We start from the raw sequence: 57,671 nt of genomic DNA, 5'->3' as shown, positions 1-57,671 counted from the left end.
CAGATTCTGCATAATATAATGCTTTTTCGAAGTCTTTATAACGATGTTCATAAACTTTAGAAAGTTCGATATCAACTTCTTCTAAACCCATTTCAGTCTGTTCTGATAACTCCGTCCAAAGCGCAACTGCTTCTTCAAATTGGTTTTGTTTTTTGTAAAGCATTGAAAGTGATTTTTTCGCTTTGAGTGTGAAAGATGATTCGCTTTCGCTTAATTTCTGAAAATAACTCATTGCGCGCTCTACATCGCCTAATGCTTCATACCATCTGCCAATTTCATATTTTTCACTGCTGAGATGACTTTCAAACGGCTCGTTTAACAGCATGAGAGAAAGGTGAGTATACAATGAAATTAACGTGATTACATCGCTCTCATTATGTTTTAATACGCCTGCAATAATTTCCGGATTCTGTTCTTTTAAATACTCAAAATAGAGCATTGGCGCTAAATAGCCTGGTACATCACTTTCACGTTTTATTTGAAGAATTTCCTTTTCTACAACAGCAAGGCGATGCGACTCGAGACGATGCTTCCATACTCTTCTTGATCCGTGCAGTAAGTCAAAATGACCAAACACAGGAAGCTCAGGGACAATATCACGCACGAACGTATGACGTGACTTCACATTTGGCCAATCAAAGGACTTCCCATTATAAGTTACAATATTTTCCAACTCGCTTATATCGTTTAAAAAGCCATAATAAAAGGCGGGTTCGGCGGCTGGATTCGGCAGAAAAACTTGAGTAACCTCTACACTGTTTTCTAAAAAGCGGCTGTATCCAATTAAAAAGATCGTGTTTCCCGCCCCGCTTCCTAAACCGGTTGTTTCTGTGTCGAAAAAAAGAAAATCTTCAGCTTTTTTGTCGACCCCTGATAATGGATGAGCGATCTTGTAATTATTCCAACGCTCCACAGCCTCTTTCAGTTTTCCTAATTCATAAATGCCGTGCTTGTATTCGAACGGATACTGTTTTTTTCTAATAAAAACAACTTGATTTTCAAATTCAAAAGGTTTCGCACCAAGTGACACCCATGTGTCATAATGCTGAATCGTTTCACTTAACGTTTTCACTTTCTCGATTTGCGCATTTTTATCGTTATTAACTGTTAAATGTGATTTATAGCGATTTAACTTGGATTGTAATGACATCTTTTACTCCCCTTGGATAGCTTCTAAAATAAGAAGAGCTACCTTTTTACTAGATCCTCCACCGTCTACACCAACACAAGAAGGACATCCGGCTTCACACGGACAGCTTCTTAAAATCCAGTTTACTTCCTGAAGAATTTCATTCATATATTTATATACTTGTTCACTAAGGCCCACTCCGCCAGGGTAGCGGTCATAAAGAAAAATCGTTGGCTTTTCTGAATGGAGTGCCTTTACTTGTGGGACAACGTGTAAATCCATGACATCGCACATTACATAGAGCGGCGCCACATGGCGGAGTACATTCGCAATGCCGACAAGTCCTTCCTCTAGTTTGTTTTCACCAAGTTTTTCAAGAAGATTTTCTGTTATACTGATCCAAGCAGCATTTGTATGAAGCTCTTCTTCAGGTAAATAAATCGGACCAGAGCCGATATTTTCATGTGTTTCAAACTTTATTTTCTTAAAAATTGTGGTCATTGCGTTTACCATCACTTCGCCGTATGAAAGATAACTATTTCCTGAAAGACTTTTTTCCTGATCAACTTCCAGCACTTTTAATTCAACGGCAAGATTTGCGTCTGTATAGTAATCAACATCAACTTGACGAATAAACGCTTTTTTCTCCTCATAATCAAGTTTTTCTACTTGATACTGAACGCCTTGATGAATATAGATCGCTTCTTCATGTAAAAGTGTCATCGCACTAAAACGGTCCATTTCGCCAATCACCTTTACATTTGCAGTTTCCGTTATATCAATAATTACAACATTTTCTTGAGAAGCAGAGCGAAGGCTGATGTTATGAGCAGGAAACGACCGATTCATCCAAAACCATTTCTTTCCTTGATAATGAAGCACATCTTCTTCTGCTAAAAATGATAAAATTTCTTCAATTTCAACGCCGTCAAACGTTTCTCCTTCTTTAAAAGGAAGCTCATAGGCGGCACATTTAATATGATCAACAAGAATAATAAGGTTATCAGGATTAATTCTTGCTGATTCAGGGTTTCTTTCAAACAAAAATTCTGGATGATCAATAATATATTGATCGAGCGGATTCGAACTTGCAATCATCACAACAAGTGATTCATCCTGCCTTCTTCCTGCTCGGCCTGCCTGCTGCCACGTACTTGCAATTGAACCAGGATATCCTGTTAATACACATACTTGGAGCTGGCCGATATCAACGCCAAGCTCTAAGGCGTTTGTACTGACAACCCCTAAAATATCACCGCTTCGAAGGCCCTGCTCTATTTTTCTTCGCTGTGTTGGCAAATAACCGCCTCGGTAGCCTTGAATCGATTGATTGCCGATTTTCTTTTTAATTAACTCTTGTAAGTAACTTAATAATATTTCAACACGAACACGGCTTCTCGCAAACACAATCGTTTGAATGCCGCTCGTTAAAAATTCACTGGCAATTTTACGCGCTTCAAGAACAGCGCTTTTTCGAATATTTAACGGTTTATTTATAACAGGAGGATTATACAGCACAAAATGCTTTTTCCCAGTTGGTGCTCCATTATTATGAATTAACGTAACAGGCTCTCCAATAAGATGCTCTGCTAACTGCTTTGGATTTGCAATTGTAGCAGACGTACAAATAAAAACAGGATTACTGCCATAGTAGCGGCAAATCCGTTTTAAACGGCGTATCACATTTGCAACATGACTGCCAAACACCCCGCGGTATGTATGAAGCTCATCAATCACAATCACTTTTAAATTTTCAAATAATGAAATCCATTTTGTATGATGCGGTAAGATTGCCGAATGAAGCATATCTGGATTCGTCATCACAACATGACCGGCTTTTCGAATAACCTGCCTTATATTTGCCGGTGTATCTCCGTCATACGTATAGCTTTTTACCTCCACACCAATTTCATCAATGAACTCATTCATTTCGCTCTTTTGATCCTGTGCAAGTGCTTTTGTAGGAAATAAATAAAGGGCACGGCTTTGATCGTCATCAATTACTTGCTGCAGGACAGGTAAATTATAACAAAGTGTTTTCCCTGAAGCGGTCGGAGTAACCGCAGTAATATTTTCTTTGTTTCTAACGTATTCATAAGCAGAAGCTTGATGCGTATAAAGTTCTTTTACGCCTCGATTCTTTAAAGCCGTCTTAATTCTTTCATCAATTGAATTTGGAAACAAGATGGTTTTTGCTTTTTTTGGGGGAATCGTTTTCCACAACTTAATATTTTCACGATAATGATGATTATTCTTTAAAAAATCAATCATTTCTTGAAGGGTTTTCTTTTTATTCATCACGTTCACCTCTGCGTTCTTCTTTTTTCATTGTACATAAATCTATAAGAGAACGTAAATGAAAAGCAGTGAAGAGTTTTGCTTCACTGCCTTTCTAGTAATGCCTCTATAACGTTTTGAGTATTTGGATTCCCTGTGTAGAGCTAAAGTACTCACAAACACGAACTTCTTGATGCCTTGAAAGTCAAAATTAAATATCTTTATGTCCTTACGCAATCGGTGTACCATTAGGCAGCTTTTCATCAGGGCTTAATAAAACAACGTCCCCTTTTTCTTGCACACCGCCGATGACTAGTACTTCTGATTTAAATCCAGCAATTCTTCTTGGAGGAAAGTTTACAACTGCCACAACTTGTTTATTAATCATATCTTCGTGTGTATATCTGTTTGTAATTTGAGCACTCGATTGCTTCATTCCAATATCTTCTCCAAAATCAATTTCTAATTTAATCGCCGGGACGCGCGCACCTTTCAGCAGCTCAGCATGTTTCACTGTCCCAATACGAATATCAAGTTTTAAAAAATCTTCTATTTCTGCCATTCTTCTTCACTCCTTTAACAACTTTTTATAGTTCTTAATCATTAGTTTTATAAAAAAACCACCTACTGCATAGGCGGTCTTCCTTCATTCACTTTTTTCGTTGTGCTACTCTCCTACTACATCACTTACAATTTCAGTGACAGATGCCCTCGTTAGCTTTTCTTCTCCTTTAACTAAAACATCAAGCGTCCCATGCGCAAGAGCGAGCGGGATTTTACAGAAGTTAAGAATTTCAGTGTGATGGATTGATTTCACATATTCATCAGCTTGTGCTAGATTTCTCCTCGCATAGTTAAACATATCTTCTGTTTCCCAACCTTCTGGAAAAAAATTAACGCCGCGTGTTTTATCCTCACTGCGGTTGCGAAGAATGTTAACAGACTGTAAACCTCGTCCAAAGCCTATCGCGAGGTTTTGATCGGTTTCGATGTTATCATGCCACTGCCAAATATCTGATAACATCACACCTACTAATCCCGCTACATAATACGTATATTCATCTAACTCTTCTTCTGTTTTAATCTGCCAATCTTTTAACGCCCATTTTGCCATTCCTTTTGCCATAATCGATGTTGCATTCATCATTTTATCAGCAGCTCCGGCTGGGCAGAGCTTAATCCAATCGCCAAGGCGCAGAGTTACTTCCGGAAGGTGTACCTTATAAGGCTTTAGTATCGCTTTTAACGCATCATTATTAAAAGATGCTTGCGGGCTTTCAAGCAGGATTGAAATGAACCGAAGTAACTGATCTTTTACTTCTGCTTTAAGTTCTGGATGATCTTCTATTTCATCAATAGCTCTCATGCAAAGATAAGCGCTTGCTACAGCATCTTTTAAGTCTAAGGAAAGATGACTGATCGGAATAAAAAATGTTCGGCTCGTTTCTTTCAGCACTTTAATGGCATCGTTATGTAAATGGTTTGATTCACTCATCTCGTATTTCACCCTTTTTGTTATCTACTTTATTTCGTTATCATTCTATTTTCTAACATGCATCCTATTGATGTGATACTGCTCATCATTGTTTTCATTATACACCTTTTAATTTACCGTTTAAATACATTCTACACATTGAAACATAAATTAGCGAAAGTTCAATGCTCTTTTTAGTTAATGTTGAAACAGCTCACAAGCAAAAAAGGCTTACTGAATGAATCAGCAAGCCTTTTTAGTGGAGAAATACAGAATAAAATCGGGGAAAGAGATGCCGAAGATCTTTCTGATCTCTCACATCATTATCTTATCTCGTTAAATTAAAATTATGAGCTTATTTTAAAAATTTTTGGAATTTCATTAAATTTTTTATTTAAATCCTACTAATGATTTCGCATATTGAAATGGCGTTGTGACAACCTTTAAATACATTTCCTTATTATTTAAAAGAGAAAGCGGTAATGTATGGTCATACAATGGAAAGATCTCTGTTATCCAAGGCTTCCTCTCTTTATCTAAACTAATCTCAAAAAGCAAATCTGCATAATGTCCACCGTACTGTTCGAGTGTTTTACAGGCTAACGTGCATAAATCAAAGAGTTCACGTTCTTTCACAAAAATTTCGCACTCGTTCATTTTAAACACTTCTTTTAACCCATCATATCCGGAAAGAGCCTTTTCTAATTGATCAATATGTGAACCTTCTCTCTTTTCAGTAAAACAGGCTATTGACCCAGAAAGATTCCAATACTTAGAATGATCTTTTTGCATGATTACTTTTAAATGAAGCATGTCATTATGCTTAATAGTACTAAATTGTTCAGCAGGCGGGATATAATGCTGAAGAGAAGAATGTGAGTTTAACCAAGAGCACCATTCTTCTCGATTAAAGGGATGCGTATTAAAAAACGTTTCATCATATACTGCAAGAAGTTTATTGTAAATTGACATTTCAAGATCTGTCGTGTTATAAAAGGCATCTGGTAATGGAAACGTCCCAGCTTTCCATATTGGTTTGTTTCCATTTGTAGAATAGTCCAGATAGTAACCTTCCATCGTTTTTTCGTCTACATTTATTCCATCTGCCGCACAAATAGTAAGAAGACCAGCTAAAAGGGGAGATAGAGTGAAATATGCTTTATAATTGTTTAATATTTGCTCAGTGATCTCACTTTTTTTCTTAAATGCAAGAAAAGCAAGAATTGGTCCTAAATGGAATTCCCTGCTCTTAATGTTTGCTTCATATGGAAAATGAAGAGGAAGCTCAAATGGAAACTGTAAAGCATGTGGTAATCCAACTGTTTTATCAGGAAGTTCACTATTTAGTTCTACCTTCACTTCCCTTTTCCAGCCTCCTAACCTTAAAGTAAGACGCTTTGGCAGCCCATGAAAATTTGATACCATTGACTGAGGGAGAAAAATCACATTTACTTCTTTCTCATTTATACGTTTAAGAGTGACGACCATTTCAATCCTCTCCAAATCCGGCAAGCTTTTTCGCATATAACATATTCATAAGCTTAATTTGATAAAAGATTTGCCGATTATTTACATCAAGAGCAATAAGCGGATCAGGATTAAGGTTGTTGATTTCAATAATCCAAATATTTGTCTCAGCATCTATCGCAAGATCAATTCCTAAATTCCCACAATGAATACCAACTCGCTCAAGATGTTCTACCGCTTTAAGGGCAAGCTGAGAAATGTCTTTTCTCCATCGAAATACTTCTTCGTCTGATAAACCAAACATTTTTTTTAATGTAACCTCTGCTAGTTCCGCAGAACCTCCCGCTTTAATATTTGTAACAACACTGCCGCTTTTTCCATATTTAGCAACCATAATCATTTCTTTCCAAACACCAGCTTCATTTTTCACCATTGCAATTCGAAAATCAATGTTTTGACCCTTATCTGAAATCATCTTAATAGCTTCTTGAAGAATATATTTTTTATCTTTAAATTGACTTTTAAAAAAATCAGCAAGATCAAAGATATTGGAAAGAAGAAGCACTTGTGAAGTTCCTTCTTCATCAAATTCAACTTTAAATTTTGCTGTTGTTTTTGATACTTTAAAAACCCCTATACCCATACTTCCATTCACCGGCTTTACATACATTGTAGAATGTTTTTCTAAAAAGCTTTCAAGATCTTCAGGGGATTTATAAAGCATTGTCTCAGGAAGATGACTGCTTAATTGAGGGACTTCTTTAAACCACTTATACATTTCCCATTTATTAAATACATAACTATTAAAAATACGTTTTCCTAACACAGTTTGAAAATGATTTCTCCATTGTTTATTAAGATAAATAATTTTAAAAAGGGCCGTTGGATAGGAGTAAATACCTTGTTCCCATTCGCCTGTTTCAGGATTATAAACATAGCCTTCCATCGTCTGTTCACTCGTATTGATACCTTCTAGCGAAAAAGCACCTACAGCGCCTCCAATACAATCATAATTGTATAAATGATTTGATAAATAATGGACAATTCGATTCAACGTTTCTTTCTTTGCTGCTGCTAAAATGCCAAAATACGGACCGAGGCGTATTTCATTATCTTCCAGCCTTATTTCATAACGGCCGCTCAGAGGAATTCTTAATAAATCAATGAGCCGAATCGATAGTTTTATTTCATTTTCATTAAGTTGAGAAGATATTTTCAGCTTAATTTCGACTGCTTGAATGCCAAAGCGAATAAACCATTTTTTTTCAGTTAATAATTTATTTTGTTTGGCTGTATTTGCGGGGATTGTTAAACAGTTTTGATAATGTAGATCTGGAATAATTTTATAGTTAGGGTTCATCAGTAAACCTCCCAACCAAAACCAGCAATAGAAGCTGAATAGAGAATTGGTTCATAACATATTTTGTGATAGATTTGTTTATCCAATTTTTTAAATCCTTTAAAAGTAGGACGAACATTCGCTTCTATAAACCAGTATCGCAGCTTTTGATCAAGTGCAATATCCAATCCAAATTCCGCAAAGTGCATCCCTGTTTTATCCATAATTCCACAAAACTCCATCGCAATTTCTTTAATTTCTTCACCAATTTTAGCAGCATCAACCTCAGCAGAAAATGCTTGTTTTAAAGCTTCATCTAAATGAAGCGCTGTGCCCCCTCTGCATATATTTGTTAAGAGTTTACCAGTCCCGGCAAGTCGACATTCAATACCATTGCAAACCCATTTTTTCAGCGGACTTTTTTGCATCACAACCCGTATATCCCATGGACTGCCGTTAATTCGAGCCAACTCTAAAAAAGGTTGAATAATATAGTCGCGCTCAAAAAAATTACCTTCTTTTAAATATTCAACCAATCTTAAGCGAGATAAGTTAAACGCAGTAAACTTTCGGTGATCATGTACTTCAATCTCATCACCCTCCACTACTTTAAGTACGGTAATTCCCCTACCTCTTGACAATTTGTTTGGCTTCAAAATAACCTTTGAATATTTTTCCAAAAACATCAAAATATTATCAACTGTTAATAAAGCGGTTTCAGGTAAATACGGCTTGAGAGCATGATGCTTCTTTAAATGATGATAAAGCTGCCATTTATCAACTTTCACCTCATTAAAAACTTTCCAGTTAACATCATTACAAGCTTCATTGATGAAATTATTTCTTTCATTAAATCCTCTCCGATACACAACGGAAGGAAGCGGTAGTTTATCATATTGCCACTTTTGGGCCTGATAATTATAGTAAAGTCCATAAAGACAATTTTCTTTCCAGCTTATTGAGCAGTGACTAAAGGCAATAAAAAGACCTCCTACTCTTTCATATGCTCCCATTGCATCCGTAATTTCCTGTAATCTGCGATGATGATAATAATAATGCTGTTCACCCAGCAAGAAGCCGATGACGGGTCCAATATGGATCGCACTCTCTGTATCATACATTTGATATACTGATGATTCTTTTATTAATAGCTCATCAAATAGTTGTGATGATAATTGAATGGAAAGTGGACTTTGAAAATCATTTCCTGAGTTTTCACTGAGTGAAGAAGTTCCTCTCACTGTAATGGGTATTTCTCTTTGCCCAAATACTAATTTCTTTTTTGTTTTTAATTGCTTTTCTAAATCTTTTGAAATATAAAGACTACTATTGGAATCTCCCTCTTTATTTTCATTATTTCTCTGAACTTTGATCCATTTCATGGACGCCCCCCCTTTTAAGAAACAACAAATAATAAAACGCTTGCTCGATCAGCTTATATTGTGATCTTGTATCAAGTTGAAGGTATAGAGAATGACTTTGTTCAAAACCACCAACATAAACAAGATAAGGACGGCATTCTTCATCAAATATATAATCAAGTGTACAGCTCCCTAAAAAGGGGATATAAAAATCTAAAAAACGGATAATTTGTAGAGAGGTGTTCACAAGTATGGATTCACTATCTTTCTTTTTATGCAGGAAAAATTTGTTAACACTTGAAGGGAGGTTTGATTCAAAAAATAAATCTCTTGAAAATATTCCACATTTAGCACTAATGGCAGAAACTGACCATTCACCTTCTCTATTTTTTTGCAAATTAACCCGTGCTTCTAAAGGACCTTCATGCGTATTAAACAATTCAATTCCCTTCATAAGAATATGTTTTTTTGCATTTATCATCTTTTTAACATAAGAGAGCAGATCGTCTTGATGACATATTTGGGTGTTTTGACCCACTGAAATTTTGTAAGTATAATGGTTAGTTTTTTTTATTTCTACAGCTTTTGGCTGCTGAAACATTTTATCTGGAAGTAGAAATAATGTTTCAGAATGATTAAGATAGTCAATTAAAATATCATCTGTTAATTGCGCAGAAGGCAAAAGAAATTGATGAGAGCCAGGTAAGGAGGATAACATCTCAAAAACAATACTTTGAATAAATCGATTAATCGGATTAATAACTATTACATTTTCCATTTTTCTTAAATTTCTCATTTTCTCAATTTTACTTAACGTTGAATGGAGAGCAAAGTTATAAACGTGTGATGGTAATTCAGTATATTCTTGTCGTACCCCATCTTTATCTATCATCGTGCCATGAATCATTTGCTCTTCTAAAGCTAAATTTTCAATTGTAAATAAAACAATCTTCACCTCATAGTGAATAGATAAATAGTGAAAATGTTTCATCATTTCATCATTTATAATATGTCGCTGTTTTTTTGCATCATATATAAAACCAAGTTCAGCGGTTTCAGTTTGCATCACCTTCACCTCTTTTTCCAATCAGGTCAATTAGCAGAGCACGATTTGCATTAATCCATCTTATGAAATTGACATTATGTGGGTGCAGGTCAATACAAGTAAGGCGTAAATTTTTCAATTTAAGATGATATATTCATAACACGGATAAACTTTTTATGATTGTTTGTCTTTTTTTGGCATAATTAGTGGTTTTTGAGGAGGTAGTATATACCGCTTAGGAATAACAGGTCCTTTGTCTTCGTAATTGACATGAATCAATCCTGGTGTCCATGAACAGTCTGGCAACACTCTTTGTGCTGTATAAAAATGCTTTCCCCACCAGTTTTTAAAACTTGTTATTATGCCAATTGCAGTTGGTGTGTCTTGACCAGCTGTACAAATGACAGTAGGTTTACCATTTACTTTCCCCATATATATACCAACATGGCCGATTATTCTGTAACCATCAGAGCGATCATACCACCAAGTTAGCAGATCTCCTGGTAATAAATGTTCTGTTCCTTCTATCTGCCAATATCTATTGACTTTATGTGGATATACACCTTTTACTCTTGTACCGAACGTATCATACTTTTTTGCTACCCCACTTAATTTAATTCCGAAATCTCCATAAACAAGCTTCGTAAAATTGGAACAATCAAGAACACCGTCAGAATGATAAGAGTTATGCCCCATCCCATAGACGGTATAACCATGTTCCATATACCAAATCGCCCGTTCTACAATTTGATCAGCAAGACTTCCTTTTATGTGTTTATACGCTTCTCTATATTGATTCACTTTTACTACTTCATGTTTCAGGTAGCCATTATAGTTTGCGTTATATCTAGCAATTGCTTCGTCTGTGGTCATCACAATAAACGACGCAGACATAAAATCACCTCTTAACATCACAATAGAAAATCAAGTTGTATTTAAGAGCTTTTTCTTTAGTTCCTTGAAGGAATCTTGAATCATTACACGATGAGGAATTTTAAAAAGAATTGCTGTATCACGAGTTAACAGCGGTCGAAGAATTTGATAGATTTCTGTTCCTGTGCTGACAAAATGAACATTTTTTGGATTCATACCAAGTGCAATTGCTTTGTTTCCGATCTCTTTTGCCTGCTCCCCTACGACAAATAATAAATCTAATTTTGATGCAGCTGCTTTTTCTCCCATTTTTACATACTGTTCTTTTGCATAGCTGCTATCTCCAAGCTGCGGCATATACCCTAGTATGGCAACTTTCTTTTTTGTTTCAGCGGTTTCTTTTAATACATCAAGGGACGCTGCCATTGAAAGGGGGGCCGCGTTCCACGTATCATCAATAACCGTGCATCCTCCTCGACCATTATGAAATTGTAAATGCTCTTTCATTTGACGAAACGAAGCAAGGCGTTCACAGCATTCTCTTATCTCCATTCCAGTACTTGAAGCTGCCGCAATTGCAGCAAGCGAATTGTAGACGTTTCCCTTTCCATATCCCGGTACATATACAGGATAACTTTGGTTTTTATAAAAAAGCGTAAAGGTCATGCCATCTTTTTCATATTGAATCTTTTTTGCTTGAAAATCGCACTTCTTATCAATTCCAAAACGAATCACCTGTTTAAACTCAGTTACATCAAGAACTTTTCGGATGTTTTCATCGTCATTGTTAATAATAATAATGCCTGTTTCACGGTTTAAACCGTTAATAATCTCTGCTTTTGCTTTCATATAGGCTTCAGGAGTTTTAGAATCTCTTAGATGATATACATCAATATTTAATAAAATGCGAATATTCGGTTGAAAATAATGAATGGTATTTGTTAAATAGCCTGGAGAGGCGACAGGCATTTCAAATACTGCTGCTTCTGTTTCATCGTCCATACCAAGTAAATACTTTAAATTAAGGGAACGCTGATTATTGCTTAAAAATGTTGAATGGACTTTATGATATTTCCTTAATATATGCTTTACCATTTCTTTTGTTGTTGTTTTTCCACATGTACCCGTTATACCAATTACCGGAATCGAAAAAATTCCCCGATAATAATTTACAAACTTCCAATACACTTCTTCGACTTCATTCACTTTTACAATCATCACACTGCTGCTAAGATTTTGAAACATTTCCGGCACATCAGTCATAACAACAACCGACTTATATTTTTGAAACAACTTTTTTTTCAAGCTCATATCTTTGTAGCGATGAAATAATAAAGTATGATCGCTAATTTTTTTAGGACGATACGTAACAGATTGAATGAGTGGATTACCGGAACCTTGAATAATTGTTCCACCTGTTTGTTTTAAAATTTCTTGGAGAAATAATGTTTTCATGGGAAATCCTCCATTGATTACACAATAATTTTTTGTTTAAATTCTTTAAAGGAGTCCTCAATCATCACACGGTGGGGTATTTTAAGAAGCATAATTGCATCTTGTGTTAAGAAAGGTTTAACATGCTGATAAGTCTCTAATCCCGTTCTGCAAAAAAATACTTTACTTCGATTCATCCCTAATTGAAGCGCTTTTTCGCCAATCGCTTTCGCTTCATCGCCTACTACAAAAAGCAAGTCAACGTTTGTAGCGATTACTTTTTCACCGATTTTTTCATATTCCTGTTTTGCATACTCTCCATTTCCTAATTGAGGCATGTAACCTAACAGGGCAATCTTTGTTTTTGTTTGTGCTACTTCTTTCATAACCTCGAGAGCGGTAGACATGGAAAGCGGCGTAACATTCCACGTATCATCAATTACGGTACTGCCATTTAAACCTGTTCGAAATTCTAAATGTTCAATTACTTGACTAAACGAAGTAATCCGTTCACATGCTTCTTTTAGATCGATTCCTGCATAATAACAAGCCGCAATTGCAGCGAGCGCATTATAAACATTATGTTCGCCATAGCCGGGCACAAAAACTTGATACTGTTTGTTCTGATAGTGAAGCGTAAAGGTCATACCCCCTTTTCCATAACTCACCTTATCTGCTCGAAAGTGACATTGATCGCTAAATCCTATATACGTAATAAGATGTTGAAATTGACTAGTATCAATTTTTTTAATATTTTTATCATCTGCATTTATGATCAACTTGCCATTAACGGGATCAACGTCGTGAAGAATTTCTGCCTTCGCGTTCACATAGCGTTCTGGAGTTTTACAGCCAAGCAAATGATACACATCAATATTTAATAAAATTCGAATTTGAGGCTTAAAGTAGTTAATATAAAAAGTAATATCGCCCGGTGCATCTACTCCCATTTCAATCACTGCTGCACCTGTTTTTTCATTAATTCCAAGAAGATAGCGGTGGTTGCGATGACCTCCGTTGAAACTTTTATAAGTGGATTGAACAGCATAACGCTTTTCGAGAATATGTGTAATCATTTCTTTTGTCGTCGTTTTTCCACACGTACCGGTCACTCCTATAATCGGAATATTAAAGAGACCGCGATAATAATCAATAAAATCCCAATAAGCTTGATCAAGATCATCCACTTTTATTAGAACAACATTTTCACCTAGCCGCTTGAAATCTTCTGGTTTATCCGTTACAACCACAGCACATTGTGTTTTTTCAAATAACTCCCAATCAATTTTTACTTTTTTATATAAATCAAAAAGCATTGTATGAGAAGCTATTTTATAAGGCTTTGTGATCACATTTTTAATGAGAGGATTTCCTTCACCTTTCACTACTTTGCCCTTAACGGCTCTAAGAAGTTCATTTAAATAAAGTGGTTTCAACTAAGTCCCCTCTCTTCCTCCAATAATTATCAACTATACTTCCTAACTAATTTTAATTTCCAAGCAAGTTAATTTATATTATGTAACCTTGTTATAGCGGTGACAATAAATTAACCATGAATCTCTGTACAACCAAATAAGAGCCTGTCGAAAGAATTCTCTTTTCGACAGGTTCTTATTTGACTTAAGATGAGGAAAATTCATTTACAAGGTCCTTAAAAATCGATAAAGCATGGCGGATCGGTTCAGGGTTTACTAAATCTACTCCCGTTTTCTTTAACAGTTCAAGAGGGAAATCGGAACTTCCGCTTTTAAGAAAAGTTAAATAAGACGTTAACATTCCTTTGTCACCGTCAAGTAAGCGATCAGCAATGTGAATCGCAGAAGTAAATCCTGTCGCATATTTGTACACATAAAATGGACGGTAAAAATGAGGAATTCGAGTCCATCCATATTTCACTTCCTCATCACAGACAACATCTTTTCCATTATATTGTTTAAATAACGATTCATAAATTTTATTAAATATTTCTGCGTTTAGCGGCTCGCCTTTTTCCGCTCGCTCATGAGTGATTTTTTCAAACTCTGAAAACATCACCTGCGTAAAAAACGTTCCTTTAAACTTATCAAGAAAATGATTAAGTAAATAACGCTTTAACTTTTTATCCTCTGTATGATTTATTAAATAGCGAATTAATAATACTTCATTTACTGTTGAAGCCACTTCAGCAACAAATATTGAATAACCTGCTGAAATGCGGGGCTGGTTTTTACTAGAATAATAGCTGTGCATAGCATGACCCATTTCATGTGCAAGCGTAAATAAACTATCTAAATCATCTTGGTAATTTAATAATACAAACGGATGGACACCGTATAAACCTAAATTATAAGCTCCTGAACGTTTTCCCGGTGTTTCTCTGACATCGATATAACGCTTTTCTTTAAAAGTTAATAATGTATCAACATACTCTTCACCAAGCGGCTGTAAGCTTTTTAACATCGTCTCATAAGCTTCTTCAAACGAAATCTCCTCTTTTATTCCTTTTACTAAAGAAACATTTAAATCATAGGCTCGCAGTTCGTTTAGATTAAGTTGTTCCTTTCTAATTTTCATATAGGTATGAAGGCTTGCGATATTATTTTTAGTAGATTGAATTAAATTGTTATGCACCGCCTCTGGAATGCAATCAGAAAAAAGTGATTTTTCTAAAGCGGAAGGATAACCACGCATATTTGTAAGCAGAACATTATTTTTGATAGCTGAACTCAATGTCGATGCAATAGTATTTTTTAATTGAATGTATGGCTTATAATATGCTTGATAGGCTTCTTTTCGCTTTTCTCTATTTTCGCTTTCTGTTAATTTTACATACATCCCTCTTGTAAGCTCCACTTTTTCTCCATTGTCTGCCGTCACTCTTCCAAACTTAATATCAGCGTTATTAATCATATCAAATGTATTTTTAGGAGATGAGAGAGCTTCTCCTATCTGGGAAAGAATTTCTTCTTTTTCTTCGCTTAACACATACTGTTTATATCGATACGCTTCAAATAAATAATCTTCAAAATATTGAAGACCTTTTACTTCTTTTATATAATCTTTTAAAGTATGTTCATTAAGACTTAATAAAAAAGGCATAAAAAAAGAAGTAGCCGCACTTATTTTTTGTCCTAAATGTGCCGCTTGATCTACTAATGCTTGAGAGGAAGAAATCCGAGTATCCACATCAAGCTGCAATTTAGCAAATACATATAATTTGCTGTATAAGTACTTTACCTCTTCAACAAATGATAAATAATGAAATAAACGATCTGCACAGTCAATTTTACCGTTAAACGATTTTAGTTCTTTCGTTATATCTAAAATTTTTTGATAATCTTTCTCCCAATCATTTTTATCTTTATAAATATCTGTTAAATCCCATTTTTCATTTATGGCTACTTCTTCTCTTGAAGTGTATGGTTTCAAACAACATCCCTCCTCACAATCCAGTTAAATTTCTTTCCCTATATTTTCGAACTTTTCTTTTCTACTCCTTTTTCTATTACTATGTATCTATACAAAAAGAGAATGACTAATTACGCCATTCTCTTTTTGTATGTTATTTTATTGTACAAAAAACTTAAACATTCACTTTATTATAACGATTTCTAAGCTTTTTCAAGCGATCATGATATTTTAAAATATTTAACCTTGCTTGTTCCGCTTCTGGAGCAATTGGTCGTAAATCGTTAATTCCCCAGTACTCAACAATTACATCAAGTACTTGATCAAAGTATTGGAGCGGTCCATAGTTTGCTTCATTTGAAATAATTTTCATACGCTTTTTAAAATCAGGCATAACAGCTCCCGGCATTTGGAAGTTCATAATCACTTTCTCCAAATAGTAGATATAGTTCGGTTCAAGTTCTAAATGAAAACGAATAATATCTCGGTAAAATGCGTAGTGAAGAATTTCATCTTTGGCAAGTCGGCGCAGCAGCGTTGCTAAATCTTTATCATGCTGTCCTGCTACTTTTGCTACGTTATTATAAAACACCATTGTCGCAAGCTCTTGAAGCGTTGTATAAGCCATTGTTTCAATTGGTGTAGAAAAATCAGGTGCCCAGCCGCTTTCGACTGTTTGTTTGTGAAGTTCATGAAGTCTTTTAGGGTTTACATTTCTTGTAATTAACAAATAATTTTCTAAAAGATTTGAATGCTGATCTTCCTCAGCAGTCCACGTATGAACAAAATCTTTAATAATAGAAATAGAGCCTTTAAATGTCTGCTCTAAGTGAGACGTAAACCATGGTAAATTTACCTCAGTTAATAGAGCGGTTTCAACTGCTGTAATTAGACCTTCAGGAAGCGTTACTTGGCTTTCATCCCATGGTACTCGACGAAAGTCCATCGCCTTGTCCCACGGAAGAAAATCATGATAGCCCCAGTCAATTTTTTCTGAGCGCTCCTTATGGAGGTCATAGAGTTCTTTAATTCTTGGTTCTAATCGAAAATCTAAATGGTTTGTTAACAAAAAAAACATCCTTTCTTGTTGTAAGGAATGTATGGTATGATTTCATAATCTTATTAGATATTTTTATAACACAAAATAATAAGAAAAAAACCTATTTTTTCAAAAAAGTTCCCCGCACTGCTCAATCCCTATTAAAAGGCTTCACAGTTTGTCATGTCATCCAAAGCAGCTGTAATAAAATTCTTCCTTACTTCATTTCTATCCTTTAAATAGTAAAAGTAAAAATGCAGGTTAGAACAACTTTGGCTTTGGGGAATTAAAATGAGGGAAACGTTAAAGTTCGTATAAAATTTACTTTTATGAAACATGTACTACGTAATTATAATGGATTATCGGAAAATAAGCAAACAGTTTTTGAAAAAAGTTCTCATTTAGAATAGGTTATGAATTTGATTTTATAATGGTTTAAGTTCAAAAAAATGATACAGCATTTTGCTGTATCATTTTTATCGTTTACTTACGCTTTTTGTACGTTAGCAGCTTGTGGTCCACGGTTACCTTCAGTGATTTCAAAAGTAACTGTTTGACCTTCTTCTAAAGTTTTGAAACCTTCAGTTTGAATAGCTGAGAAGTGTACGAATACATCGTCTCCACCTTCAACTTCGATAAATCCAAAACCTTTTTCAGCGTTAAACCATTTTACTTTACCTGTTTGCATGTGTTTTCCTCCTATGTACTCAATTGAGAGTACAAATAATTACCATTCGTTCTTTTATATAATGACAAAAGCAAAAGTCGTATCTTCAAGAAGTATAGGACTATAAGATCGCTCCACTTCTTTTAAAGTTACGACTTAAAAATATCCTTTTTATTTATATAACAAACGCAATAGTTAATTTAACTATAACTGATAAAAACAGTAAAGTCAAACAATCCAAGAACAATTTATAATCAATCTCCTTATCTAGACAAAAATTTCTCTTTTACCCTTTATGTTTAATTTTCAAAAAACACGTTTAAACTGAATAAAAAAGGAGAGTGTATACGATTGAGTAAAAAATTGATAGTAATTCTATGTGTGACGGCTTTATTTTTCCTTTGTGCCTTTACCAATCCAGATCAAGAGGACTACACCAATTGGGCTGTCCACCATTTAAAAGAAGATAAAGGCATTTTAATTAATCTTGGGACTGATTATATAGCAAAACCAATTATTAACTCCTCTACAGAAACAAAAGACTTTTTGTTTTTTTCAATCTTCCAAACGTCCTATTCTAAAGACAACGTCACAAAAACAATTGGTTTTTTTAATACCTTTATTACGTTTGATAAACAAAATAACGAATAAAGGAGTGACTCGTAGAGTCACTCCTTTATTCGTTTTACTTTTATCTCATTTCATTGATTTGCATGCTTCACAATCAATCACTATATGTAACTGAAAATATGTTCTCTTTCAGTTATGATTTTATTCATTACCGAGCAAGCATGTTGCTAAAGTTTATTATACCCCAAACTCAATGTCTGTAATTGGCCACCAATGAAAACCGTCTTTTGCTAAAAGCTCATCAGATGCTTTAGGGCCCATCGAGCCTGATTCATAGTTTGGATAATCTGCTGCTTTATTATTTTCCCAAGCAGTTGAAATCGTATCAACAAGCTTCCAAGATAATGCTACTTCATCCCAATGGGTAAAGTTTGTTGCATCACCAAGCATGCAGTCATAAATTAAACGCTCGTATGCTTCCGGTGTATTTAACGCATCAATTCCGCAGTTATTGCAGTACTCTAACTGAACAGGTGTTGTTTCACCTGATAAACCGAGCTTCTTACCGTTTAAGAACAATGTAATTCCTTCATCAGGCTGAATATGAATGACTAATAAATTTGGATGCATTTTGCTGTCTTTTTGCTTGTCTTCATATAAATTCATCGGCAGTTCTTTAAACTGAACGACAATTTTAGTCGATTTTTGTTTCATTCTCTTTCCAGTTCGAATGTAAAATGGTACACCTGCCCAACGGAAATTATCAATCATTAATTTTCCTGAAACAAACGTCTCTGTGTTTGAATCTGGATCCACATTTTTCTCTTCGCGATAGCCAATTACTTCGCTGTTGTTTGCAATACCCGGTCCATATTGACCTCGTACAAAATACTCATCAACTTGTTCTAATGAAACAGGTCTTAATGCACGAAGAACTTTAATTTTTTCATTTCGAATATCATCCGGCTTTAATCGAATTGGCGGTTCCATCGCAAGCAGCGCAACCATTTGAAGCATATGATTTTGAACCATATCACGAAGTGCACCAGAACTATCATAATAGCCGCCACGATCTTCTACACCTAATGTTTCACTTGAGGTTACTTGAATATTTGAAATAAAGCGATTGTTCCAAAGGCGTTCAAAAATCGCATTTGCAAAACGAATCACTTCAATATTTTGGACCATTTCTTTTCCAAGATAGTGATCAATACGATAAATTTCATCTTCGGCAAATGCTTCACGAAGTTCCTGGTTAAGCTTTTCCGCTGAGGAGAAATTGTGACCAAATGGTTTTTCAATAACTAAACGATTCCAACCATTTGTATTTGTAACACCTTCAGCTTTAAGATTTGATGCAATTGTCCCGAAAAAGTTGGGTGCCATTGCCATGTAAAAAATTCGATTTCCTGGAATATGAAACTCTTCTTCTAAATTTGTTAGCAGTGTGTTTAATTCTTGATAAGATTCTGCATTTGTTACATCAAATGGCAGATAGTAAAAGTGCTTGCAAAATTCATCTAGATCAATTGAAATCTCTTCTTTTGCAGCTTCTTTGATCGAATCAGCAACATTTTCACGAAATACGTCATTTGACCACGGCCTTCTTGCAGCGCCTACTACAGCAAACTCTTCAGAAAGCTTTCCACTTTTATAAAGGTTATAAATGGATGGAAATAATTTACGCTTTGCTAAGTCACCAGTCGCGCCAAAGATTACAATTGTAGTTTTAGGTTTCTCTGTTGTGTTCATTTTTCAATGCCTCACTTTATTAACATTTCTATTTACTAAAAAAACTCCTATCCAAGTACTAAATTCTATATGAATTTAGGGATTAAATCAAATAATTGAGAGAAATTATCGCTAATTTTCAAATTATTTTAATTTTTTATTCATTTATATATTATAAAGTATGGTAATTGAAATTCACAGCCTTAATTCATCGATATAATTCGACAAATTCTGTTAACTTTCGGTAAATTGCTGTTATTTCATCTAATTTCATTCGAACAAGACCGCTTGAAGAAGGTGCCACAAATTCGCGCACACCCGCAACAACAGACTGTTCTTGAAAGCCCCAGTCTGCTTTACGCTTGCCGCTAAACTCTTGATAAACCCCTTTTCCAACAAAGCAAACACATTTTGGTTGGAAATGTAAAAGAAGTTTTCTTAAATTTTCACGTCCTTGCTGGTACTCTTCTTTTGTAATATCAACAGCTGCCTTTGTAGGCCTAGAAACGATATTTGTAAGACCATAGTTATGTTTAAGCAATCGAAAATCTTCTTCATATGTCATTTTTTCCGGCGTCAATCCTGCATGATAGAGAATTTTCCAAAAACGATTTGTGGGGTTTGCAAAATGATGACCTACTTCACTTGAACGGATACTTGGATTAAAGCCGACAAATAAAACAAGCAAATCCTTTTTCAAATAATCTGGAATCGTCTCCATTTTAACACTCCTAAAATTTATAACCATAAATGAATTGATTGTATTTTACACTATATTAGAAATTATCACAATCTTTATAATTTAAATTACTTTATATAAATACTCCTCATTGTAAAAGGTATCTTTCATTCACTTAAAGAGATGGCATTATTCATAAGAGAACACCATTTTTTATTATACTCAAGTGGTTCTTAGCTTACAAATAGTATAAATCTTTTATTATGTGAAAAGCTATATTTTAAAGCTCTGTTGATTGATCAGCGCCATTTAAAAACTGTCCGCTAATGCTGAATAATAAAAAGGTGTGATAACATGCAGCGCTATTATTCGACTATTTATTGGCATTTTACAGGATCTCCAATTATTGATTGGCGCTCTATAAAACAGCCTGAAGATATACTAAAGCTTGGAAAACCAAAGTCTGAAGGGAAATCTGTGTCGATTTTAAAAGAAATATTAAAAAGTAAGCTTTTAAGAGCAACCTGTACAGAACAAATTACAGAAACATATCACACAAAAGAATTTTGCTGTACGACTGATATACCATTTAAAGATCTTTTAAACCATGCCCCATATTACGGACGTGCCGCTATAGGATTTAAAGCAAATTTTATTCAACACCAGTTTTCACCAGTATTTTATGTATCATCAGAAAATCGAAGCTTTCAACATAATGTGTTAGAAAATATTCAATTGCAAAGTAATAATTTCAGCTTAGAATTTTTATTAAATTTCATTAAAATTACAAATTTTACGCCAAAAAGCGAAGAGCATACTTTTTATCGTGAAAAAGAATGGCGTCATGTTGGTGACTACCACTTCACAGAAGATAGCATCGCAGCCATTGTGGTGCCCAATCATTATGTTCCTGATGTGAGAAAATACTTACTTCTTCACCACTACCCCGAAGATATTTCAGTTTTATCATGGAAGTTAATTGAACAAGCTTAATAGTTAAATATCATACAAATAAAAAAATTACCCTACAAATAGGAGTGTTTATTTTGATGAATAAAAAACATATCAGCAATCGACTAATGAATAACGCGAATCCAGAGAATAATTTTGCCGTTAAAAAGCATGTCAAAGCAGCAAAGCAAGAAAAAGAAAACACACAACCCGATGCTAATTATATAAATATTTATTGGGATGAATGGCACTAAGGTTTTACTTAAAAAAGTTCACTCTTGAATGAAAAAATTACACATTTCTTATTAATTTGTTCAAAAAACCTCCTTTGATACATATAGATGTACCAAAGGAGGTTGGTCCATGCTTGCAAGTCCAATATTATTTTATTTTTCTCTTCTTGGCTTTTTCCTTATCTTAGGTGGATTTTGCTATATTATCGGAAGTATGATTTATCAAAGAGAAGAGTCAATACCACTAAAAGAAGATCCGAACGATCCCCCCACCAATACCCATACACCGACATAAAAGCGCTTGTCCTTTGAAGCGCTTTTTATTTTTTCTTTATTTGAAACTCAAACTTCTTTTCAAATGAAGTTTCCTTTTTAAATGTTCGTTCAGTAAAAATAACATTTCCATCGTTACTAACTGTTAAAACAGTCGAAGCTCTCGTTCCGTAGTTTTCGGTTTTTATAAAAAGGGGAGCAAGCTTCCGTTCCCATTCTTCCCCAACTCCTGTATTTGGCAAAAGATTATCTGTTGGCTGTTCAACATTTGCTAGTGCCTCAAACAGCTGCTCTTGGTCAACCATTCGTTCTGAAATCGCGTTTTGAAAAAGCTGTTTTCCTATTACAACTTTTGGCCACGGTGTATTGATTAAAGAATTGCCCAACCCATAAATACCTGGTTCAAGCTTTATAGGCTCATTTGTGCGATTAGAATAATACCATAACTCATTTCTATCTCCCACTATGATATTAAAACCTTCATATTGCTCTTTTTTCTTGGCTAATGTTTGTAAATAGTGGGAAGAACAATCACTACCAGCTAAAAAATTCGAGACGATCTCTCCCCTCGACTGTTTATTTATGTCCAGTTCTACGAGTTCTCGATAATTTGTTAGTGCAGCAAATCGACCTGTTGTCGTTACCCCCATCCATGTTCCCATTTGCTTTAAATCGCGTCCCGCAAGGATATCAGGATGATCGTCCCAAAAATGAGCTTCCTTTGTAGGACGATTATAAAATTCATCTCGATTTGCTGCGACAATTAACGGATAAATTGGATGAACACGATGTGCAAAAAGAATTAAGCACATAGTCTATCACTTCCTTTGACTGATACGATTTTTTTGATTTTACCATGTTCTATTTTGAAAAGATAATTGCCTGTTCGAACACACTCAACTTAGTTTTTTAACATAGCGTATTTTAAAATAATTTTATTTCCTTAAACAAATACTATTAGGTGACTAGGATTGAAAGGAGTTGATTGCAGTGGGAAGAGGGAAAGGTTTTAACCATAAACGAAAAGGACATGAAAACCAAAAACCAAAACATGCACCTGATGTTGAGTCAGCGAGTGAGCCGCTCTCATATGAAAATGAACGACAGCGAAATGAAAATCGTTAAAAAGAGTATAAGCGTGGATCATCCACGCTTATACTCTTTTTCTTACAATAAAGTTTTCTTCAATTAACAACCAATTTTGAGGAAAATCAACTCCTAATTTCCAATAACTAACACCGCGAATTCCTAACTCTTTTACGAAATTAAATTTTGCCTGAATACTTCGTGCATCTTCAAACCATACTTCATGCTGTTTGCCCTGCTCATCCCAATAAGTAAAGTATGGCGATTGTGCTTTCCAATCGTATTGAATGGCAGCATTGTATTGCCTGGCCAGTGAAACAGCTCTTACTGGGCTTACCACTTTTGCGAACTGTCCCCCGGCCACATATGGCAGCGTCCAATCATAACCATAAAGCGGTATTCCCATCATAATTTTATTATTCGGCATTACTGAGGCTGCATATTCAACGACTCGACGGACTTGATCAAGCGGTGCAACTGCCATCGGCGGTCCACCACTCCACCCCCATTCATATGTCATTAGAATAACAAAATCAACAATACTACCGTGGGCGGGATAATCATGGGCTTCATACCATGCGCCCGCTTGTTCTCCGCTTACTTTCGGTGCCAATGCCGTTGATAACGAATACCCTTTTTCTCTTACTTTTCCTAGAGCCTTACGAAGAAATTGATTATAAAGAACACGATCTTCACGCCGTAAATGTTCAAAATCGATATTAAGCCCTAAATATCCTTTCTGCTCCATTAACCGAAGCGCTTCATTCAGCACTTTATCTTGTAAACTTTCGTTTGACAAAATTGTTTGACCAAGCTCTGTACTGAACTGATCTTCTTCAAGATTTGTTAACACGAAAAGGGGAACGACTTTGTCATTATATGCGGCGCTGATGAGCCCTGCCTCTCCTGGAGGTGCTTCAATACTTCCGTCACGCTTCACTTTATGACTAAATACGGCTAAATAACTTAAATGTTCACCAACTTTATCGATCTCCACCGCTTCCTACGCTGGATTATTTTTCGGTTCAATATAACCATTCACATCAATAGGCTGACGCTTTTTCGGAGGAATATATAACCTTGTTCCGACACTTAATTGACTGTAATTCCACACCCGATTTATTCGAGCTAATTCTTGAATGGAAATGTTATAGAGTTGACTTATTTTATATAAACTGTCTCCAGGCTGAACCCAATGATAAGCACCTCTAATTGGTATCACAAGTGTTTGACCGACAACTAACCGTGTCTCATTTCCTAACTCATTTGCTTTCATAAGCTCTTCAAGTGAGACATTATATGCTTGTGAAATGCCATATAACGAATTCCCTGGTTGTACGACATGTATTTGCATGCGATCCCCTCCCAAAATGAACTAAGCTAATATTACATTATTCGCTTTAAAGATAATTTATTAGTTTTAATAAAATAGTATAGTAATTGAAATTTTAAGAGGGGAGATAATAAAAAGCGCAATAATTGGATTGCGCTTGCAGATTTATCAAAAAACGTTATCATGCATATTTTAATTGTTCAATCATAGCATGTAAAACATAATCAATCGATTTAATCATTTCATTAAATCTTTTTTCTTTTGTATCCTTTTGAAATGCTGTAACAGAAATAATTGTAAGGTTTTCATACGTATCATGAATTTGAATGGGATACACATATTTAGGCTTTGCATCCGCTATCCATTCTTCTGCAAGCGGTTTCCAATTATTTGAGATCGCTAATACTTCGTCAGCAAACGGCTTTACTTCTTCATAAAAGTTTACTTCATATCCTTCGTGTTTTGTTCGATTGTGATATTGATCGTAGGCTTGTTTATTTAACTGCTGCAGCTGTTTTGTATAAAGCAGCAGTTGTTGTGTTTTTGTTAATTCTGTATTCACAGCGTCTCCCTCCATTTGTTACTATCCTAACAAATTTTAAGGGTTTCCGCACGAATCAGTTCATTCTTGTATCCAATGAATTAAGATTTAATCATTGAAAAGAGCTGCAGAAGACTCGCAAACCAACTACGCTTCACAGGTTTTGGTTTTTCAAGCATAAAATCTGAATGATAATCTTGCATTTGAAAAGTTTGTTTCTCCTGCATTTCGAGTAAAGTATTTTCAAGAGAATTAATTTTCTTTACTAAATCATCAATTTCTAACCGATGCTGTAAGAGCTGAGCTGACACAACCTCATCTGCCTTTGTTTCTAAGCGGCGTTCCATATTATCAATACGCATAATCAATTTATCTAAACGCTTTTCAATTTCATTATTTAAAGTGAATTCTTTTGTTTTGACAGCTTCTTTTTTGGGGATATCAATTTGCACGTCGGTCATAGCGAGACCTTCACTTAATTGATCTTTTATTTTTCTCAATTCTTCTATATGTTTTTCATTAAACAAATAATGGCCGTGTTCATTACGTTGACATGGTAAATTAAAAAATTTCACCCAGCGCTGAATCGTGGAAGGATTTACACCCAGTTCTTCAGAAACTTGTTTCGTTTTTAAAATCATTTCCATCACATAATACCCTCCCGCATTATTGTTTAATTACTTTATTCCTGATCCTTTGCTAATCCCCTCCTCCCCTGACAAAACTAGTGAACGTTCGCCAAAGAAAGTAAGTTTCGACAATCCTTACAACAGATTTCAGTCTTTCCGCAATATGTCTCTTCCTTTTTTAAAAGCTGAATAAAAAAAAGCTAACTTCTTTATCTGATTTTCTTTTTTCTCATACCAATCTGTCACATGATAGTAATCAAGGGGCGAAAGGGGCTTAAAATAGTGAACAGCATCTATGTGTGCGCGATACCAATCCTTTCTGTAAGAACGTTCGTGCGGTATAACTGGATAAGTGCTTCTTAAAATTGGTGTTTTTTCTCCTTTTACACCATATTGTTGATAATCTCTTCTTGATCCTGTATGAGAAGTAGCTAATGCAAATTGAAAAAAGGATTGTTTATGCCCGGAATCTATTAAGAGCCACTTTAGTTTTTTTCCTAATTCAATACGTTCTGACACCTCTTGAAAATTTTTAACACAAAAGCCATATAATTCACCTTTTAATGTTGGAAACAACACCGTGCTAAAATGAAACAATTCCTCAAAGAAAAAAGAAAAAGAATGAAAAACACGCTTTTTTAAAATCGGATGTTCAATAACTGGCTGTTGAATGACATGCTGTTCATTTATAATAAGAGCTGTGCAAAGCCGTTCTTTATTATGATTATTCCAAAAATGGAGCCATTCGTTCTTCATAAATGAGGAAACGAAAAAATCATCCAGCAAATAAAAATACGGCTTTTTATACCGCTTTGAAAGCGCATAAATGAGCAGCTGAGGATAAGCATCCGCAAATATTAACCAATTTGCGCGTTCATAAACAAGAAATAATAAATTACGATAAGGTTGATCAATTAGCTTAGAAAAGCTTTTGCTTTCTAAATCTGTCATATTCCAGCCTGCATTTCTTGAAACCATACTGGCTAGAAAAGACCAACTAATTTCTTGATGTTTCATATAATAGTTTTGATAACATACAGTACGTGAAATATTATCCTTATTTCGTTTTTCTGTTTCCCGTTTTACTTTTTCAACTAATCGCTTTTCAAGCCATGTTCGTTTTCCTCTATCCATTGGTTTATCTCCCCCTCTGCATAGTATTTGAGAATTCAGAAAAAATTAGTTACACTATACTTGGTGGACAAAAGGAGGAACGTTTATGGATAAAAAAGTGATTATTTATACCCAGGAAACATGCGGACCTTGTCATGCAGAAAAAGAATGGTTAAAAGAACACAATATCGATTTTGAAGAACGTGATATTCGAAAAAATGCTGCTTATATGAATGAAGCGATTGAACTTGGAGCAAGCCAAACTCCTGTCACAGTCATTGAAGGAAATGCTTCAAAAGAAGTTGTGATGGGATTTAATCAGGAAAAGCTTTCTTCTTTGTTGGGACTTTAATATAATAAATAGTACTTTATAATGTGCTTAGGCTATTTGAGCAAAATGCTTAAATAGCTTTTTCATTTTAAAAATAGTATTAAATTGCAACATTTGTATCATCTTTCTTTACTCTATTTCATGTACAATGAATATTGTTATTCCAAAACAAGGCAGGTGACTTCAATGACAATTCGTTATCCAAATGGAAAATCTTATATACCCAAACAACCAGTAACGTCTTCTAGTAAAAGCCATCAATACGCAAACCGCGGGATGACTCTTGAAGAAGATCTCAATTATACTAATACTTATTATTTATCACAAGGCATTGCTGTTATTCATAAAAAGCCTACCCCTTTACAAATTGTAAAAGTAGATTATCCAAAACGAAGTGCAGCGGTTATTAAAGAAGCCTATTTTAAACAAGCTTCAACAACGGATTACAACGGTGTATATCGGGGAAGATATATTGATTTTGAAGCAAAAGAAACAAAAAATAAGCAATCCTTTCCGTTAAATAACTTTCATGCTCACCAAATTGACCATATGAAGCATGTTAAAGCACAAAACGGCATATGTTTTGTCATTGTTCGCTTCTCTCTTTATGATGAAGTGTATTTATTGGACTGCAGTCACCTTTTTCATTATTGGGACCAACAATTAAAAGGTGGTCGAAAATCGATTCCAAAATCATTTATTGAACAAACCGGCATGCTTATTAAAATTGGATTACATCCAAGGATTGACTATATTGGAATTGTTGATAAAATTTATTTCAATGAAACAAAAAATTAATCACCCATAAAACATTCGGCTATTTCGAATACTAGTAGCGAACAGATGTTATGTTTTAATTATTAACAATTTTCACCTTTTTGAAATAGGTTACGAACGAAAGGTAGGAGCAACACAATGACTCGAGAATATCAGTCACGCCAAGAGCGTAAAAAATCACAAAAGCAAGATGGAAAGAAAAAAAAGAAATCAAAAAACCAAGGGCTTTTTAAAAAAATATTGGTTATATTTTTATTTTTAATTTTATTAAGTGGGATTGGTGGCGGAATTACCGTTTTTTCAATGGTTCAAGGCGCGCCAAACTTAGATCCTGCATTGCTCGAAGATCCGCAGTCTTCCACACTTTTTGATATGAATGATGAGGAATTCATGAGCAAATCAGGTGTTGAACATCGTGAAAAGGTCAAGATCCAAGACGTACCGGATGTTGTAAAAGATGCCTTTATTGCAACAGAGGATGTTCGTTTTTATGACCACTTTGGAATTGACTTAAAGCGGATTGGTGGAGCTGTTCTTGCAAACTTCCAAGAAGGTTTTGGTGCTGAAGGTGCAAGTACGATTACCCAGCAAGTTGTAAAGAATTCTTTTTTATCACCTGAAAAATCACTTTCTCGTAAAGTACAAGAAGCTTATTTATCGCTTAAGCTGGAACAAAATTATTCAAAAGATCAAATTTTAGAAATGTATTTAAACAAAATTTATTTTGCCAATCGAGCATACGGCGTAAAAACAGCAGCGGAAACATACTTCCAAAAGTCCATTGAGGAAGATGAGATTACAATAGCGGAGGCTGCATTACTAGCAGGCTTACCGCAGCGCCCAAGCTATTATGATCCATTTAAAAATCCTGAAGCAGCAGAAGAACGACGAAATACTGTTATTTCTTTAATGGAAAAACATGGATTCATTACAGCAGATCAAGCAGCAGAAGCAAAAGCGATTCCAGTTGCTGAAATGGTTCATCAACAAACAGATGAACAGCCTGCATATGAAGCATTTATGGATCAGCTTGCAGTAGAAATTGAACAAATTGATGGCGTAACGCAAAAAGATCTTTATGAAGGCGGATTAAAGATCTACACAACTATTGATACAGATGCTCAAGATTATGTAGAAACATTATTAAAAACAGATACCTATATTTCGTATCCTGATGATCGGTTTGAAGCTGGGGTTACATTATTAGATACCCAAACAGGTGCGATTCGAGCAATAGGCGGCGGGCGAAACAAAGATGAAGAAAGTGCAAACCGCATTAACTTTGCGATTCCAAACCCCGCTCTTCCTGACAGCGGCCGCCAGCCGGGTTCAACGATTAAGCCAATTTTAGATTATGGCCCTGCAATTGAAGATTTTAAATGGTCAACAGGTGAGATTCTTAAAGACCAACCACTTGTCGTAAATGGCTCGCAAATCCAGAACTGGGATGGGAAACATCGCGGAACCGTTACAATGCGTAAAGCGCTTGAATGGTCTTACAACGTACCTGCTGTGAATGCTTTTTTAGAAGTTGGTGAAGAGCGTGCAAAAGAGTTTGCTGATAACCTTGGCATCCACCTTGATACAATTTATCCTTCTTATGCGATTGGCGGCTTTGAAACAGGAATTACTCCACTAGAACTTGCTGGAGCTTATGCTGCTTTTGGTAATGAAGGCGTTTATAACACACCGCATACAATTAGAAAAATTGAATTTCCTGACGGCAGAGTGATTAATTTAGAACCTGAACCAACAGCAGCAATGAGTGATTACACCGCATATATGATAACCGATATGCTTAGAACAGTTGTTGATAGTGGAACAGGTACACAAGCCAATATTTCTGGACTTGATGTTGCAGGTAAAACAGGAACAACAAATTTACCTGACAATTATTCAGCTGCCCTGCAGAACAGCGGTGTAAAAGATGCTTGGTTTGCTGGTTATACAACAAACTATACCGCTGCGATCTGGACTGGATATAATAAGACAACTCAAGAGGATTTTGTTCGCTACAGCAATGGCGGAGATGATATTTCAAAAGAAATTTTTAAACAACTCATCTCTTATGTTTCAAAAAATCAAAATACACCAGACTTTAAACAACCAAATTCTGTTGTACGTATTGGCGTGGAACGAGGAACCAACCTTCTTCCTAGTGAATATACACCTAGCGGACAAATTGTATCAGAATTATTCGTCCGGGGCCATGAACCAAATAAAGTTTCAAAAAGATTTGATCAACCTGATACGCCATCAAATTTAGCAGCAAATTATAATGCTGAATCAAATACCATTACATTGACATGGTCTTATCCTGGAAATACAGAAGCAAGCTTTAGAATTAAACAATCGATCGAAAACGGTGGCTACCAAACCATTTCAGAAACTGCTGATATGTCTTTAACGATTTCAAATGTTGAAAAGGGAAAAACGTATCAATTCCAAGTAAGTGCTGTAGAAGCTTCCACAGGAATAGAAAGTCCTGCTGTTTCAGCTCAAGTGACAATACCTGAGGATGAGAAGATGGAGGAAGAAGAAGATATTCCTAATCCGCTTGATGAAGAGAAAAATGTGGAAGATGATGAAACGAGCGAAAACGAAGAGAAAGCACCGGATACAGATGAAGACGACAACAAGGAAAAAGAAGAGGATAAATCTGAAAACAATAAAGAAGAACAAAAGAATCCTGATAACAAAAAAGAAAAAGATGAAGATACCTCTTCAAATCCAGATTCTGCTCCTGTTAATGGGCAAAATAACAACAATCCAACAGAAAATAAACCAGCTGAACCACTCACCCAATAAAAATAACGTCCCCCTGAATTTTATTTCAGGGGGACGTTATTTTTTTAATAGAAAGGCTTTATAATATTTTTTTCTCAGCTCTAAAAACAACTCATTTAATTGAATATAAGCATGATAATAATCAGGATGTTGAAATAAAAATTCAATTCTTTCCACTGCATTTACAGGCTTTATCTCGAGCTGGTCTATTTCTTCTTTTCGCCAATTCTTAAGCGGTGGAACAGGCAAGTTATTACACCAGTATAGAACTTCTATAAATAAACCAATCCATTCAATCATTGGCTTTTTTGCATTTTTACGATCACGCTTCCGAAATAATTCCGCCATCTCTTTACTCGCTTTTTGCCAATCATCAAATATGTCATAAAGTAATGTTTTATCCTCATTCCATGGCAAATAAGCTAATGGCAGATTCTTAAAAAAGAAAATATCATAAATAAATAAGTTCGTTTTTAATGATTGCGTTCCTAGAGGGAGTTCCTCATATTGTAAAGCTGATTGTTCTTCAAAAAAGAAGGGGTGTGTAAATTCTTCTGGTATAGAAATAACCTTTAATTTATTTTGCCTTGCCATTTGCGAGCACCTTCATTCGCTTTTGTCCTTCCCGACAAATATCTAACAGCGGACAAACTTCACATTGCGGACTTTTAGCCTTACAGTGATAACGACCAAAAAAGATCATCCGATGATGTGTTACTGACCACTCTTCTTCTGGTACTTTTTTCATTAAGGTTTCCTCTACTTGTAATACGGTATCTTTCCATCTGCAAATACCAAGTCTTTTGCTGACCCGTTCAACATGTGTATCAACAGCAATAGCAGGAATATTGAAAGCGACAGAAACAATGACATTCGCCGTTTTTCTCCCTACACCTGGAAATCGTGTTAACTCATCTCGATCTTTTGGAATTTCCCCACTATATTCTTCAATTAACATTCGTGATAATTTTTGAATATTTTTTGCTTTATTCCGATATAAGCCAATTTTCTTTATATCTTCTTGTAATTCTTCAAGCGGAACAGCTAAAAAATCTTCAGGTGTGTTATATTTTTTAAATAACCCCGGCGTTACCTTATTTACTAACGCATCTGTACATTGTGCGGATAATAATACAGCAATCATTAATTCGAATGGATTAGAGTGATGTAGTTCACAATGTGCTTCTGGAAACATTTCACCCATCGTATCTAAAACTTCACGAATTTGTTTCTTTGTTAACACAAGTAATCATTCCTTTATGATTGTTCTAGCCAATTGTAAAACGGATAGGTGACTTTCTTTTTAGGTTCTGGATCACTGCTGCTTTTTGTTCGTGATTGGTATTTCCGAAATTTTTCTCCATATTCCCTTGCCTGCTCGACTGTTTGAATGCCGTTCTTTTTCCATTCAAATAAAATACGATCAATATAACGAAAATTCATTTTTCCTGATAAAACACCTTCTTTTAATGCGGCTTGAATTAATGAAGAAGGATGCTGATCTTGATCAATCCACATTGCTAATGTTTCACATTCAATTGGAGACAATGGACGTCCAAACTCTGTTTCAAAAATTGAATACAAATTCGTCTCTGTTGATAAAACATTTTTTTCTTGTTTTGGTTCACTTACTAACAGCAGCTTTTCCCAAAGCGCTAAAAGAGAATAGGTTTCAGAATAATATCCTTTTTCCATATCTTGATGCTCATCAATCGTTAATACCCCTTTTTGCATAAGACGGCGCAGAATTTCCATGCACGTTTCTGAGGAATATGTCATTCGCTCAGCAAGTTCTTCAGGAGTTGGAAAATAATTACCACTTTCTGCAAATGTATACACTTGTAAAAGAAGCATACATTCCTCTTCGGTTATTCCTACCCGTTTATAATACTGAAATAACATTTTGGGAATCGATACCGAGCCTTCGTTCAACCATCTTAACATATGTGATTTATTCATTCAGGTAACACCTCGGCTTTATTATATCATGTTAATCATGAAGCTATGCTAGGAATAACACCCCCCCTTCTCATAAAGGGGGGGTGTTCTCTAGTTGTGTATTGCTTTTTCTTAAGGATATAAACGATTTAAAAGACGCGGGAATGGAATTGTTTCACGGACATGTTCCGCTCCACTAATCCATGCCACTGTTCGCTCCAGACCTAAACCAAACCCGGAATGTGGAACAGAGCCAAATTTACGTAATTCTAAATACCATTTATATGCTTCTTCAGATAGGTTATGTTCTTCATAACGCTGTTTCATTAATTCATAATCGTCAATCCGCTGGCTGCCGCCAATGATCTCACCATATCCTTCAGGCGCAATTAAATCCGCACAAAGAACAACATCATCACGGTTTGGATCCGGCTTCATATAAAATGCTTTAATATCTTTTGGATAATTTGTGATAAATACCGGCTTATCAAAACTTTCGGCAATCGCCGTTTCATGAGGAGCTCCAAAGTCTTCTCCCCATTCAATATCATCAAAGCCTTTTTCTTTCAGCATTTCAATTGCTTTATCATAAGAGATACGTGGAAATGGCGCTTTGACGTTTTCGAGTTTTGAAAGATCACGATTTAATGTTTTTAATTCAAGCTTACAATTTTTCAGGACAGATTGTACCATATAAGAGACATACTGTTCTTGAATTTCTAAACTTTCTTCATGATCGACAAATGCCATTTCAGGTTCAATCATCCAAAATTCAATTAAATGACGACGTGTTTTCGATTTTTCAGCACGAAATGTTGGACCGAATGAGAAGACTCGTCCAAACGCCATGGCAGCTGCTTCCATATATAATTGTCCGCTTTGTGAAAGATAAGCGTCTTCATCAAAGTATTTTGTATGAAAAAGTGAGGTTGTTCCTTCTGCCGAGCTTCCTGTCAAAATCGGCGGATCCACTTTTGTAAACCCATTGTCATTAAAAAATTCATATGTGGCACGAATAAGTTCATTTCGAATCCGTAAAATAGCATGCTGTTTCTTTGAACGAATCCAAAGGTGCCGATTGTCCATTAAAAACTCTGTGCCATGTTCCTTTGGTGTAATCGGATAATCAACTGATTCACTAATAACATCAACATTTATAACTGTTAATTCAAAGCCTGATGGAGAGCGCTCATCGGCTCGAACAATTCCTGTTACTGTTACAGCTGATTCCTGTGTAAGGTCTTTAGCTGCTGTCCATGCTTCTTCGCTTACTTCTTTTTTTACCATTACACCTTGAATAAATCCGGTGCCGTCACGCAGCTGCAGAAATTGAATTTTCCCGCTGGATCGCTTGTTTGCAATCCACGCGCCAATTGTTACTGTTTCTTCAACATGCTGACTCACTTGAGAAATCGTTGTTTTCACACTGTTCCCTCCAACTAACTAACTTAAACACAGTCATTATCATAACAATTATTATAATAATATACAAATTTATAAAAGTTAGTTACGCATTTACTTTGCTTTTTACAAAACGTTCAACACGTGTTAAGGCTTCTTCAATTAACTCAAGAGATGTTGCATAGGAAAGACGGACATTATCAGGTGCACCAAAGCCTGAACCTGGCACAAGCGCTACTTTTTCCTCATCCAGCAGTGCTTTGACAAACTCGTCTACATTTGAATAGCCTGTTTTTTCAGCTGCTTCTTTTACATTTGGAAATAAATAAAATGCTCCTTTGGGCTTTACACAAGAGAACCCCGGAATATTTATAAGCTGCTCATATACTTTATTTAAACGCTCTTCAAATGCTTGTCTCATTGTTTCTACAGGCTCTTGTGTTCCATCATATGCTGCAATGGCTCCGTATTGTGCTAGTGATGTTGGGTTTGATGTGCTGTGGCTTGCTAAGTTTGTCATTGCTTTGACGATTTCAGCATTTCCTGCCGCATAGCCAATGCGCCAGCCTGTCATCGAGTGAGATTTTGAAACCCCGTTAATAATAATGGTTTGCTCTTTTAATTTATTTGAAAGCTGTGCAATTGATACATGTTTTGCATCACCATAAATAAGCTTTTCATAAATTTCGTCTGAAACAATTAAAAGATCATGCTTTAAACAAACATCTCCTAGCTTTTGTAGTTCTTCCGCAGAATAAAGAGAGCCTGTTGGGTTGCTTGGAGAATTAATGATGATTGCTTTTGTTTTCTCTGATACAGCTGCTTCTACTTGTTCTGGCGTAATTTTAAAATCATTGCTTTCTTTTCCTTCAATATAAACAGGGTTCCCGCCGGCAAGTTTCACTTGTTCCGGATAACTGACCCAATAGGGAGTTGGAATAACCACTTCATCGCCTTCATCAAGCAGCACTTGAAATAATGTGTACAGCGCATGTTTTGCTCCTGTACATACAATAATTTCGTTCGGCTGATATGTAATGTCTTGATCGTTTTTAAATTTTTCAATAATGCTTTGCTTTAACTCTGCTAAACCGCCGGCTGGTGTATATTTTGTATGCCCTTCATTCATTGACTGTACGGCTGCATCAATAATATGCTGTGGTGTATTAAAATCTGGCTCTCCTGCTCCTAAGCCAATGACATCATGACCTTGTGCACGAAGTTCTTTTGCTTTTGCTGTAATAGCAAGTGTAGTAGATGGTGTTAACGCTGAAACACGTGTTGATAATTTCATCTTTTTTCCTCCTCATATCTCATCATTATAGATACACTAAATTTAGTGTGTTTCTCGTTTTAGGTTATATTTTTTATTCAAATACGCCCCATCTTTAAATGCGACATAATAAAAACTGTAACGATCTTCTTGATCAATGTAGGTTACTTCCCAAAGCGGCACTTTATTTTCTGCACCAAGTCGAATATCAATAATTTTTTTATAGTCAACTTTTTTATCAATTAGTTCCTTTACTTGTTTTTTTGTAACCCCTGCTGATGCCTTTCTTGAAAAAGGTTCAATTTTAGGATTTGTCGAAATCCAAGCAATGATTTCTTCCTCCTGCTCATTCTTACCTTGAACAACTTGATAGGAATTTGACCCATGATAAAAACTAACCTTTGAAATAGTCTTTATATGGAATAATTCTTTCGCCTTTGCAGCGGCTTTTTGTTCCAAACCTGCATTTGCAGAGGTAACCTCACTGTAAAACGAAACACCTTGCCAAATTACAATTGCCGTAATAACAGCAAGAACGAATACTGCTTTTTTCATTGTATCACCTTATGTGCGGTAAATGGTAAAAACCATTTTCTCTTCATCTTCTTTATCCAATGCTAACCCAAACATTAAATCTTCATGTTTTAACGTGCGATTCAATAGATCAACGACTTTATATAAATCAATTACTTTTTCTATCTTAACCGTTGAAAGTACTTCAATCTTCTTTTCCAACATAAACATTCCTTTCAATTCATACCTATATGTTCCAACCATTTCTTTTACTAAAAAACCTGTATCAGAAATGATACAGGTTTTTTAGTTTTTACCTGTGATAAATCTCAACTGCACTTTTCAAAACGATATTATTATTTTCAATCATCTTGCAGTTTTTTGCAAGAGGAGAAGTAACTTTTTTATAAGTTTTTCTATATTGTTGAAAAGTCTCTTTCATCGATTGGAATCGTAATCACTTTATAAAACTTTTCATCACACTTTATCATAATTGTTCCTAATTTGTATGGTTGATAAATATCGATCCAGCCCTCTTGAAGCCTTTCCATTACTTGATCACTAGCCCATCCCTTTTTTTGTTTAAAAATAACAGCAGCATGTGGGTCGACTGTTTCAAGCAGTTCTTGACTTGTGCCGCTTTCATGACCAAAGTGACCCACTTTTAAAACAGCTGACTTTAATGGGTATTGCTTCATTAATTGCTTTTCGACTAAAAAATCGGTTTTTCCCATATAAAGAATCCTGTGATCCCCATAAGAAAAGGAAAACGTTAATGCTCCTTCGTCAGGTACATATAAAACTCGGATGAAAAGTCCCGGGTTTACTTCATATTCTTTTCCCTCTTCTAGTTCTAAAAAGGGAACTGACAATGATTGAACAGCGGCCAGTTTTTTTTGAATTGCTTTCGCTGCATAAATTTTTTTCGGATGATATTTTGCAGCTACTTCCTCTACATTCCCGGCATACAGTTCACTGCTGTCAGTTAAAACCATGTAATCAATTTCTTTAAGATGATAAAGTTCTAACCGTTTAAACAGTTCTTCTTCAGACGAGGAAGATCCGGTATTAATTAATCCAGTCTCTCCCTTACCTGTTTGAATTAACAGTGCTTCTCCATTAGACAAATCAAAGAAATTAAATGCGACTTCCTGTTCTGAAAGTTTAACCTGTATTTTTGAAAGCTCAGCAGGTATCGCAGGGGAAACACCTCCAAAAAATAGAACGGCCAAGATAAGAAGCTTCATAATTGAGTAACTCCTTCCGCACTTCTTGCTGCTATTTACAGACTTAGTTTGCGTACTTTTTTAAAGAGTTATCACAACCATCCTCTTAGTTCATCAAGCAGTTCATAAAGAGGTCCTTTCATAATTGGAACAGCCGGCAGTGACTGGCGAAACATTTTTCCATAGCGTGTGGAAATAATTCTACGGTCTAACACAAAGACAACACCGCGATCCGATTGAGTACGAACAAGCCGCCCAAATCCTTGTTTAAAGCGAATCACCGCTTGAGGAAGTGATAAATCCATAAAAGGATTTCCACCATTGTTTGCAAGTTTTTCACTTTTTGCTGCAAGAATTGGGTGATCGGGTGGTGAAAATGGCAGTCTTACAATTACTAAACAACTTAAATCTTCACCAGGGATGTCGACTCCTTCCCAAAAACTGCTCGTTCCAAATAAAATTGCTTTATCAAACTGTTTAAAGTTTTTTGTAAGCTTCGCCCGGCTCCCGCTGTCAACTCCCTGACCAATTAAAATAAATTTTTCTGTTAATTCTTTTACCCGCTTATAAACAGCACGAAGCATTTCATAGGAAGTAAATAAAACAAGCATTCGTCCATTTGTAACGTTCGCAATTTGATAAATCGATTGTGCAGCCTCTTCCACAAATTCTTCTTGTTTGACATCTTTTATTAACGGAAAATCTGTTGGAATCATTAGTTTTGCCTGGTTTTCATAATGAAAAGGCGAGGGAATCGTTTTTGTGATCGGCACAAAGTCTTCTAAACCAAGATGTTCTATTATATAATCAAAGTTCTCATTGACGGTTAAGGTAGCTGATGTTAACACCACACTATTCTTTTTTGAAAAAAATGAATCGGCAAGTTTATCAGCGATTTCAATTGGCTTACTAAAAATGTAAACGGCATTGCGCGGCCCTTTTATTTCTGCTTCAAGCCACATAACCTCATCAACATGCCGGTTAAGAAGAAGATAATCTAACTTATCGTGCTGTTCTAAAACTGTTTGAATCATTCCTTCATAATCGACAAGCAAACCACTTTGTTTTAATGAGAGGTGCTCTTCTTTTTCTCGTAACGCTTTGTTCACTTCGCTTAATAAATTTGCAAGATCTTTTAGCTGCGATGTAACACGAGCAGTTGTTTCTAAAATACTTGCCCACAGCTTGTTTTTTTCAATTTCTTCATCTATTCGCAAAGAGACTCGTCCAATTTCAGTTGGTGACTTTTTATGTTTTCTGCTTACAAAAGTATGCAGCATCCGAAAGAGATCACTGCCTTCTACAAGCACATTTTTTAATGCTTCATCAATGCGTTTAATATCCGCTTTTGAAATAGATGACTCGATTTCTTCACATAGTTTTGCTGCTTTAGAAAAAAGACCATTGTCCGCACTATCTCCTATGCGATCTAGGAGCTGGTGAAAAGAAAAGTAATCTGTTTGAACGCCAAAATAATTTCCCCCTACTTCTTCAAGGTGATGGGCTTCATCAATCACTACTTCCTTATAAGCTGGAAGAAGCTGATTTCGATTTACTAAATCTGTAAAAAGAAGCGAATGATTTGTAATCACAACATCTGCCTGCTGTGCTTTTCGTTTTGCACGATGATAAAAGCATCGTGAGAAAAAGGGACATTTATGATTTAAGCATGAACGAACATCGCTTTTAACATCTTCCCATAACAGCTTTCCTCCCGAAGGTAAATTTAGTTCTTCCACATCCCCAAAATCTGTCTCAACAAGCCAAACGAGCAGCTGAGCTTTTGTTAAAATCGTATCATAATTTTGCTCAACGGTTTGAGATAAGTGCTGCTCAAATTTACGCATACATAAATAATGATTTCGTCCTTTTAAGACAGCGGCATTTAACTCAAATGGAAGAAGTTCATTTAAAAGAGGAATATCTCGATCTAAAAGCTGCTCCTGCAGTTGAACAGTATGGGTACTTATAACCATAGGCCGTCCTTCTTTTTTTCCATAGACAATACTCGGCAGTAAATAGGCAAGTGATTTCCCTGTGCCGGTTCCAGCTTCCACGAGCAAATGCTGATGAGCATCGAGAGCTTCATCAACAGCATCCATCATTTCTACCTGACCTTTTCTTGCTTCATAATATTTCATAGAAGATGAAAGTGTTTGAAGAATACTTTCCTTTAGGTCTTGAAAAGAAGGAACAGATGAATAATCTTCTTTAAGCTCAATCTGTTTTTTAAATGCAAATTGACGAAATAAGTCAACATTATCCTCTTCCTTAAGTAAACTTTTTAATTTTGCTTGAATTTCTGCTCGAAAAATCCCTTCCACATCACTTTTTAGCTGTCTCACTAACGGTTCAAGATTTTGCAGCGTTAATAATGGCAAAGTATTTATCTTATTAAGCAGAAACAAAAGCAGTCTTGCCGTCACTTCTGCATCACTATCAGCGCGATGTGGGTTTTCGTGTTCAATATCTAAATATTCTGCCAGCTGATTTAATTTATAACTTTCAATATGAGGCAAAAGCATTCGAGACAGCTCCACTGTATCAATACTTGGTCCTTTAAATTCCAAATAGCCGCTGTTCGCTAATTCCTCTTGTAGAAATGCTAAATCAAACGGAACATTATGAGCCACAAAATACGAACCATCAAGCAATTTCCATAAATCAGGAGCAATGTCATCAAAAATTGGCGCTTTCTGGACATCTTCATCGCTTATTCCTGTTAACTGCTGAACAAATGGAGGAATTGGAAGCTGCGGATTTACATAACTTGAAAAACGCTCAACAATTTTATCGTCTTCAATCAGCACTGCTCCCACTTGAATTACACGGTCTTTCATTGGTGAATTTCCTGTTGTTTCAAAATCAATTACGACATATCTATTTCCCAAAATTGTCACCTCTAATATCTACCCTCAACTTAACTTGCGGCCATCGTGTTGTAATGCTAAATTCTTAAGGTGAATCTATCTACATTTACAACTCTCTCACTCACTTTATCATGAAATGAATAGAAAGTTAAAGATAAACATAAGAGAGGTTGACTATTAGAGTCAACCTCTCTTATGTTTATTTTGTTACCTCAATTAATAAATCGCCTGTTTGAATCGCTTCACCATTTGATACATAAATTTCTTTCACTGTTCCATCAAATGGTGCTTGAACAGTTGTTTCCATTTTCATCGCTTCTGTAATCATTAAATGATCACCTTTTTTCACCTGTTCGCCTTTTTCTGCAATAACTTTAATGACAGTACCCGGCATAGAAGCCCCGATATGATCTGGATTTCCTTTATCCGCCTTTTGCTTTGCGTTAACTGTTGTTTTAATATTTAAGTCTTTTATAAACACTTCACGAGGCTGACCATTTAATTCAAAATAAACAACGCGCGTGCCATCAAGCTGAGGTTGTCCAATTGAAACTAATTTCACAATTAATGTTTTGCCTGTTTCAATTTCTATTTCAATTTCTTCTCCTAAGCGCATGCCATAGAAAAATGTTGGCGTATCAAGAACAGACAAATCACCAAACTGTTCATGTAATTCAATGAAGTCCATATACACTTTTGGATACAGCGCATAGGAAAGTAAATCATGACTTGTTACTTGACGATCAAGTTTTCCGTACAGCGTTTCTTTTAATTCATGAAAGTTAATAGGCTCTAATAACTCTCCAGGACGTGTTGTAATGGCTTCTTTTCCCTTTAAAATAATTTGCTGCAGTTCTTTCGGGAACCCTTGATACGGCTGTCCCAAATAGCCTTGGAAAAACTCTACAACAGAATCCGGAAAATCTAATGAAGCGCCTTTTTCATAAATATCATCTTCTGTCAGATTATTTTGCACCATATAAAGAGCCATATCGCCGACGATTTTTGAGGATGGCGTTACTTTTACAACATCACCAAATAAATCATTCACACGGCGGTACATTCGTTTGACTTCATCCCAACGCTCGCCAAGTCCTACTCCTTTTGCCTGCTGCTGCAGATTGCTGTATTGACCGCCCGGCATTTCATGCTCATACACTTCTGTATGCGGCGCATTCATGCCGCTTTCAAAGCCTGCATAATATTTTCTTGTGTCTTCCCAATAATGAGAAAGCTCTTCAAGCGCTTCAATCCTTACATCCGGCTGACGTTCAGAGCCTTGGAGCGCGTAATAAAGCGTGTTGGCACTCGGCTGTGAAGTAAGACCGGCCATTGAGCTTACCGCCACATCGACAATATCCACCCCTGCTTCAACAGCTTTTGCATACGTGTAAATACCATTGCCGCTTGTGTCATGAGTATGAAGATGAATTGGTATATCAATTGTTCCTTTTAACGTTGAAATTAATTCATAAGCGGCCTGCGGTTTTAAAAGACCGGCCATATCTTTAATACCTAAAATATGGGCCCCAGAATCTTGAAGTTCTTTTGCTAAATTTTTGTAATAAGCTAAACTGTATTTCGTACGTCCAGCATCTAAAATGTCCCCTGTATAGCACATTGAAGCTTCGGCAACTTTTCCGGATTCTCTTACACTTTCAATTGCAAGCTTCATGCCGTCAACCCAGTTCAAGCTGTCAAAAATACGGAAGACATCTATGCCTGCTTCTGCAGAACGCTGAACAAATTCATTAATAACGTTGTCGGGATAATTTTTATAGCCAACCGCATTTGAAGCGCGGAGAAGCATTTGAAATAAATGATTTGGCACCTGTTCTCTTAGCTTTAACAAACGGTCCCACGGATTTTCGTTTAAAAAGCGCATCGCCACATCAAAAGTTGCTCCGCCCCACATTTCCATTGAAAAAAGATTTGGAAGCATGCGGGCTGTTGGTTCGGCAATTTGCTTTAAATCATGAGTTCGAACGCGTGTAGCAAGCAGCGATTGATGACCATCACGGAACGTTGTATCCGTTAATAGTACTTTCTTTTGTTCTTTTACCCATGCAGTAAGTCCCTCTGCACCTTTTTCATCAAGAATTTGTTTTGTTCCTGACGGCATTGAATCAGTTTGTTTAATCTTTGGAATTCTTCGTTTCGGATAGGCTGGTTTCTTTTTCTTTTCGAGTCCTGGGAAGCCATTCACCGTGGTCGTTCCAATATATGTAAGCATTTTTGTACCGCGGTCTTTTCGCTTCGGAAAAACAAAAAGCTCTGGTGTTGTATCAATAAACGACGTGTCATACCGTCCTGACAAAAAGTCTTGGTGTTTAACAACATTTTCGAGAAATGAAATATTTGTTTTAATGCCGCGAATTCGAAACTCTCGCAAGTTTCTTAACATTTTTGAGGCCGCTTGATCAAACGTTAGTGCCCATGTTGAAACTTTCACAAGCAGTGAATCATAGTAAGGCGTAATCACAGAGCCTTGAAAGCCATTTCCTGCGTCTAGACGTACACCAAATCCACCGCCGCTTCGGTAGGCCATAATTTTTCCTGTATCGGGCATAAAGTTATTGCTGGGATCTTCTGTTGTAACACGCGACTGAATCGCAAATCCATGTGTATAAATTTTTTCTTGTTTTGGTACTGAGAGCGGTGCTTTGTGTAAGTGGTAACCTGCCGCAATTAAAATTTGCGACTGTACAATATCAATTCCTGTAATCATCTCTGTAATCGTATGTTCGACCTGCACCCTTGGATTGACCTCAATAAAATAAAATTTATTGTCTGGGGTTACAAGAAATTCAACGGTGCCGGCATTTAAATAGTCTACATTTTTCGCGAGACGAACAGCCGCTTCACAAATCTCTTCTCTTAGTTCATTCGTTAGCGAAACACTTGGTGCCACTTCGACCACTTTTTGGTGACGCCGCTGCACCGAGCAATCACGCTCATAAAGGTGAACGGTATTTCCATGATGATCAGCTAAAATTTGCACTTCAATATGTTTTGGATTTTCGACAAACTTCTCAACATACACGTCGTCTCCGCCAAACGCTGCTTTTGCTTCAGACTTCGCTCGTTCATAAGCCTCTTTTAATGCTTCTTGCGAACGAACGATTCTCATACCTCGACCACCGCCTCCTAATGAAGCTTTAATAATGATTGGATAACCATGATTATCGGCAAACTGTTTTACTTCTTCTAAACTTTCTACAGGACCATCTGTTCCAGGAATGACTGGAATCTCTGCTTTGATCGCTTCTGTACGTGCTTTTACTTTATCTCCAAACATAACGAGATGTTCGGACTTTGGTCCAATAAACGTAATACCCTCTTCTTCACAACGCTTTGCAAATTGCGTATTTTCAGATAAAAAACCATAACCAGGATGAATCGCATCAATTTCGTGACGTTTTGCAATTTCAATAATCCCTTCAATGTCTAAATAGGCATCAATCGGCTTTTTCCCTTCTCCAATTAAATATGCTTCATCTGCTTTATAGCGATGATAAGCGCCTGCATCTTCTTTTGAATAAATCGCAACCGTACGAATATTAAGCTCTGTACACGCACGAAATACACGAATCGCAATTTCACCGCGGTTTGCAACAAGGACTTTATTTATTGTCTTTTGTGCTGTCATACAATCTCCTCCTTCATCTTCCATATTATTGCTTATAATATATTAAATATATTGTAATGAAACGAGGATTCTACGTTAACGTTATCTTTCCTTTTGTGTTAGCTGTGTTAGTAGAATAACTCTGTTTCATGTTTACAAATGAGGAAATATTAACCAAAATACCCATAGCGATCATACTTAATACTAAAAATGATCCCCCATAACTAATAAACGGAAGCGGTACTCCTGTAATGGGAAGCAAGCCTGTAACGGCACCAAGGTTAACAATAGACTGAATAGCAAGCATGGCCGCTATCCCAATCGCAAGTAAACTGCCAAATGTATCTTTGCAGCGCATTCCAATTAAAAAACCTTTAAATACAATAAAAGCAAGCAATCCAAGCACAAATAAAACGCCAAAGATTCCTAACTCTTCTGAAATAATCGCCATAATAAAATCTGTTTGCGGTTCAGGTAAAAAGCCAAATTTTTGAATGCTTTGGCCTAATCCTCGTCCAGATACACCGCCTGATGCAATGGCAATATATGAATTAACGAGCTGATAGCCATTTCCATCTGGATCTGAAAATGGATCATAGGCTCCTGCAAAGCGGGAAGATTGTTCAGCTGTTAAAAAAAATGGAGCCGCAAATCCAATCGCTAAAACAGCTAACCCTATTAACGAGAATAAATGTTTCATTCTCATGCCGGAACAGATAATCATAACTCCTGAAATCCCAGCAATAATAAGGGCTGTTCCTAAATCCGGTTGTGAGGCTACTAATAGAAACACGACCACAATCATAATAAGAGGCGGAAGAACGGCTTTCGTAAAATCAGAAATATAAGTTTGCTTTTTTGAAAAAATCGCTGCTAAATAAATAATCATTCCAAGTTTAACAAATTCTGACGGCTGCACACTTACACCGCCAATGGATAGCCAACTTTGTGCATTGTTCGCTACCGAACCAAATACTTTAACTGACAATAATACAATGATTGACAACATAGCCACTAACTTCATAAATCGTTTATAAGCCTTATATGGAAATAACATTGTTAAAAAGAACATTACTAAAGCAATAAGCAGCCACTTTAATTGTTTTAAAAAGAAAAAATTACTGCTTTGTTTAAGTTCAATCACCGAGACAACGATACTAGAACTATATACCATTAAAAGACCAAATCCACTTAAAAGAAGGATTGCAATGATTAGGGAATAATCATAATGGCGAAACATCTTCTTTATCATTGTTGAATTCTACCTTCTTTCAAACAAATATATTTGGACAGAATTTACATATACCTTTAGTCTACTACTTTAGTTATGTACCATGTCAAGCAGCTCGCATCGCAAGAATCGAATTTTTTATAAAAGACCAGCCATCGGATTCTTTTCCATACCATCTAAATGGAACTAAATTAACAATACCAATCCACAAATTCACAGCAATAACCGGTGTAATGAGCGAAATATAAAAAGGAATATGTGCAAATTGCAATAAAATGAGAATAAAAAAAACAATTAATAGATTAATCATTGGACCTCCAACTGCAATTAAAGATTGTTTCCAGTACGGGGTTTCCACTCTTGCTTCACTTGTTGTATATCCTCCAAGAAAAAATAGTAGGTTTATTTCTATTCTTGTATTTACGGTTCGAATAGTAAAGATTGTCGGACCGCTTCCCATTACTAATACTATCTTTTTTATACGAAGAGTTTTTGCTGTAATTAAATGACCAAACTCATGACTAAATTGAGCGGTCGATAGGATTATCAAAAAGAGGAATACTGTAAAAATTAATTCAATAATTTTTCAACCCTCACCTTCAAACATTATCATTATTTTAACACATCTTCCTAAATTATTATAAAAAAACATTAAAAACCTCAGCAGTAGACCAAGTTCTTTCATACCCTCTATCTTTTTAACTAAAAATGTAAAAAACTCAAACCATCATCTGGATAGTTTGAGTTTTGGCTTATTTTTGCATGGTTGCTTCATGTAAAGCAGATAACTGTTTTTCAAGAGATTCTAGCAGTTCTTTGCCTTTTTCTTCTTCGACTAATCCAAGGCGAATTGCAAAGTCTATCTCTCTTGAAAGACCAAACATTTGTGTATCTAACACTTCCTCATAGAGAGGACATTGTGGCATCGTTAAATTTTCCATTTGCACTTCAATCAATTTAAGGATCTTATTTGCGTCAGCCGTAAGAAGTGCATAGGCTTTTTCGCGATGTTCAGCTGCTGTCTCAGTAGACATAGTGATCCCTCCGTTCTAAATGCCATGCCTGTGCATTAATCATATCTTTATTTTCATAAAATTGCAAGGTATTACATGGCGATTAATTAGAAATTTCACTTATTAGAATATGACAAAAGAAAGCACACCCTTTATACTAGTTATGAGATGGGCAATTTTATAAAAGAGGTGAACTGATGTGAGTGATATTGTACTGTTAACCGGTAACGTAGATTACACAATTACCCTGGATCCGACTGTTTGGATTTTTGATGATCGAAAAATAGAATTAGAAAGCTTGTTTCAATCTAGTAAAGAAGAAAAACAAGACTCTTTGATGGCTTACACTGAAAAAATGGCAAAAAACTGGGAACGAGAACTAACAGAAGAAAAAATTTCACCACCAGTAAATCGCAGCATAAAAAAATTTGAGAAAGAAAAAATTTTGGCTGGAACATTTGCTATCCCGTTAAAACCTTTTATTGAAAATGCAGGTCCAAAACAAGAAGCAAAGGAATTTATTGTTGAAACGTCTGATGGTCATACACATGAAATCCCTTTACATATTGCAGAACATGCCTTTTTAGGTTTTTCAAAAGACGGCAGACCATTAAGAGAAGATGGTCCTATACATTTTTACTTTGGCGATGGTTCTAATCGTAAAAATCCTGTGCGACATGTAATAAAATTTATTGTTGCCTAACAGAATAGGCAAGCCCGGAGATTGGCTCATTGGCATAGAATCCATATGAGTCAATCTCTTTATCTTTTTCTGCGCTCGCCATAATTATTTATAAAATATCGGCAGCAAGTTGTGCTAAATGGGAGCGCTCCCCTTTTTCAAGCTTCACATGTCCTGCAATCCCATAGTCCTTAAACTTTTCAATGACATATGTTAAGCCATTGTTATATTCATCTAAGTAAGGATGATCAATTTGCTGTGGATCTCCCATTAATACGATTTTACTTCCTTCCCCTACCCGCGTTAAAATTGTTTTTACTTCATGCTTAGTTAAGTTTTGTGCTTCATCAATAATAATATATTGTTCAGGTAAACTTCGCCCGCGAATATATGTTAGAGCTTCAACTTGAATTGAACCAATCCCCGCAAGGATTTTCTCTAATTCACCCGGCTTTTTCACATTAAAAAGATATTCTAAATTATCATGAATCGGCTGCATCCACGGTTTTAATTTTTCTTCTTTTTCCCCAGGTAAAAAGCCTAAATCTTTACCTACCGGCACAATCGGTCTTGCAACTAACAGCTTTTTATAACGCTTTAAATCTTCGCTAAGCATTAAACCGGCTGCCATTGCTAAAAGTGTTTTTCCAGTGCCCGCTTTTCCAACGAGCGTGACGAGGGAAACATCGTTTTGTATCAACAAATCTAACGCCATTCGCTGCTGCACATTTCGTGGAGTTATTCCCCATACATGATCATTTTCAAATGTGCATAGCTTAATCGTTTTCCCTTTTCCATCTACTTTTCCAACTGCAGATATGGAAGGCTGCAGTTCATTTTTCATAATTACAAATTGATGTGGGTAAAGGCGATACTGTGCCAATGTTGAAACAGGCAAAGTTTTAGCTTCAAAAAATTGATCAAATATATTTTTGTCCAAATAGCATTCTTTGTAACCTGAATAAATTTCATTTACTTCAATAACACGATCACTAAGAAAATCTTCTGACTCAATTCCCAGGGCATCCGCTTTCACACGGACAAGCGCATCTTTACTCACTAAAATAACATCGCGTCCATCTTTCTTTTTTTGCTCTTCAAGCATTAAATTTAATGCAACCGCAATAATCCGATTATCATTCGTTTTCTCTACAAACTTCTCCTGTAAATATTGAAATGAGCGATGGTTTAACTCAACTCTTAATACTCCTCCTGAATCTAGTGGGATTTTTTGATGTAATTTCCCTCTTTGTCTTAAATTATCAATTGTTTTTGAAACCTGCCTTGCATTTCTACCAATTTCATCCATGTATCTTTTTTTAGAATCTACCTCTTCTAAAACAACAGCAGGTATAACAACTTCATTGTCTCTAAACGTAAAAATTGCATTAGGGTCTTGCAAAAGTACATTCGTATCTAGAACGTATATTTTGCTCAACGGTTCGCCTCCTGACTTAGAAGTGTTCGGTTCACTAGATGCTATGTTTGGACAACGTTTCTACTATAAATGTATGAACAACTGAATAAACTTAGACGATTTAACAAAAAATAGATAAAAATAATTTGTAGAAAGAAAGGATGTACAATAGAGTGAAACGGCTTTGTATGAATCTTATCCTATGTTTTCTTCTATTAATCGGATGTCAAAATTCTGCACAAGAAAATGCGCAAGAAAATACACAATCCCAAAATGATCTTATTCATGTAAAGCAAACGGTACCTAAAAATGGCGTTGAAGAAAAGAGTGCCTCACAAATTGCTGAGCACCTTGTTGAAATAGCCACCGCTGTTCCCGATGTGGATGATGCGACCGCCATCGTGACCGGAAAGTATGCGGTAGTAGGCATTGATGTAAATCGAAAGCTTGATCGTTCCCGTGTAGGTACAATTAAATATACGGTCGCCGAAGCCTTAAAGAAAGATCCATACGGCGCGAATGCTGTTGTAACGGCAGATATTGATACGGTCTATCGTTTGCGTCAAATGGCCAAACAAATTAAGCAGGGACATCCTATTTCAGGAATTATGGAAGAGCTTTCAGCAATTGTCGGTCGGATTGTTCCTGAAGTACCAACTGACATTAAAGGAGACACGCCAAACCCTACTGAAACAGGAGACAAGCAGCTGCCAAAAGAAGAAGAACAACAATTGGAGAAACAACAGGAGAAGCAGGACCTTAATCGTTAATATAAGAAAAGCTTAGTGAAATTCACTAAGCTTTTCTCATTGCATCCATTACCTGCTTATCTAATTTAGCTGCTGCTTGAGCATCATATGTTTTTTCATACTTTGGTTCAACTGAAATTTTAGAACCATAAAACATCACATCACGCACTTCATTAACAGAAACTTCCATTAATGCAAGTTTCAATGGTACTCCTTCCATTTTTTCTACCTTTACAGAAGCATCGCCTGCAATAGAATATGTAGATTCGGCTCCAATTAAATTAAAGACCACTTTAGGATTGCTGCCTACATTCGTTACAATACGAGAACGATTGTCTACAGCAAAGCGAATGGTTTTCGTATCAGGCGCATAAATCCATGAAATTGCGCTTACATTCGGTCCACCTGTTTCATGATCAACAGTCGATAGTGTAATAAAACGCTCTGACTGCAACAATTCAAATAATTGTTCAGTTAATTCTGTTTCTACTTTATTTGCCATAATACCCCTCCTATATGTATTAAAATTCCTGCTACCCTTATACTATACCTATTTTTCCATAAAGTTAAAACCTTAAATTATACAGTTCCACAAAAACTTAATATAACCATACTAAAAACTAAGCTGGGTTTATACATCATTTAAAATTGATTAGTGATTGTCAATAACGTTTATTATATACTACAATTATAGGTATATGTGAGGTGTAATAATGAGAGTAAAATGTGTAATATGCGATAAAATTGAAAAAATTGATGATGAATCATTAATCGCAAAAAAACTGCGCAATCGTCCTATTCATACTTATATGTGTGAAGACTGTAAGCAGCGTATTGGGGAACGTACAAAAGAACGATTTGCAACTGGGAAATTTAAGCTTTATAAAAATGAAAAAACAGATGAAGATTGGTAAAAGTAAGCGGAAGGATAAGATCCTTCCGCTTACTGATTATATTTTGGTTCAGATTCAATCGATTGAAGCAGTGCATCAACAAGCTCAGTCGGAAATTGATAATGGCCTTGTTTCTTCCCTTTCACATAATAAACATGATAAAGGTGTTCATCCTCCTGCACATTTAACTCTTCAATACCGTGATCTTTCACTAAGATTTCTTCAAAAAATTGATACGTATCTTGTGCAGAAACATCATTTGGCCGCTCTTCTGCTACACGTTTAATACTCAACCAATTATAGATGGTATCTTGCAATGTCATACAAAACACCCCTTTACTATGAAGGTTTTAATTGTTTTAACGATTGTTTAAGAGACTGATTTCCCCTCTTGTTTTCTAGCTCTATGAAGACGAAACCTGTAAATCCCAAGAAAGACTGCTGCACATACAAGCCCTTCTGCGATTGGTAAACCAATCGCAAAAAACGTTAAAATCAAACAACCAATAATCATGACAACATAAACAACCACTGATTTTAGTAATGGAAGCTTTCTAGCAAATCCAAGCTTGTATACAATAATGCAAAAAAGCGTTACCATTAAATACAGCAGAAAAAAGCCAGTAACAGGATCTTGATCTATTCCAACGAGCATCGCAAAGCTTGACAACCCTTCAGGTACTGCATTAGCAATGTCTTGTTCCACGATGATCCACCTCTTTTATTTTTTAATAGAATTTCATCCATAAAAGAAGGAGGATTTTATATAAAATCAAAACCCTCCACTTTTTTAATTCATTAGTTTTTTGCTGCTAACTTTTTCTTTTTCGCAGCTTTTTCACGTTCATTTTTATCTAAGATTTTTTTACGAAGACGAATTGATTCTGGTGTTACTTCACAATACTCATCTTCATTTAAATACTCTAATGCTTCTTCAAGCGTCATAATACGAGGCTTTTTCATTGTTACAGTTGTATCTTTTGTTGCAGAACGAACGTTTGTCGCATGTTTCGCTTTTACGATATTAACCGTTAAGTCATTATCTCTTGTATGCTCTCCAACGATCATACCTTCATAAATTTCTGCACCTGGCTCAACAAAGATTGTACCGCGATCTTCTACGCCAATGATTCCGTATTGTGTCGCTTTACCGTTTTCCATTGATACAAGAACACCTTGACGACGCCCACCAACATTTCCTTCAACCATTTTTTGGTAACTGTCAAACGAATGATTTAAAATACCATAACCTTTTGTTTGCGTTAAAAATTCTGTTGAATATCCGATTAATCCACGCGCTGGAACCATAAACTCAAGACGAACTTGTCCATCTCCATTATTGACCATGTTTACCATTTCACCTTTACGAGCTCCAAGTGACTCCATAACAGAACCTGTAAACTCTTCAGGAACATCGATTTGAACACGTTCCACCGGCTCGCAGCGAACTCCATCAATTTCACGCACAATAACTTCAGGCTTTGATACTTGAAGCTCATATCCTTCACGACGCATATTTTCAATTAAAATAGACAAGTGAAGCTCACCGCGTCCTGATACAATCCACGCATCTGGTGAATCGGTATTTTCAACACGTAAACTTACGTCTGTCTCAAGCTGAGCACGAAGGCGTTCTTCTACTTTACGACTTGTAATGTATTTACCTTCACGACCTGCAAACGGACTGTTGTTTACTAAGAACGTCATTTGAAGTGTTGGTTCATCAATACGAAGAATTGGAAGCGCCTCTTGATGTTCAACAGGGCAAACCGTTTCTCCTACATTGATTTCTTCCATTCCTGACACTGCGACAAGGTCGCCCGCTTTTGCTTCATTGATTTCAATACGCTTTAATCCTAAAAAACCAAATAATTTCGTAACACGGAAATTTTTCACAGTTCCATCAATTTTCATTAAGGCAACTTGCTGTCCAACTTGAATTGTTCCTCTAAATACTCGACCAATTCCAACACGACCTAAATAATCGTTATAATCAAGCATTGTTACTTGGAATTGAAGAGGCTCGTCACTGTTGTCGATTGGAGCTGGGATGTTTTCAATGACAGTATTGAATAATGCGTTCATGTTTTCGTCTTGTGTATCTGGATCTACGCTTGCTGTACCGTTAATCGCTGAAGCATACACAACTGGGAATTCAAGCTGATCTTCTTCTGCTCCAAGCTCAATAAATAAATCAATTACTTCATCTACTACTTCTAATGGACGCGCAAATGGACGGTCAACTTTGTTTACAACAACAATTGGTGTAAGCTTTTGTTCAAGCGCTTTTTTTAATACGAAGCGTGTTTGCGGCATACAGCCTTCATAGGCATCAACAACAAGAAGCACACCGTCTACCATTTTCATAATACGTTCTACTTCTCCACCGAAGTCAGCGTGTCCTGGTGTATCCATAATATTTATACGAGTGCCTTCATAATTGATGGCAGTATTTTTAGCTAAAATTGTAATTCCGCGCTCTTTTTCTAATGCGTTAGAGTCCATTGCACGTTCATCAACCTGCTCATTTTCACGAAATGTTCCTGATTGATGCAGCAGTTGGTCAACTAACGTTGTTTTTCCGTGGTCAACGTGTGCAATAATTGCGATATTACGAATATCATTACGTTGTTTCGTCATGAATTTATCTCTCCATTTCACCCTAATTAATAACTCGTCTATTATAACACAAATAAAATCAAATAATAAAAGTATTTCTGCTTAATATTTATGTTAAAATGTTAATTGTAAAGTTGTATGCGTCTTCATATTTATTTGTTTTGATACGGAGGGTTATGTATGAACAAGCAAAATGCCTTTTTTTTATTTCTTGCAGTACTAGTCGTCTTTTTTATTTTACTTGTCGGGGTTTTAATTGCTGAAGGCCAAGGAATTGCGGCTGTCCTTTCATTTCTTGCTTCCTTTGTGTTAATGGGTGTTGGATTTCGTTTGAAAAAGAAGTGGAATACTCAAGCAGATCAATAGGGGTTACTATAAAGTAAGAGACTGACTCAATCGAGTCAGCCTCTTACTTTATAAAGGAAGTGCCAGCAGTAAATATTCATTTCCTTTTTCATCATAATCCATTTTATACTGTTCAAAACCTATTTTCCCTAAAAACTGCATCCAGTTAAGACATTGAGCCGGACATGCCGCATACAGAACTTTTGCACCTTTTTTACGTTCTTCCTCTGCTAATACCTCTAAAATAAGACGACCAATCCCCTCTCCCTTTTGGCTAACGATAATTGTGCCGAGCCATGGCTCTTCATTCCTAACTTTTGTTAAATGATATGTAAAAGCAGTCTTTTCATCTAAATTCCATATTCGCCATTCGCCATTCTCATACTGATAATGATTAATCCATCTTTCCACGTCAGCATGAGTTGGATTCGAACTGCCGAGCTCCCATAAACTCCATTCCTTAGACAAGCTGCTTAAAGAGGTCATCAATGCTTGATCGTCTCTTTTCATTTTTCGAAACGTTAACGATGAGCGGTTCATAGCGATACCTTATTCATGGTCAGCAGATTGCTTTAAAATAAAATGATGTAAGATTTCATCATGAAGAACAGGCTTGCCAACAAAAACAGGATTTTGCTGCAGCAGTTTTATTGGTTTTCCATATAAATTTGTTGCCACACCACTGACTTCTTGAATAAGAAGAATGCCTGCCGCAAAATCCCAAGGAGATAAACGCAAGGTCATATAAGCATCAAGTCTTCCCGAAGCGACGTAAGCCATTTCAATTGCTGCAGATCCATAAGAACGTGTCCCTCTTACAGCTTTTACAAGCGGTGCTAGCACCTCAGCATCAATTCGTTTATTTTCTGTTACCCATGTCGAATTAAGACCGATTACCGCTTCGCTTAAAGGTACACTGTTTAACTTAGGTAACGCCACTTCATTTAAGTAAGCACCGCTGCCGACAATACAATGAAACAATTCACCGGCAACAACATCATAAATAATGCCTACTTTTCCGACACCATCTTGATAAATCCCTATTGAAATTGCAAAATTTCGCTGCTGATGAACAAAATTCATTGTTCCATCAATGGGGTCAATTATCCAAAGTGTTCCCTCTTGGGACGTTACCTCATCTCCAAATCCTTCTTCACCAAGTATTTTATGGGTAGGGTATGTGGACTTTATTTTCTCAATAAAAAACTGCTCTGTTTTTTGATCCATATCTGTCACTAAGTCAGAAGGATTTGATTTAAAATTAATCATTCTCTCCTCTGAAAAAGACGATAAAATAATTTCTCCAGCTTCTTTTGTCCATTGCATGGCTTTATTGCTTATTTCATTCCAATTTTCTACTTTCATTAATTCCGCTCCTTATCCTGAATAAATATGCATACCCTATTGATAATCAAAGAAATGGCATTTTATTCTTTTAACTCTATTATGACATAAAATTAAGAAGCTCGCTTTTTTACAGATTATTTATTTAAGTATACAAAAAAAGCAGCCCTACATGGATAGGACTGCTTTTTTAGACTAAGCTTCCAGACGAATAAGTTCCTGCCGCAGTTTTTCAAGGCGTTTTTTCGTTAAATTCATTGTTTCAATATCTTCTGCGATCATTGCATCGTGTAGAGTTGCCAATTCATAATCCACTTCTAACCGAAGCACCGGAATCCTCTTTTCAGCATCTGTCCTTTTTAATGTTTGAATCACTTGTTTCATGGTAACCTACACCCCTTTTCTTTTCATTTTAATGAAACCGACCGGACAATTTGACTAAATTTTCTGATTTTTCATTCTTTATTAATATATACTATGAGCCGTTCATGATGTATGCAACTATTTTGTTTAAGTATATTTTTCCACTTCTAACAAAATTCAAACCCTGAGTTTCCTTTCTTTTTGAAAAAACGACATTGTGATACACTACAGATGGCTTATACCTTCACACTCGTCTACACACCTAACCAACAATAAGGAGAGATTAGATGGAGCTTCACACACTAACACATACAGATTTTAATGTTTTTAATGTACATGGACTAGACGCTAGAATGGAACAGTTAATCACACATGTGCGACCAAAGCTTGAACAGCTTGGTCACTATTTCTCGCCCACATTATCGACACTTACCGGTAATGAAATGTTTTTCCATGTTGCAAAACATGCTAGGCGAACCGTCAATCCCCCTAAAGATACATGGGTTGCTTTTAGTTCAAATAAGAGAGGTTATAAACAGCTTCCGCACTTTCAAATCGGCCTTTGGGAAAGTCATGTGTTTGTTTGGTTTGCACTCATTTATGAATGCCCAATTAAACAAGCCTATGCTGTTGAGTTAGAAAAAGTTCATAAAGAACTAAGAGAGGAAATTCCACCAGACTTTGTTTGGTCAGTTGATCATACTAAGAAAGACGTTTTAAAAAACAGCGAGTTGGATGATGAAGCATTTTTAAAACTAGTAGAGCGTTTAAAAACCGTCAAAAAGGCTGAGCTTTTATGCGGCATTCAAATTCCGCGTGAAGAGGCCGTTTCGTTAAGCGAAAATGCTTTTATAGAGAAAATTGAAACTACATTTAAAACCGTTATACCTCTGTATCACTTAGCCGCTCATGCTGTCTGCTAATTCAATGGTTGAAAAAAGGAACGAATTCTCGTTCCTTTTTTATTTTTGAAAGTTTCCATAAATTTGTTCAGCTTCTTTAATCATTCGATTCACAAGCTCAGCAGCGCTTGGGATATCAGAAATTTGTCCAATAACCTGCCCCGCCCAAGCAAACCCTTCTTCCGACTTTGCTTCATAAATATATCTTCTATTTGCCTCACCGTTTATTAAGTCTTGTAACGCATTATATGTAGGAGACTTTTGTTCTATGTCTAATATTTTTTCAGTCCAATTATTTTTTAATGCTCGAGCTGGGGCCCCAATACTTTTTTTAATCACAACGGTATCTGTTTCCTTGCTTTCAATAAGTTTTTGTTTATAAAACTCATGGGCATGCACACATTCTTTCGTTGCGATAAATCGTGTTCCCATTTCAATTCCTTCGGCTCCTAAGGAAAGAGCGGCCATTAATCCTCTCCCATCTCCAATTCCACCAGAAGCAATAACAGGAATGGACACACTGTCTACAACCCTTGGAACAAGAACAATCGTGCCAACATCATGTTTTCCTAAATGACCGCCCCCCTCATGTCCTACAACCATAACAGCATCTGCTCCAAGCTCTTCCGCTTTTACCGCTTGTCTTACTGCTGCTACAAGAACAAGCTTTTTCACAGAAACACCTTCAAGCATGTTAAAAATAGGGGCTGGATTTCCTCCTGTCATCGAAATAACAGGAACTTTTTCATCAACAGCAGCTTGAAGCATTGCTTCAAACGGGCGATTATGCTGTCCAATCGCAAAATTGACACCAAATGGACATTTTGTCTTTTCTCTTACCTTATGGATTTCTTCTTTTAATTCTTCTGGTGATGATAAGCTCATTGCTGTAATTTGTCCCAATCCACCTGCATTTGAAACGGCTGCAGCTAAATCAGCATAAGCAAGATAAGCAAGTCCTCCTTGGATAATCGGATAACGAATGCCTAATAAATTTGATACTCTTGTGTTCCAATTCATAAATACTCTCTTCCTTTCCCTTTATTATCAAAAATTTCTCTTGCAAATCTAATGGAATTTGATATACTTCATCTTGTTTTATATGATGTAATTAACTATTCTATGTAAGAGGTGACGAGTTTGTCCCAGTTTGAAACACCATTATTTACTGGATTACAAGAACACGCTAAAAAAAACCCGATTCAATTTCATATTCCTGGTCATAAAAAAGGGGCTGGCATGAACCCAGAATTCCGAGAATTTATCGGAGAAAATGCTTTATCAATTGACTTAATTAACATACAGCCGCTTGATGATCTTCACCACCCAAAAGGGATGATTAAAAAAGCACAAAAACTAGCTGCCGAAGCTTTCGGTGCTGATGCAACGTTTTTTTCTGTTCAAGGTACGAGCGGCGCGATTATGACAATGGTAATGACTGTTTGTTCGCCTGGAGATAAGATTATCGTACCACGAAATGTGCATAAATCGGTAATGTCTGCGATTATTTTTTCAGGGGCAACACCCATTTTTATTCATCCTGAAATTGATCCTGAACTTGGAATCTCACATGGTATTACGACAGATGCTGTTGAAAAAGCGTTAGAACAGCATCCAGATGCAAAAGGTGTCCTTGTTATTAATCCTACTTATTTTGGGATTGCTGCAAATTTAAAAGAAATTGTTGATCTTGCTCATTCCTATGATGTGCCGGTACTTGTTGATGAAGCACATGGCGTGCATATCCATTTTCATGATGAGCTGCCGCTTTCAGCGATGCAGGCAGGTGCTGATATGGCAGCAACGAGTGTGCATAAATTAGGAGGCTCTTTAACCCAAAGTTCTATTTTAAATGTTAAAGAAGGTCTCGTATCAATTAAACGTATTCAAACGATTATCAGCATGCTTACGACTACTTCGACTTCCTACCTTTTACTTGCGTCGCTTGATGCTGCAAGAAAATATTTAGCAACAGAAGGAAAAGCATTAATAAGTCAAACAATCAACCTTGCAAATGAAACAAGAAAACAAATTAATGAAATTCCAAACCTTTACTGTGTTGGAAAAGAAATTTTAGGAACAAAAGCTGCTTATGATTATGATCCAACGAAATTAATTATTTCTATTAAACAATTAGGTTGTACCGGCTATGATGTGGAAGTATGGCTTCGAAAACATTATAACATTGAAGTAGAATTATCTGATTTATACAACATTTTATGTATTATTACACCAGGAGATACAATTGAAACGACTTCAATCTTAGTGCATGCTCTTAAAGAGTTATCTAAAGAATATGAAACAGGAACATTTCAAACATCTCCAATACGTGTTCATGTACCTGACATTCCAGTATTATCTCTGTCACCGCGGGATGCTTTCTATTCGGAAACCGAAGTGGTTCCTCTCAAAGAATCGGCTGGAAGAATTATCGCTGAATTTGTAATGGTGTATCCGCCCGGCATTCCTATTTTTATTCCTGGTGAAATTATTACAGAAGATAACCTTACTTATATTCACGAAAATATTGAAGCAGGCCTTCCTGTTCAGGGACCTGAAGATGTTTCCTTAAAAATGATTCGCGTCATTAAAGAACATAAAGCAATTAAATAAAAAGAGGCTGGGACAAAACCCTAGTCTGAAAACCTAAAAAGCATGTGAAATTTTACGCTCAGTAAAATTTCACATGCTTTTATTTTTTTCATAATAAAAAGGACATCTTCTGATAAAATTTAAGT

The 57,671-nt window shown here is 35.9% G+C and carries 56 protein-coding genes and 1 pseudogene (1 of these 57 running past the window's edge); 14 read left to right on the top strand and 43 right to left on the bottom strand.

All coding sequences use genetic code 11. The annotated features are described in order from the left end of the window. The 14 genes from DS031_RS11070 to cspD all read right to left on the bottom strand — a co-directional run. Positions 1-1,150: the 5' portion of a ribonuclease H-like domain-containing protein gene (locus DS031_RS11070; protein ID WP_113806145.1), read on the bottom strand. Its footprint begins 131 nt before the window's first position; the window shows 1,150 of its 1,281 coding nt (coding positions 1-1,150); its start codon is at positions 1,148-1,150; the stop codon falls past the left edge of the window. 3 nt (positions 1,151-1,153) lie between these two features. Beyond that, positions 1,154-3,427: a DEAD/DEAH box helicase gene (locus DS031_RS11065; RefSeq protein ID WP_113806144.1), complete on the bottom strand. Its 2,274-nt coding sequence runs from the start codon at positions 3,425-3,427 to the stop codon at positions 1,154-1,156. A gap of 208 nt (positions 3,428-3,635) precedes the next feature. After that, the gene (gene csaA / locus DS031_RS11060) at positions 3,636-3,968 is read right to left on the bottom strand and encodes a chaperone CsaA (protein WP_113806143.1); all 333 of its coding nucleotides are present in this window, start codon (positions 3,966-3,968) and stop codon (positions 3,636-3,638) included. A gap of 105 nt (positions 3,969-4,073) precedes the next feature. Next, positions 4,074-4,901, bottom strand: coding sequence for a squalene/phytoene synthase family protein (locus tag DS031_RS11055; RefSeq protein WP_113806142.1), 828 nt, complete (start codon positions 4,899-4,901; stop codon positions 4,074-4,076). 369 nt (positions 4,902-5,270) lie between these two features. Beyond that, positions 5,271-6,368 carry a YheC/YheD family protein gene (locus DS031_RS11050; protein WP_113806141.1) on the bottom strand — a complete coding sequence of 366 codons (1,098 nt, stop codon included), beginning with the start codon at positions 6,366-6,368 and terminating at the stop codon, positions 5,271-5,273. Between the two features lies 1 nt (position 6,369). Beyond that, positions 6,370-7,707: a YheC/YheD family endospore coat-associated protein gene (locus tag DS031_RS11045; protein WP_113806140.1), complete on the bottom strand. Its 1,338-nt coding sequence runs from the start codon at positions 7,705-7,707 to the stop codon at positions 6,370-6,372. Continuing rightward, positions 7,707-9,068, bottom strand: coding sequence for a YheC/YheD family endospore coat-associated protein (locus tag DS031_RS11040; protein WP_113806139.1), 1,362 nt, complete (start codon positions 9,066-9,068; stop codon positions 7,707-7,709). Before DS031_RS11040 ends, DS031_RS11045 begins: the two co-directional genes overlap by 1 nt. Beyond that, a complete protein-coding gene (locus DS031_RS11035) occupies positions 9,040-10,113 on the bottom strand; it encodes a YheC/YheD family protein (RefSeq protein WP_113806138.1) in 1,074 nt (357 codons plus the stop codon). The genes DS031_RS11040 and DS031_RS11035 overlap by 29 nt, the downstream gene beginning before the upstream one ends. Before the next feature lie 153 nt (positions 10,114-10,266). Then, on the bottom strand, positions 10,267-10,986 hold the full coding sequence (locus DS031_RS11030; RefSeq protein WP_113806137.1) for an NlpC/P60 family protein: 720 nt from the start codon (positions 10,984-10,986) through the stop codon (positions 10,267-10,269). A 30-nt stretch (positions 10,987-11,016) separates the two neighbouring features. After that, positions 11,017-12,420 carry a Mur ligase family protein gene (locus tag DS031_RS11025; protein WP_113806136.1) on the bottom strand — a complete coding sequence of 468 codons (1,404 nt, stop codon included), beginning with the start codon at positions 12,418-12,420 and terminating at the stop codon, positions 11,017-11,019. 17 nt (positions 12,421-12,437) lie between these two features. Further along, the gene (locus DS031_RS11020) at positions 12,438-13,835 is read right to left on the bottom strand and encodes a Mur ligase family protein (protein ID WP_113806135.1); all 1,398 of its coding nucleotides are present in this window, start codon (positions 13,833-13,835) and stop codon (positions 12,438-12,440) included. Positions 13,836-14,019: 184 nt separating this feature from the next. Continuing rightward, positions 14,020-15,807, bottom strand: a complete 1,788-nt coding sequence (gene pepF, locus DS031_RS11015; protein WP_113806134.1) for an oligoendopeptidase F — start codon at positions 15,805-15,807, stop codon at positions 14,020-14,022. A 154-nt stretch (positions 15,808-15,961) separates the two neighbouring features. Further along, on the bottom strand, positions 15,962-16,855 hold the full coding sequence (locus DS031_RS11010; RefSeq protein WP_113806133.1) for an acyl-ACP desaturase: 894 nt from the start codon (positions 16,853-16,855) through the stop codon (positions 15,962-15,964). A gap of 457 nt (positions 16,856-17,312) precedes the next feature. Continuing rightward, positions 17,313-17,513: a cold-shock protein CspD gene (gene cspD, locus DS031_RS11005; protein WP_113806132.1), complete on the bottom strand. Its 201-nt coding sequence runs from the start codon at positions 17,511-17,513 to the stop codon at positions 17,313-17,315. 330 nt (positions 17,514-17,843) lie between these two features. On the opposite strand from cspD, the gene DS031_RS11000 reads away from it, so the two are divergent. Then, the gene (locus tag DS031_RS11000; RefSeq protein ID WP_181833115.1) at positions 17,844-18,143 is read left to right on the top strand and encodes a DUF4359 domain-containing protein; all 300 of its coding nucleotides are present in this window, start codon (positions 17,844-17,846) and stop codon (positions 18,141-18,143) included. Positions 18,144-18,299: 156 nt separating this feature from the next. On the opposite strand, the gene zwf is transcribed toward DS031_RS11000, so the two are convergent. Together zwf and DS031_RS10990 are read right to left on the bottom strand one after the other, a co-directional pair. Next, positions 18,300-19,814, bottom strand: coding sequence for a glucose-6-phosphate dehydrogenase (gene zwf, locus DS031_RS10995; RefSeq protein ID WP_113806130.1), 1,515 nt, complete (start codon positions 19,812-19,814; stop codon positions 18,300-18,302). A gap of 187 nt (positions 19,815-20,001) precedes the next feature. Next, positions 20,002-20,514, bottom strand: a complete 513-nt coding sequence (locus DS031_RS10990; protein WP_113806129.1) for a mismatch-specific DNA-glycosylase — start codon at positions 20,512-20,514, stop codon at positions 20,002-20,004. A gap of 312 nt (positions 20,515-20,826) precedes the next feature. Between DS031_RS10990 and DS031_RS10985 the strand changes: the two genes are divergently transcribed. The 3 genes from DS031_RS10985 (at position 20,827) to DS031_RS23650 (ending at position 21,951) form a co-directional block, all read left to right on the top strand. Next, positions 20,827-21,465 carry an abortive infection system antitoxin AbiGi family protein gene (locus DS031_RS10985; protein WP_113806128.1) on the top strand — a complete coding sequence of 213 codons (639 nt, stop codon included), beginning with the start codon at positions 20,827-20,829 and terminating at the stop codon, positions 21,463-21,465. 56 nt (positions 21,466-21,521) lie between these two features. Then, positions 21,522-21,677 (top strand): hypothetical protein, encoded by a 156-nt coding sequence (locus DS031_RS23655; protein WP_181833114.1) that lies wholly within the window; start codon positions 21,522-21,524, stop codon positions 21,675-21,677. Positions 21,678-21,786: 109 nt separating this feature from the next. Then, entirely contained in the window at positions 21,787-21,951 is a 165-nt protein-coding gene (locus tag DS031_RS23650; protein ID WP_181833113.1) for a hypothetical protein, read from the top strand. 25 nt (positions 21,952-21,976) lie between these two features. Here DS031_RS23650 and DS031_RS10980 read toward each other — a convergent pair whose 3' ends face one another. After that, positions 21,977-22,741, bottom strand: a complete 765-nt coding sequence (locus tag DS031_RS10980) for an NRDE family protein (RefSeq protein ID WP_113806127.1) — start codon at positions 22,739-22,741, stop codon at positions 21,977-21,979. A gap of 178 nt (positions 22,742-22,919) precedes the next feature. Here DS031_RS10980 and DS031_RS24440 point away from each other — a divergent pair, with 178 nt between their 5' ends. Continuing rightward, complete coding sequence (locus tag DS031_RS24440; RefSeq protein ID WP_281269115.1) at positions 22,920-23,054, top strand: hypothetical protein; 135 nt, start codon at positions 22,920-22,922, stop codon at positions 23,052-23,054. Between the two features lie 28 nt (positions 23,055-23,082). Here the strand turns inward: DS031_RS24440 and DS031_RS10975 are convergent. The 4 genes and pseudogenes from DS031_RS10975 to DS031_RS10960 all read right to left on the bottom strand — a co-directional run bounded on the left by DS031_RS10975 (position 23,083) and on the right by DS031_RS10960 (position 26,652). Continuing rightward, a pseudogene (locus DS031_RS10975) lies at positions 23,083-24,369 on the bottom strand (LysM peptidoglycan-binding domain-containing protein). A 160-nt stretch (positions 24,370-24,529) separates the two neighbouring features. Then, positions 24,530-24,910: a YppE family protein gene (locus tag DS031_RS10970; protein ID WP_245947361.1), complete on the bottom strand. Its 381-nt coding sequence runs from the start codon at positions 24,908-24,910 to the stop codon at positions 24,530-24,532. 80 nt (positions 24,911-24,990) lie between these two features. Continuing rightward, positions 24,991-25,536, bottom strand: coding sequence for a MerR family transcriptional regulator (locus tag DS031_RS10965; protein ID WP_142675769.1), 546 nt, complete (start codon positions 25,534-25,536; stop codon positions 24,991-24,993). Between the two features lie 129 nt (positions 25,537-25,665). Continuing rightward, on the bottom strand, positions 25,666-26,652 hold the full coding sequence (locus DS031_RS10960; protein ID WP_113806124.1) for a DUF2515 family protein: 987 nt from the start codon (positions 26,650-26,652) through the stop codon (positions 25,666-25,668). A gap of 85 nt (positions 26,653-26,737) precedes the next feature. Here DS031_RS10960 and DS031_RS10955 point away from each other — a divergent pair, with 85 nt between their 5' ends. From DS031_RS10955 to DS031_RS10945, 3 genes are all read left to right on the top strand, one after another. Further along, positions 26,738-26,983, top strand: coding sequence for a glutaredoxin family protein (locus DS031_RS10955; protein ID WP_113806123.1), 246 nt, complete (start codon positions 26,738-26,740; stop codon positions 26,981-26,983). Positions 26,984-27,148: 165 nt separating this feature from the next. Further along, entirely contained in the window at positions 27,149-27,760 is a 612-nt protein-coding gene (recU, locus tag DS031_RS10950) for a Holliday junction resolvase RecU (protein ID WP_113806122.1), read from the top strand. A 117-nt stretch (positions 27,761-27,877) separates the two neighbouring features. Next, positions 27,878-30,547, top strand: coding sequence for a PBP1A family penicillin-binding protein (locus DS031_RS10945; protein ID WP_113806121.1), 2,670 nt, complete (start codon positions 27,878-27,880; stop codon positions 30,545-30,547). 36 nt (positions 30,548-30,583) lie between these two features. On the opposite strand, the gene DS031_RS10940 is transcribed toward DS031_RS10945, so the two are convergent. The 13 genes from DS031_RS10940 to DS031_RS10880 all read right to left on the bottom strand — a co-directional run bounded on the left by DS031_RS10940 (position 30,584) and on the right by DS031_RS10880 (position 45,640). Next, positions 30,584-31,120, bottom strand: coding sequence for a YpoC family protein (locus tag DS031_RS10940; protein WP_113806120.1), 537 nt, complete (start codon positions 31,118-31,120; stop codon positions 30,584-30,586). Beyond that, positions 31,104-31,769, bottom strand: coding sequence for an endonuclease III (gene nth, locus DS031_RS10935; RefSeq protein ID WP_113806119.1), 666 nt, complete (start codon positions 31,767-31,769; stop codon positions 31,104-31,106). The genes DS031_RS10940 and nth overlap by 17 nt, the downstream gene beginning before the upstream one ends. Positions 31,770-31,783: 14 nt before the next feature. Continuing rightward, positions 31,784-32,485 (bottom strand): DnaD domain-containing protein, encoded by a 702-nt coding sequence (locus tag DS031_RS10930; RefSeq protein WP_113806118.1) that lies wholly within the window; start codon positions 32,483-32,485, stop codon positions 31,784-31,786. Between the two features lie 111 nt (positions 32,486-32,596). Further along, entirely contained in the window at positions 32,597-33,889 is a 1,293-nt protein-coding gene (asnS, locus tag DS031_RS10925; RefSeq protein WP_113806117.1) for an asparagine--tRNA ligase, read from the bottom strand. An 82-nt stretch (positions 33,890-33,971) separates the two neighbouring features. Continuing rightward, positions 33,972-35,159: a pyridoxal phosphate-dependent aminotransferase gene (locus DS031_RS10920; protein WP_113806116.1), complete on the bottom strand. Its 1,188-nt coding sequence runs from the start codon at positions 35,157-35,159 to the stop codon at positions 33,972-33,974. Between the two features lie 42 nt (positions 35,160-35,201). Continuing rightward, positions 35,202-35,693 (bottom strand): cell wall elongation regulator TseB-like domain-containing protein, encoded by a 492-nt coding sequence (locus tag DS031_RS10915; RefSeq protein ID WP_113806115.1) that lies wholly within the window; start codon positions 35,691-35,693, stop codon positions 35,202-35,204. Between the two features lie 9 nt (positions 35,694-35,702). After that, positions 35,703-35,873: a YpmA family protein gene (locus DS031_RS10910; protein ID WP_113806114.1), complete on the bottom strand. Its 171-nt coding sequence runs from the start codon at positions 35,871-35,873 to the stop codon at positions 35,703-35,705. 194 nt (positions 35,874-36,067) lie between these two features. Next, entirely contained in the window at positions 36,068-36,898 is an 831-nt protein-coding gene (locus DS031_RS10905) for a ComEC/Rec2 family competence protein (protein ID WP_113806113.1), read from the bottom strand. A 71-nt stretch (positions 36,899-36,969) separates the two neighbouring features. Then, the gene (dinG, locus tag DS031_RS10900; RefSeq protein WP_245947359.1) at positions 36,970-39,777 is read right to left on the bottom strand and encodes an ATP-dependent DNA helicase DinG; all 2,808 of its coding nucleotides are present in this window, start codon (positions 39,775-39,777) and stop codon (positions 36,970-36,972) included. Positions 39,778-39,946: 169 nt separating this feature from the next. Next, on the bottom strand, positions 39,947-43,396 hold the full coding sequence (gene pyc, locus DS031_RS10895; RefSeq protein WP_113806111.1) for a pyruvate carboxylase: 3,450 nt from the start codon (positions 43,394-43,396) through the stop codon (positions 39,947-39,949). Between the two features lie 70 nt (positions 43,397-43,466). Further along, complete coding sequence (gene ftsW, locus DS031_RS10890) at positions 43,467-44,627, bottom strand: putative lipid II flippase FtsW (RefSeq protein ID WP_113806110.1); 1,161 nt, start codon at positions 44,625-44,627, stop codon at positions 43,467-43,469. Positions 44,628-44,712: 85 nt separating this feature from the next. Then, positions 44,713-45,156 (bottom strand): site-2 protease family protein, encoded by a 444-nt coding sequence (locus DS031_RS10885; protein WP_181833112.1) that lies wholly within the window; start codon positions 45,154-45,156, stop codon positions 44,713-44,715. A 202-nt stretch (positions 45,157-45,358) separates the two neighbouring features. Continuing rightward, on the bottom strand, positions 45,359-45,640 hold the full coding sequence (locus DS031_RS10880; protein WP_113806108.1) for an Fpa/YlaN family protein: 282 nt from the start codon (positions 45,638-45,640) through the stop codon (positions 45,359-45,361). Between the two features lie 178 nt (positions 45,641-45,818). Between DS031_RS10880 and DS031_RS10875 the strand changes: the two genes are divergently transcribed. Continuing rightward, positions 45,819-46,322 (top strand): molybdopterin-binding protein, encoded by a 504-nt coding sequence (locus DS031_RS10875; protein WP_113806107.1) that lies wholly within the window; start codon positions 45,819-45,821, stop codon positions 46,320-46,322. Positions 46,323-46,410: 88 nt separating this feature from the next. Here the strand turns inward: DS031_RS10875 and DS031_RS10870 are convergent, their stop codons facing one another. After that, complete coding sequence (locus tag DS031_RS10870) at positions 46,411-47,739, bottom strand: PhoH family protein (protein ID WP_113806106.1); 1,329 nt, start codon at positions 47,737-47,739, stop codon at positions 46,411-46,413. A gap of 152 nt (positions 47,740-47,891) precedes the next feature. Here DS031_RS10870 and DS031_RS10865 point away from each other — a divergent pair, with 152 nt between their 5' ends. Continuing rightward, the gene (locus tag DS031_RS10865) at positions 47,892-48,488 is read left to right on the top strand and encodes a YhcN/YlaJ family sporulation lipoprotein (protein ID WP_425451963.1); all 597 of its coding nucleotides are present in this window, start codon (positions 47,892-47,894) and stop codon (positions 48,486-48,488) included. Between the two features lie 25 nt (positions 48,489-48,513). On the opposite strand, the gene DS031_RS10860 is transcribed toward DS031_RS10865, so the two are convergent. Continuing rightward, positions 48,514-48,969, bottom strand: coding sequence for a pyridoxamine 5'-phosphate oxidase family protein (locus DS031_RS10860; protein ID WP_113806104.1), 456 nt, complete (start codon positions 48,967-48,969; stop codon positions 48,514-48,516). A gap of 211 nt (positions 48,970-49,180) precedes the next feature. Here DS031_RS10860 and DS031_RS10855 point away from each other — a divergent pair, with 211 nt between their 5' ends. Then, a complete protein-coding gene (locus DS031_RS10855) occupies positions 49,181-49,381 on the top strand; it encodes a YlaI family protein (protein WP_113806103.1) in 201 nt (66 codons plus the stop codon). A 29-nt stretch (positions 49,382-49,410) separates the two neighbouring features. On the opposite strand, the gene DS031_RS10850 is transcribed toward DS031_RS10855, so the two are convergent. The 3 genes from DS031_RS10850 to typA all read right to left on the bottom strand — a co-directional run bounded on the left by DS031_RS10850 (position 49,411) and on the right by typA (position 52,000). Further along, complete coding sequence (locus tag DS031_RS10850) at positions 49,411-49,683, bottom strand: hypothetical protein (RefSeq protein WP_113806102.1); 273 nt, start codon at positions 49,681-49,683, stop codon at positions 49,411-49,413. Positions 49,684-49,730: 47 nt separating this feature from the next. Continuing rightward, positions 49,731-50,015 (bottom strand): YlaH-like family protein, encoded by a 285-nt coding sequence (locus tag DS031_RS10845; protein WP_181833123.1) that lies wholly within the window; start codon positions 50,013-50,015, stop codon positions 49,731-49,733. Positions 50,016-50,158: 143 nt separating this feature from the next. Beyond that, a complete protein-coding gene (gene typA / locus DS031_RS10840) occupies positions 50,159-52,000 on the bottom strand; it encodes a translational GTPase TypA (RefSeq protein ID WP_113806100.1) in 1,842 nt (613 codons plus the stop codon). Between the two features lie 159 nt (positions 52,001-52,159). Here typA and DS031_RS10835 point away from each other — a divergent pair, with 159 nt between their 5' ends. Then, complete coding sequence (locus tag DS031_RS10835) at positions 52,160-52,345, top strand: DUF5325 family protein (RefSeq protein ID WP_113806099.1); 186 nt, start codon at positions 52,160-52,162, stop codon at positions 52,343-52,345. Positions 52,346-52,393: 48 nt separating this feature from the next. Here the strand turns inward: DS031_RS10835 and DS031_RS10830 are convergent, their stop codons facing one another. The 3 genes from DS031_RS10830 to DS031_RS10820 form a co-directional block, all read right to left on the bottom strand. After that, the gene (locus DS031_RS10830) at positions 52,394-52,864 is read right to left on the bottom strand and encodes a hypothetical protein (RefSeq protein ID WP_113806098.1); all 471 of its coding nucleotides are present in this window, start codon (positions 52,862-52,864) and stop codon (positions 52,394-52,396) included. Positions 52,865-52,873: 9 nt separating this feature from the next. Then, positions 52,874-53,689 carry an inositol monophosphatase family protein gene (locus DS031_RS10825; protein ID WP_113806097.1) on the bottom strand — a complete coding sequence of 272 codons (816 nt, stop codon included), beginning with the start codon at positions 53,687-53,689 and terminating at the stop codon, positions 52,874-52,876. Positions 53,690-53,863: 174 nt separating this feature from the next. Continuing rightward, positions 53,864-54,052 (bottom strand): hypothetical protein, encoded by a 189-nt coding sequence (locus DS031_RS10820; protein WP_113806096.1) that lies wholly within the window; start codon positions 54,050-54,052, stop codon positions 53,864-53,866. A gap of 266 nt (positions 54,053-54,318) precedes the next feature. On the opposite strand from DS031_RS10820, the gene DS031_RS10815 reads away from it, so the two are divergent. Beyond that, positions 54,319-54,954, top strand: a complete 636-nt coding sequence (locus DS031_RS10815; protein WP_113806095.1) for a YktB family protein — start codon at positions 54,319-54,321, stop codon at positions 54,952-54,954. Positions 54,955-54,993: 39 nt separating this feature from the next. On the opposite strand, the gene DS031_RS10810 is transcribed toward DS031_RS10815, so the two are convergent. Next, positions 54,994-55,953, bottom strand: coding sequence for an NAD(P)H-dependent flavin oxidoreductase (locus DS031_RS10810; protein ID WP_113806094.1), 960 nt, complete (start codon positions 55,951-55,953; stop codon positions 54,994-54,996). Positions 55,954-56,073: 120 nt separating this feature from the next. Here DS031_RS10810 and DS031_RS10805 point away from each other — a divergent pair, with 120 nt between their 5' ends. After that, positions 56,074-57,546 (top strand): aminotransferase class I/II-fold pyridoxal phosphate-dependent enzyme, encoded by a 1,473-nt coding sequence (locus tag DS031_RS10805; RefSeq protein ID WP_113806093.1) that lies wholly within the window; start codon positions 56,074-56,076, stop codon positions 57,544-57,546. Positions 57,547-57,671: the final 125 nt, after the last annotated feature.

This window comes from Bacillus taeanensis, assembly GCF_003318295.1.
Classification (GTDB): Bacteria; Bacillota; Bacilli; order Bacillales; family UBA6769; genus Maribacillus; species Maribacillus taeanensis.
The sequence above is the reverse complement of the archived record's forward strand: the minus strand, read 5'-3'. Positions and strand labels throughout refer to the sequence as shown.

Excerpts from the sequence above, each read along its gene's own strand:
- DS031_RS11065 (WP_113806144.1), bottom strand. The coding sequence starts at position 3,427 with ATGAATAAAAAGAAAACCCTTCAAGAAATGATTGATTTTTTAAAGAAT.
- csaA (WP_113806143.1), bottom strand. The coding sequence starts at position 3,968 with ATGGCAGAAATAGAAGATTTTTTAAAACTTGATATTCGTATTGGGACA.
- DS031_RS11055 (WP_113806142.1), bottom strand. The coding sequence starts at position 4,901 with ATGAGTGAATCAAACCATTTACATAACGATGCCATTAAAGTGCTGAAA.
- DS031_RS11050 (WP_113806141.1), bottom strand. The coding sequence starts at position 6,368 with ATGGTCGTCACTCTTAAACGTATAAATGAGAAAGAAGTAAATGTGATT.
- DS031_RS11045 (WP_113806140.1), bottom strand. The coding sequence starts at position 7,707 with ATGAACCCTAACTATAAAATTATTCCAGATCTACATTATCAAAACTGT.
- DS031_RS11040 (WP_113806139.1), bottom strand. The coding sequence starts at position 9,068 with ATGAAATGGATCAAAGTTCAGAGAAATAATGAAAATAAAGAGGGAGAT.
- DS031_RS11035 (WP_113806138.1), bottom strand. The coding sequence starts at position 10,113 with ATGCAAACTGAAACCGCTGAACTTGGTTTTATATATGATGCAAAAAAA.
- DS031_RS11030 (WP_113806137.1), bottom strand. The coding sequence starts at position 10,986 with ATGTCTGCGTCGTTTATTGTGATGACCACAGACGAAGCAATTGCTAGA.
- DS031_RS11025 (WP_113806136.1), bottom strand. The coding sequence starts at position 12,420 with ATGAAAACATTATTTCTCCAAGAAATTTTAAAACAAACAGGTGGAACA.
- cspD (WP_113806132.1), bottom strand. The coding sequence starts at position 17,513 with ATGCAAACAGGTAAAGTAAAATGGTTTAACGCTGAAAAAGGTTTTGGA.
- zwf (WP_113806130.1), bottom strand. The coding sequence starts at position 19,814 with ATGAACACAACAGAGAAACCTAAAACTACAATTGTAATCTTTGGCGCG.
- DS031_RS10990 (WP_113806129.1), bottom strand. The coding sequence starts at position 20,514 with ATGGAGACGATTCCAGATTATTTGAAAAAGGATTTGCTTGTTTTATTT.
- DS031_RS10985 (WP_113806128.1), top strand. The coding sequence starts at position 20,827 with ATGCAGCGCTATTATTCGACTATTTATTGGCATTTTACAGGATCTCCA.
- DS031_RS23655 (WP_181833114.1), top strand. The coding sequence starts at position 21,522 with ATGAATAAAAAACATATCAGCAATCGACTAATGAATAACGCGAATCCA.
- DS031_RS23650 (WP_181833113.1), top strand. The coding sequence starts at position 21,787 with ATGCTTGCAAGTCCAATATTATTTTATTTTTCTCTTCTTGGCTTTTTC.
- DS031_RS10980 (WP_113806127.1), bottom strand. The coding sequence starts at position 22,741 with ATGTGCTTAATTCTTTTTGCACATCGTGTTCATCCAATTTATCCGTTA.
- DS031_RS10965 (WP_142675769.1), bottom strand. The coding sequence starts at position 25,536 with ATGGAAATGATTTTAAAAACGAAACAAGTTTCTGAAGAACTGGGTGTA.
- DS031_RS10960 (WP_113806124.1), bottom strand. The coding sequence starts at position 26,652 with ATGGATAGAGGAAAACGAACATGGCTTGAAAAGCGATTAGTTGAAAAA.
- DS031_RS10955 (WP_113806123.1), top strand. The coding sequence starts at position 26,738 with ATGGATAAAAAAGTGATTATTTATACCCAGGAAACATGCGGACCTTGT.
- recU (WP_113806122.1), top strand. The coding sequence starts at position 27,149 with ATGACAATTCGTTATCCAAATGGAAAATCTTATATACCCAAACAACCA.
- DS031_RS10945 (WP_113806121.1), top strand. The coding sequence starts at position 27,878 with ATGACTCGAGAATATCAGTCACGCCAAGAGCGTAAAAAATCACAAAAG.
- DS031_RS10940 (WP_113806120.1), bottom strand. The coding sequence starts at position 31,120 with ATGGCAAGGCAAAATAAATTAAAGGTTATTTCTATACCAGAAGAATTT.
- DS031_RS10930 (WP_113806118.1), bottom strand. The coding sequence starts at position 32,485 with ATGAATAAATCACATATGTTAAGATGGTTGAACGAAGGCTCGGTATCG.
- DS031_RS10920 (WP_113806116.1), bottom strand. The coding sequence starts at position 35,159 with ATGAAATTATCAACACGTGTTTCAGCGTTAACACCATCTACTACACTT.
- DS031_RS10915 (WP_113806115.1), bottom strand. The coding sequence starts at position 35,693 with ATGAAAAAAGCAGTATTCGTTCTTGCTGTTATTACGGCAATTGTAATT.
- DS031_RS10905 (WP_113806113.1), bottom strand. The coding sequence starts at position 36,898 with ATGAAGCTTCTTATCTTGGCCGTTCTATTTTTTGGAGGTGTTTCCCCT.
- pyc (WP_113806111.1), bottom strand. The coding sequence starts at position 43,396 with ATGACAGCACAAAAGACAATAAATAAAGTCCTTGTTGCAAACCGCGGT.
- ftsW (WP_113806110.1), bottom strand. The coding sequence starts at position 44,627 with ATGATAAAGAAGATGTTTCGCCATTATGATTATTCCCTAATCATTGCA.
- DS031_RS10880 (WP_113806108.1), bottom strand. The coding sequence starts at position 45,640 with ATGTCTACTGAGACAGCAGCTGAACATCGCGAAAAAGCCTATGCACTT.
- DS031_RS10860 (WP_113806104.1), bottom strand. The coding sequence starts at position 48,969 with ATGGCAAATAAAGTAGAAACAGAATTAACTGAACAATTATTTGAATTG.
- DS031_RS10855 (WP_113806103.1), top strand. The coding sequence starts at position 49,181 with ATGAGAGTAAAATGTGTAATATGCGATAAAATTGAAAAAATTGATGAT.
- DS031_RS10850 (WP_113806102.1), bottom strand. The coding sequence starts at position 49,683 with ATGACATTGCAAGATACCATCTATAATTGGTTGAGTATTAAACGTGTA.
- DS031_RS10845 (WP_181833123.1), bottom strand. The coding sequence starts at position 50,015 with ATGCTCGTTGGAATAGATCAAGATCCTGTTACTGGCTTTTTTCTGCTG.
- typA (WP_113806100.1), bottom strand. The coding sequence starts at position 52,000 with ATGACGAAACAACGTAATGATATTCGTAATATCGCAATTATTGCACAC.
- DS031_RS10835 (WP_113806099.1), top strand. The coding sequence starts at position 52,160 with ATGAACAAGCAAAATGCCTTTTTTTTATTTCTTGCAGTACTAGTCGTC.
- DS031_RS10830 (WP_113806098.1), bottom strand. The coding sequence starts at position 52,864 with ATGAACCGCTCATCGTTAACGTTTCGAAAAATGAAAAGAGACGATCAA.
- DS031_RS10825 (WP_113806097.1), bottom strand. The coding sequence starts at position 53,689 with ATGAAAGTAGAAAATTGGAATGAAATAAGCAATAAAGCCATGCAATGG.
- DS031_RS10820 (WP_113806096.1), bottom strand. The coding sequence starts at position 54,052 with ATGAAACAAGTGATTCAAACATTAAAAAGGACAGATGCTGAAAAGAGG.
- DS031_RS10815 (WP_113806095.1), top strand. The coding sequence starts at position 54,319 with ATGGAGCTTCACACACTAACACATACAGATTTTAATGTTTTTAATGTA.
- DS031_RS10810 (WP_113806094.1), bottom strand. The coding sequence starts at position 55,953 with ATGAATTGGAACACAAGAGTATCAAATTTATTAGGCATTCGTTATCCG.